We start from the raw sequence: 56,805 nt of genomic DNA, 5'->3' as shown, positions 1-56,805 counted from the left end.
ACATGCCCTTAGCATCAAGGAAAGCTATCTGTCTGGCGAGCCGCTTACCGTGACCGGGGCGGCCAAACAGCAGCGCCTGTTGATGCCGGAACATTTGCTGAGCAACGACCTTGCCCTGATGCAATATGACGATCCGCTTGCCCTTGCCGTGATCGCAACCAGGGATCCTGAAAGCCCGATGGCCTTGGCGGCCGCGATCCGTATGGGGCCGCATGCCAAATGCAAGGAACTGATCACCGGGGTCTTTGAAGTCGTTTCCGAAGCAACCAAGCATGAACTGGTTGCCGATTGCGCCAAGCTTCTGACCAAGAACGCATTCAGCCCCGAAGCATTCCATCTTGTGCGCACACGCGCCTCCAATCACGTCGTGGAGATCCGCGAAGCCTATCGCCGGGCGATGGGGGATAACCTGCGCGCATTGCTGGATGGCAAGATGGCCGCGCGCGAGTTTGTCGAGGAATTCATTGAACTGGCATCAAATGGCAACCTTAGGATTGATATCTATCGCCGTCTGGTGATGAAACTGATGCGCTCAGATGCGGTGCGGCCAAGTGTGAAATTCATGCTGCTGGAACGCCTTGATCGTTTCCCGCAGATGGTAAAGCTTCAGATCGTCAATGAAGTCAATTCGGCACCCGATACGCCGGAATACCAGACCCTGAAGCAGGAATTGCGCTGGATCTACGAGGCAAAGCAGAAACAGCAGCTGCCACATGCCCAGCAAACGCCGATTAATGCATCGGGCAACGCGGATACATCCGGGCCGCGTATTACGGCGGCCGACCTTGTCGGGCGGTCACAGATCGATTTTGGCGCTGCTGCGGGCATGCATCGCCGCAACAGCATCATCAAACCGGCCGAGCCGACCTTGAAACGCAATGCGACGCCCAGCATCATGACCAGCGGCGGCTTCAGCACGCGCGAACTTTCTTCCTGGCTCAACTAGGGTTCAGGCCATTGGCTTTGCTTTAGATGCGCTTGGCGTGCGGCTAGCTTAGCATCTGTGATGTCGCGGTATTTGCCGGGACATGAACATGCAGGCCAGCCTGTTTTTCCAGATATACGGTACAAATCACGCGCACAAGCGATGCGAAATTCGGGATGTCACCGCGTTGGGCGACGACCTCGTCGTGGATCTTACCGAGAAACTGCGGGGTGCTGAAACCTTCACCCGCGGCGATTTCATCAAGAATCTGCCAGAAACGCAGCTCCAGGCGCAGGCTTGTGACAACACCATTGATCCGCACAGACCGGCTGACAGACTGATAAAGTTCCGGGTCAGTTCCAGAATAAATCTGACACATTTGAACGCCCTTTCCTGTTTGTGCCGCTGTTACGAGATGTGCAGCGGTTTTCTTTTTGTTTGGCGCAATGGTCGATCAAATGGCGCCCAAACGCAATCACCGTTTGGGCGCCGATACATTACAAATTGATTTCAGTGCCAAGAACCTTGAGGAAAGCCGCCATCCATTTCGGATGTGCCGGCCAAGCCGGTGCGGTCACCAGATTGCCGTCGATGCAGGCGTCATCAATGGCAATGTCGGCATAGGTACCGCCACCAAGTTTGACTTCCGGAGCGCAGGCCGGATAGGCGGAAACCTTACGACCCTTGATGATATCGGCTGCGGCAAGAAGTTGCGCACCATGGCAGACAGCAGCGATCGGTTTGTTGGCGGCATGGAAATCACGCACCAGACGAATGACATCTTCGTTCAGGCGCAGATATTCCGGTGCACGACCTCCGGGGATGACAAGCGCGTCATAGTTTTCTGCGCGCGCCGTTGCAAAATCGGCATTCAGGGCAAAGTTGTGGCCGCGCTTTTCGCTATAGGTCTGATCACCTTCGAAATCATGGATGGCTGTTGCAACCGTATCGCCGGCATTCTTGTCCGGGCAAACGGCGTCAACATGATGTCCAACCGCAAGCAAAGTCTGAAACGGCACCATGGTTTCGTAATCTTCGGCATAGTCGCCGGTGATCATCAGAATTTTTTTCGCAGACATGTTTTATCCTCCCGCTTGTTTTCATTTGCCGCTATTGGGCAAGGGCAGGGAACTATACGCCTGATACAAGCTGGGCGGGTAACAGCGGGGTACTACGTACGAGGAAGTTGACGTGGTGTACGTTTTAGCGTCCGTCGCCCAAACAAAAAAAGAGGCCCGTTGGGGCCTCTTTCTAAATGCGGTTTTGTGAATAAGCAGATCAGCTTTTGGATGCTGTCGGCTTTTTCGCAGCCGTGGTTTTGGTCGTCGTTTTCGACGCAGTTGAGCGCGAACGGGTGGCCGGTTTCTTTGCTGCGGTTTTTGCCGCCGGTTTGGTGGCCGGCTTTGCAATGGATTTTGCGGTGCTTGCGGTTTCTGCACTTTCGATGACGTGCAGGTCGCGCTGCGGGAAGGGAATAGAGAAACCGGCCGCTTCGAGTTCCGTTTTCGATTTACGGGTCAGATCGAAGAAGGTCGGCCAGAATTCACTGGTTGCAACCCAGCCGCGTGCGGTCAGATCGACCGAGCTTTCGCCAAGGGTGGCGACAAAGCTCATCGGTTCCGGATCCTTCAGTACGCGTTCATCGGATGCGACAAGGTTTTTAAGAAATTCGAGGGCCGCATCAACATCGTCATCATAGGAAATGCCAACCTTGATATCGAGGCGGCGGGTTGGATTGCGCGAATAGTTTTTGATCGCGCTATTCCAGATTTGCGAATTCGGGGCAGAAATAAACACACCATCCGGCGTTTTGAGCAAGGTGGTAAACAATGTTATTTCAACAACGGTGCCTGAAATCGAACCAGCTTCGATAAATTCATCAATTTTGAGCGGACGCAGGATAAGAATCATGACACCGGCGGCAATATTTGATAGTGTACCCTGCAGGGCAAGACCAATTGCCAGACCAGCGGCACCGAGAACGGCGATGATGCTGGTTGTTTCGACGCCGAAGTTCGACAGAACGGCGACGATTACGAAAATCAAGATCACGTAACGTACAATACTTGATGCAAGCGGCTTTAACGTCGCATCAACAAACTTTGTACTTTTTAGGGAATGGCGGACCAATGCAGCCGCCCGGCCGGCGACCCACCAGCCAACAATGAGTATCAGCACAGCGCCCAGCAAATCGAGGCCAAAGCCCAGTGCAAATCCTTTAAGCATTTCTGTGATGGTCGCTACATCGGTTTCGATCATTTGAACCTCGTCCGCTTCGTGTCATAATTGTGTTGATTGCTAACCATACTTCTGTATGAGATGATTAGCATTACAGTTTTGAGTGTGCTTGAAAAGTAGGACGCCAACACCATTTTTTACAAATGACTGGAACAAACCAGAATTCTGTTCGTTTAAGACCATAATTCCACCATCATTGGTGTTAAGTTATTAGCTGAAGAACAACCTTAATGACAGGGGTAAGACATGCAGATCAATCCGAAAATTCTTTGTGCTCTTGGTGGCGTTGCGCTTCTGAGTGCATGTAGCAGTGTGGACAATAGTGGCACCGCGGTACCTTATGGCGGTAACCCGTTCACCTACAGCAGCTCGGTCTCGTCTGCGCTCTCGTCCGAAGAGCCGACCACTGACTTCGGTAAAGCGCTTAAGGCCGAATATCTTGCATACGCACAGCGCGAAGCTGACGAATGGTATGACTTCTTCGATGCCGACTTCTTTGCGAAGAAAGCCGGTCGCGTAAGCGGTGATACCATCGTTCTTCCGGAAGATCCGGCAAACTGGCGCTTCTCTGATGAGGAAATTGCACAGAAACGCGCCGTCCGTGACGAACTTCTGGCCCTTCTTGATGACGGCAAGCGCGAAGCAATGCCGGCAACCGCAGCGATTGCACAGTCGCGTTATGACTGCTGGGTCGAGGAAAGCGAAGAAGGCTGGCAGACCGAGCTGATCAGCCAGTGCTGGAAAGATTTCGAAGCTGCAATGTCTGAGCTGCGTGCAGAACAGCCGGCCGTTGTTGTAGCCCCGGTTGCAGCTGCTGAGCCGCGTCTGTTCACCATCTTCTTCGATTTTGACAGCGTTGCGATCACCCCGGTTTCCGAGCGTGTTCTTGATGCAGCTGCTGAGCAGTGGGCATCCTCGATGGGTGACATCACCGTCGTTGGTCACGCCGATGCCGCCGGTCCGGCAGCATACAACCTGCGTCTGTCCGAGCGTCGTGCCGCAGCAGCCCTTAGCGAGCTGACCGGTCGCGGTGTGAAAGGCGACATGGTTTCGCAGGATGCTGTTGGTGAAGGCGATCTTCTGATCCCGACTCCGGATGGTGTTCGCGAGCCGCGTAACCGTCGTGTGACGATTTCTGTCGACTAATCACCGACATTTACCAAATCTTCGGCAACGAGGTGGCATAATGCCACCTCGTTGTTTTTCTATGTGGTTTTGACGATCTGGCGATTTTTCGCGGAAACAGGTGTTGAATTTGGGATTAATGTGAATAATCTCTGGATTGTATTCCTGATTTAAGTGAGAGGCGGGGACAAATGCTGAAGGCCATCAAGACGGTCTTTTCGCGGCGCTCGGGGGGCGTTGCTCTTGCAGTTGCCACACTGGCAGTTGCAACCATGTCGGTCTTGCCGACTGCGCGCGCGGCAGACAAAACACCGGTCGTTCCGTTTGAACGTTATTTCGCTGACTTGCGCGGCGACGGAAAGACCCTGCGTTTCAATGCGTTCTCCGGTGAAATTCCGGGCACGCGAATCAAGGAACTTCTGCGTTCTGGCCAGGTCATCGGGGATCGTATCCTGCTGGCAGAGGATGTCGCGGTTTATTTCCCGGATGGTTACATCGTCCAGTCGCAAACGAACTTTGCGAAATATGTGCCGAAATACGGCGTGAAGCCGAGTGAGGTTTCTGGTCGTGACGATCTGGTTGAAAACCCGCGTTATGCCCTGATCAATCGTTTCGATGTTATTTTGGGTCGTGAATGCGCGCGCACCGAATACGCCAATGGGTTTGCTGCCCTTCGCATCAAGCCGGATGGCGTGATGTCGCTGGTGCTTGAAACGGCCGGTCACTTTGACACGCTTGTTGATGAGCAAACAACGGCATATACCGTGACCAGTGCCGTGCAGCCGGTATTTATCGGCAACCAGGGCCTTGTTCCGGATCTGATTGCGCAGTGCGGGCTTAGCTAAGCTTTTCAAAGATGTTTTGAAACGACAAAGGCACCGGATGATCCGGTGCCTTTTTTGTTGTCGTAATGCAATGGCGTCCTGTCGGACAGGTACTTTAGGCCAGGCGCGGCAGTTCAATTGCCGGGCAGCGATCCATGACCGCGGTCATGCCGTTTGCCTTGGCCTTTGCGAAGGCCTCTGGATTGATCACGCCAAGCTGCATCCAGACCGACTTTGCACCGATTGCAATGGCGTCATCGACGACGCCAGCCGCGTCTTCGCTGTTACGGAAAATATCGACCATATCGACCGGATCGGCGATATCGGAAAGTTGTGCCACAACAGTCTGACCGTGAATCGTGTCGCCTTCCTGACCGGGATTGACCGGAATAACTCTGTATCCCTGATCAAGCAGGAACTTCATCACCCGGTTTGACGGGCGTTCCGGCTTGGGGCTGGCGCCCACAAGCGCGATGGTCTTTGTCGTTTCCAGAAGCGTTTTGATTTCCGGGTCGGTGGGATTTTGAAATTCGGCCATTTGGGTTCATCCACTTAGGGTGATCACTGTGTATGAATGTTATATGAGTGGTGGCTTGCTGCAACGTTGATATGCGTCACTAAGCATATCATGGGCGTGCGAATGACTGCCCTCGCGGAAAGTTGATGGCAATTTAAGTGACGGCGACCACCAAATGCTTTTTGACTGGGGGATCGGCGAAACCTGACAGGGTTATTTTGTATGTATCCATGGCTTGATCCATCCGGGCGGTTTTCCTTTTTCAAACTGGCTGTCTTTGTTGCACTTCTTGTGCCAGGCATCGTGTTATTGTGGCCGGTCATTGCCGGGGGCGGGGCAACCATCCCGGTCAAGGAAGCCATTCTGGAAAGCGGTGAATGGACCATCCGGATATTACTGATCACGCTTCTGGTGACACCGCTTCGCCGAATAACCCGATTTTCAAAACTGGTACAGGTGCGCCGCCAAATTGGTGTGGCTGCCTTTTGCTATGTAATGATCCATTTCGGCCTGTATGCGATCAGCCAGAACCTTGATCTTGGCCGCATTGCCAGCGAGATCGTTTTGCGGATTTATCTGACAATCGGGTTCGTCGCCCTGATCGGGCTGGCGGTTTTGACCGCGACGTCCACCAAATCAGCAATGCGCAGACTGGGGGCCAAGTGGGTGCGCCTGCATAAACTGATTTATCCGATTGCCGTGCTTGGCGTGGTGCATTTCTTTTTGCAGTCCAAGGTCGATGTCAGTGAAGCAACGCTGATGGCAGGGATGTTTGTTGGCCTGATGCTGTATCGCTTTGCCCATTGGCGGGGATGGTCGCTTAGATCCACTGTGACTTTGTCTGTCATTGCGGTGATTGCCGGATTGGCAACAGCCGGCATTGAATATGCATGGTATGCCTTGGCGACCGGTATTCCTGCCGATCGCGTGGTTGCCGCCAATCTTGAATGGATGTGGCCGTTACGTCCGGCATGGAATGTGGTGTTGGCCGGCGTCGCGATCAGTGTGATTTCTTTGTTCGGGCGAGATAAACCGGCAAGGAGCTGGATTATCCGGCTCGTTGGCAATAACAGCGTCACCGCCGAAGCATCATCGCGTTAAGTGGCATAGCCCGCCATGTCTGCGGTTTCGTGAAATTCCGGTCCACCGTCGGCTGACCGACAGTGGACCGAAACGATTGGCTTTATTCCGAGCGAATCTTGCTTAGGAAGTTGTTGGTTTCTCGACGCAGATTGACCGAGTATTCCATCAGTTCATGGGCCGATTTCAGAACCGTGTCGGCACTTTCGGTCGAACGGACAGCGGCCGCACTGACCAAGCTGATGCTTTCGGTCACACCGCTGGTCCCGACAGAAGCATTTTCAACACTGCCGGAAATCTCCTGCGTCGCAGCACCTTGTTCTTCGACCGCCGCCGCGATGGCGGATGCGCTTTCGTTAAGTTCACCGACAATATCGGTGATCTCGTTGATTGCGGTTGAGGACAGCTTGGTCGCGTTCTGGATACTTTCGATCTGCTCGGAAATTTCCTGTGTTGCGCGACTGGTTTGGGATGCAAGGTTTTTGACCTCGTTGGCGACAACAGCAAAACCCTTGCCAGCTTCGCCAGCACGGGCGGCCTCGATCGTGGCATTCAGGGCCAGAAGGTTGGTCTGGGCTGCGATGTCGTTGATCAGGGCGATGACATCGCCAATACGTGCTGAGGCCTCAACAAGGCCATCCACCGTTTCGCGTGTGCTGGTTGCCTTGTTTGAGACATTGGCGGCTACCTCGCTTGAATGGTTGGCCTGACGGCTGATCTCCGTGATGGAGGCAGACAGTTCCTCGGACGAGGCCGCAACGGTCGCAACGTTGTTCGAGGCATTTTGCGCAGCATCCATGCCGATCTTTGCCTGTTGGGTTGTTTCATCAGCCGTTCCAGACATGACGCGGGATGCGTCATCCATGTCGCGCGCCGCGTTTTCAAGGCCGTCGATGATGGCACCGACCGTATTTTCAAATTCATCGGCAAGTTTGCGGCCGAGAGTCTTTTTCTCTTCCTCGTTTTTCCGACGCAGTTCTTGTTGTTCGGCCTCAAGGCTTTTCATGCGCTGTGCGTTGGTCTGGAAAATGGTGACCGCGCTGGCCATTTCGCCGATTTCGTCCTTTTGATCCTTTGCCGGGACTTCGGTGTCGAGTTCGCCGCCAGCGATCTTGTTCATGGCCGCGGTCATGGCCCGGATCGGATGAGATATCGACCGGTTGACGCTAAAGGCGATCAGAAGTGCGACCAAAAGGGTCACAATACTTACACCCAATGACAGGGTGGTGGCGTCGTTGATCGCGCTTGCAAAGAAACTGCGATCAATGCCCATGACCACAATGCCAAGGTTTTGTCCGCTGAAATCCGTGATCGGGCGCGCCATCAGGGCCAGTTCGGTGCCCTCGGCATCCTTAGGGGCAAGGATCTGTTCGCCGTCACGTGCCGCGGCAAGGGTGGGCGATGCGATATCAAGGAAACCTTCCGGGAAGGTGGAGGCGAAGACTTCAAAGGTGCCGTCACGGTCAATCAGCAGGGCCGCGTCGGTGTTGGAATGTGCCTTGAAGTTCTCAAAGAAGGCCGGACCAAAGGATAATCCAAATTCAACCGAGCCGACATGCGTCCCATCGTTGAAAACAGGCGTGACACCGCGCATGCCAAGACCAGCAACACCGACTTCCAGGCCGCTGATGGGTTGTTGTTTTGTATTGGTTTCAACCACTGTCTTGCGGAACGAAGACAGATCGTCACCGAATTTATCGAGCTTATGAACCCTAAGGAACGAGATCGCCGGGGCCTTATGGAACTGGAACTGACGCACGCCATGGTTTTCTTTGAGTTCAGCGAAGCCAGGGCCGAAAATATCGGCCAGCGTATCGCGGTCATCTTCTGCCATGGCTTTCTGGGCGGCGGGAATGGTTGCAGCAAAATCCGCCATCGCAAGCGCACGCGAAGCTTCCATGTCCAGCGCGCTTCGCAACTTTTCGAAATTGACGCGCAGTTCGCGTTGTTCAGCACCGGCGACAATGTCACGTTCAATGGAAAGATTGATAAGCCCGATCACCAATGCCGTCGCAAAGGTTATAAAGATCATCGCGATACTTAGTCGCGGACCTATTTTCAAAGATTTCAGCATGTCCACACTTCCCCGCCTATCTATTGTTTTTCTTAGAAGAATTATAAATATTCATTCTTCTGAAGACTTGCGGAGATCATCTAAACTCAACTTTGAGTTTATGTGAATACCAAAAAATACGGGTATTTATATATCTAAAGGTTATAATGTTGCGGTGAACATAGGAAAACCTCCAAACAATTGCCTGAAGCAAATTTTTGACGATTGGAGGAGGCGACGGTTTTTGGGCGGGGTGGGCCGCTTAGTTCGCTGCGCGGCGGGTGAGGGCGGTCAGCAATCCAGCACCAATCATGACCCCGCCTCCGATGCGTGTCAGGCGACGCAGGGCGGATGGGTGGCGGAACCGTTCACGCAGTGCACTTGCCATCACCGCCCAGATCGCAACGTTGATGGCGGCCAGTATGACGAACGTTGCGGTCATAATCATGAACTGAGGCAAAAGCGGATCACCGGCTGTCACGAACTGCGGCACAAACGCGATGAAGAAAACGATGCCCTTGGGGTTCAGGGCAGTGACGATATAGGCCTGCAGGAACATGCGCGACGGACGGTTGCGTTTGGCATCCGGGTTGTCATGCAGGGCTTCGGGCTTTTCACGCCACATCTTGATGCCAAGATAGATCAGATAGGCCGCCCCAACGAGTTTGAGCACGGTAAAAGCTTCTGCCGAGGCCGCGAGTAACGCACCAGCCCCGGCGAGCGAGATCGTCATTGCGGTGAGATCGCCCAGTGCAACCCCCGGAACCGTTGCCCATGCAGTTTGTTTGCCCTTGCCCAATGCATAGCTGACGACAAGCATGATGGTCGGGCCGGGAATGGCCAGAACCACAGCGCAAGCAAAAGCAAAGGCAAGCCAGATTTCAAACGACATGGGGCGTACTCCGAAAAAGGTATCTCACAGAATGCGTCATTCCGAAGGGTTTGCAAATACCATCATAAGGTAATTTACCCGATATAGGGCAGTCTATTCGTGGCGCCAGCTCGGATGACGCTTTTCGATAAAGGCGCCGATCCCTTCGCGGGCATCATGTTTTTGCATATTCGCCGTCATCACATCGGATGCATAGGAATAGGCCTGCGACAGTGGCATCTCGAGCTGTTTGTAAAATGCCTGTTTGCCAAGCCGAACCGTCATGCCCGATCGGGCCGCGATCCCGGCGGCCAGAGCGTTGGTGTGTTCTTCAAGTTCATCATCGCCGACCACGTCTGACACCAGTCCCATGGCAAAGGCGGTTTCGGCATTGATCGGATCGCCGGTCAGAAGCATCCGCATGGCATGTTTGCGGGCAATGTTGCGGCTAAGTGCGACCATCGGGGTAGAGCAGAACAAGCCGATATTGACCCCCGGGGTGGCGAACTTGGCGCTGTTGGCGGCAACAGCCAGATCGCAACTGGCGACAAGCTGGCAACCGGCTGCTGTTGCCATGCCGCGCACACGCGCGATGACGGGTTGCGGCAGACTGACAATCGTCATCATCAGGTCGCTGCATTGCGTAAACAGGCTGGCATGCTGATCACACTCGGTAATGCCATTCATTTCCTTAAGGTCGTGGCCTGCACAAAAGACAGGACCCTCTGCTGCCAGAATGACACATCTGACGGTGGTCTCCTTGGTGATCTTATCAAAGGCGTCCTTAAGGGCTGTCATCATCGCCCCCGACAGGGCATTGCGGCGTTTGGGGTTGTTCATCGTCAGGGTGACAAAGCCGTCATTGTCTGTGCGTGTGACAAGCTCTGGCTCGGTTGTGGAAACGGTCATGGCGGGCCTCCCGGATGGCTGTATGTGTTTGACGTTTTTTGATTTTTAAAACACGGTATACCGTAGTAGAATTACACGCAAAGGGTTAGCGGCCTGTGCCAATAATAAAACCCTGGGGATGTGCCGAATGTTATTCTGTCTTTGCCTGATCAATAAAAATTAATTCGGCAAGTGGTTGTGCATGAGTAAAGATTTCCCAAATCGGCGGGGGCGGGCACCGGGGCGTTTCGTTCCGACCCGGACAGTCCGTGAGTCTGTGCGGCTGACGAAACCCGTGCGTGAAACGCCCATCAAGCGGTTTGATAGCAAGGACATGATGGAACGCGATCTTGAAAGATATCGCGCAGAGGCCCGTGCACGTCTTTTACAGAACGGTTTTGATATTCCAGCCTTTCTGATGCCCAAACCCAAGATCAATCCTGAAGACGAGGACGCCGGTGATGTACCTGATCCGGTCATCGAGGAAGATATGCGTCCGCCAGCCATGATCGGGCCAAAGCCAACCATGCCGGTTAAGAGTGAAAAGCGCGCTGATGTCAAAAATCCGGCTGCTGTTGCCGCGGCAAAGGTCAAACCTAATCGCCATGTCTATGTCCCAGACAAGGCAAGCGGGCTTGTTTCGATGTTCCTGCCAGACGATAGCCAGCTGAAATCTGGTGCATCAGACGCGGCCGGCGCAGCGGGCGGGCAATTGGTGCGACCGCAGGATCGTGCAGCCCATGAAGCTGCCCAAAGGGCTGCCATCGACAAGGAACGTAGCGCCTATGACGACTATGTCGACAGCCTGAATGGCGGTAAGACATTGCTTGATCGGACTCGGGAAAAGGACAGCCAGGGCGGGGATGTTGGCAATGACATTGCAGGCCGGGTAGACGACCTGAAAGAGGCCGAGGTTCGAAAGTCCCGCATCAATCTGCCAGATAGCGAAGACAACTGGGCCCTGCATGAAGACCTTGATGCCAAGCGTCAGGCGATTTTACAAAAGCAGGGAAAGTCGGCGGGATCTGCAAAAGGGCAATCATCGAAGGGGCGTAAACAGCCGGGTGAACCCTTAGGCTTTAACAAGATGATCGCGCGGTTGGCAGCCTACATGATAGCTGCGGTGGCTGTGGGCTATGTGCTGGTTCTGACGGTCAATGAATTTTCGGCAATTCTCGGCAGATAACACAGATAACAAACTATTGCCGAACGATTGCCTTAATCCCCATATATCAGAGAGGAATTCGGTGGTGTGACGTCAGGGCCGCTTGGGCTTGGCAGGTCGCGCAACAATAAGAACAAGGTACGGGGAAGACAGAGCGAAATCATCCGAGGCGGGGGCCGCCGTGATCATGGCATGATGGACATGATGCCGGGATCAGGGCGAAATAACAGTTCACCCTGTTGCAGGAGGCAGCAATTGATGCTGTGAAGTCGCCATGATGTATGACGAAACCGGTCAGGAAGACCGTCAGCCTGTTTACTTGCCAGAAAACCGCTTTCACTGGGCATCCAACGACGAAGTCGACAAGCCGCTGCGAGATCTTTCGCGTGGGCCGGTTCACGCCCGTTTCAGGCAAAAATCTGATCAAGGGCCGGGGATGTCGCCCGGTGAGTGGATGCGTGAAAATTTGCCCGGGCTCGGCGCAACGGCGATTGCGGCAATCGTGATCCTGTGTGTCGTGGTGGCGATCTATACCGACGTGGCCGGGATTTTGCCCCGCTAGTGCTTGGGGATCTGATGTCCCCTAAAAGCGGTCTGTGTATGCGCAAATTGTTGACGTTAACGTAAACGTTATGTCAGGCTATCTCCCTGAAACAAAAATGCTGCGTCAAAGCAGCTCCAGAGGGAGGCCATCCAAGCCATGAACAGTTCCGTGACCCGGACCGGCGTAACGCCAGCCGACTTTGATGCCATCATGCGCGAGAAAGTCCCGTTTGTCGGGGATATGGATGTCAGGACCGAAAGCCTTTCAGACGATACCGCAATCCTGCGCCTGCCATTCAAGGAACGCTATCTGCGTCCGGGCAATGTGGTGACCGGGCCTGCGATCTTTGCGCTGGCCGATATTGCACTGTATGCCGTGGCGTGGCTTGTGGTCCCCAAGGCGGATCTTGCGGTAACGACCGAGGCGACGGTTCATTTCCTGTCCGGGGCAAAGCCCGGTGATCTGATTGCAGAGGCCAAAATCCTGAAGGCGGGCAGGCGGCTTTTGATTGCCGAATGCCATATTCGATCTGCCGTTGATGACAGCCTTTGTGCGCATGTGATCGGGACTTATGCCATGCCGCCGGCCGAAAAATAGCGTAAATTGTTGTGGTAAAATAATACCGCAACTGTTAAGTCATTGATTTAATGTGAAATATTCCTGTTGTTTTCCTGTTGGATGCTGGCATAATGCGCCGACTTTCAACGAGGGAACATTCCCTCCGTGGAACCCAGTTTTCGAGTATAGAAATAATGAAAACCTTCACTGCGACACCGAGCGACATCGAGCGCAAATGGTTCGTGGTCGACGCAGAAGACGTCGTCCTTGGCCGCCTTGCAGCCGTTGTTGCCAACCGTCTTCGTGGTAAACACAAAGCGATGTTTACCCCGCACATGGATTGTGGCGATCACATCGTCATCGTCAATGCCGAAAAAGTCAAACTGACTGGCCGTAAACTTCAGAACAAGAAGTTCTACTGGCACACCGGTTACCCGGGCGGCATCAAAGAACGCACCATGGACAAGCTCCTGAACGGTGAGCATCCGGAACGCGTCATCATCAAAGCTGTTGAGCGTATGATGAGCCGTGGCCCGCTGCGCAGCCAGGTTCTTTCCAAACTGCACGTCTATGCTGGTACCGAGCATCCGCATGAAGCTCAGAAGCCGGAAGTCCTCGACGTAGCGGCTATGAACGAAAAGAATAAGCGGAGTGGCAAATAATGGCCGACACCAAAACTCTTGAAGATCTCAAGGATCTGGCACAGGGCGGCGAAGTTGCTGCTGCTGCAGAAGGCACCCTGCCGGAGCCGAAGATCGACGCACAGGGCCGTTCCTATGCAACCGGCCGTCGTAAGAACGCAATTGCACGCGTCTGGATCAAACCGGGCTCGGGTAAAGTCACCGTCAATGGCCGTGAGTTCGAAGACTACTTCGCACGTCCGGTTCTGCGCATGGTGATCAACCAGCCGTTCGGCGTAACCAATCGCAAAGATCAGTTCGATGTTGTCTGCACCGTTTCCGGTGGCGGTCTTTCCGGTCAGGCCGGTGCCGTTCGTCACGGTATCTCCCGTGCACTGACCATGTTCGAGCCGGCACTGCGTCCGTCACTTAAAGCTGGTGGGTTCCTCACCCGTGACTCGCGTGCTGTTGAACGTAAAAAATACGGTCGCGCCAAAGCTCGTCGTAGCTTCCAGTTCTCGAAACGTTAAGTCGTTTTCGGGCACAAGGCTCGCGATACTGTTTGGAAAAGCGTCACCCTCGGGTGGCGCTTTTTCTTTTTGCGAAAGCCAATAAAAAAGCGGCGTTCTCACATAGGAGAGCGCCGCTTTTCGTTTCGTATCAAGACGTGCCTGTTGCTTATTGCCAGCGGTCCGAGAAATCGCGCGGGATCATCAGGATGTCACGATCGACCTTGGTGACGTCCGTATGTCCGCAAAGCGCCATGGAGACTTCAAGTTCCTTTTGAATGAGCTCCAGCGCCTTGGTTACACCGGCTTCGCCCATCGCACCCAGGCCATAAACATAAGCGCGCCCTATATAGGTGCCCTTGGCGCCCATTGCCAAGGCCTTCAGCACGTCCTGACCAGAACGGATGCCGCTATCAAGATGGACTTCGATCTTGTCGCCAACGGCATCCATGATCGCCGGCAATGCCCGGATGGAGGACAAGGCACCGTCAAGCTGACGACCGCCATGGTTGGAAACGATGATGGCGTCTGCGCCGACATTAAGCGCCTCCAGCGCATCGCGCGGATCAATGATCCCCTTGATGATCAGCGGCCCATCCCACATTTTGCGGAACTCGCGAATACGATCCCAATCAAGGGATACATCGAACGCTTCGGCGGTCCAGGTGCTCAGCGATGACGCGTCGGCAACACCCTTGGCGTGACCGACAATGTTGCCAAAGAAGCGCCGCTTGGTGCCGAGCATGCCAAGACCCCATTGGACCTTGGTCATCATGTTGGTAACCGATTTGAAAGTCAGTTTGGGCGGGGCGGACAGACCGTTTTTCAGATCCTTGTGGCGCTGGCCCAGCATCTGAAGATCGACCGTGATGACCGCTGCCGAGCATTTGGCGGCTTTGGCGCGATCAAACAGGCGCTTCATGAAGTCGTCGTCTTTAAGTGTGTAAACCTGCAGCCAGAACGGTTTGGATGTGTTTTCCGCGACATCCTCGATTGAACAGATCGACATGGTCGACAGCGTGTAGGGGACGCCGAATTTCTCTGCCGCACGCGCAGCCTTGATCTCGCCGTCCGCACTTTGCATGCCAGTCAGTCCGACCGGGGCAAGGGCGACGGGCATGGCTACATCCTGACCGATCATCTGGCTTTTGGTGGTGCGCCCGGCCATGTCGATTGCGACCCGCTGACGCAGATGAATTTCCTGAAAATCGGTGGTGTTTTCACGGAATGTCTGCTCGGTCCAGCTTCCGGATTCTGCGTAATCATAAAACATGCGCGGTGTGCGCCGTTTATAGATGCGTTTCAGGTCTTCGACGCAGGTAATCACTGGCATGAGGTCAACTCCGAATAAAATGTGCCTTGTATTGGTAATACCACTTTCCGAGTTTGTCGCAAACCGAATTGAAAATCAGCTTTTGAGTTGTTGTTTTCGTAAGCCGGATTCAGGCTGATGTTGTTGTCATTAAAGAATTTTAAAAAGAGGGATCGAAATTTGGGAAGGTTGTGATATTAACAAATCTCTGACGCGATAATTTTTTGAATTTTAAGGTGTGATCCAATGGTTGGAACGATGCGACGAGTTTTCAAAACATAACTGTTTGAACCTCTGTTGGATAACCTTGCGATATGTGAAGGGCCGCTAATGGAGCGGTCTTTTTTTATGCCAATTTGAAAGTTTGGCACTTACCTGAAGCCCAAAGAAAGGGACCCCCGATATGCAGTACAGAAAGCTGCACGACGCCGATTTTGATGCCGCAAACGCATTCCTTGCCAATCATGCTGCGACCTGCATGGTGCTGCGCGGAAACCTGCGAACTGCCGGTATTGAACGACGTCGTCATCCGCTTTCTGGCAACTGGTTCGGGGAAGTTGCCCCGGATGGCGGTATCAGCGCGATTGTCGCCCAATTTGGCAATGGCAACGTCTTTGTCGAGGCCGGTGATCAGGAAGCTATCCCAAAGGCCCTGACGGCGGCGTTTGCTGCCGATCCGCTGAAGCCGGTTGCAGGTGTGTTTGGTGATGCTGATGCGGCGCAGGATATGCTCTGCCAGCTGGGGCTTGAGGACGCGGCCTATGCGATCAATGCATCGGATGTGCTTTACGAGCTTGATCTCAGCAATCTGATCGTGCCGCAAAACGCCCGCGCCGATGATTTTCAGATGGTTGATGCGGAAAAGATTGACCGCAATACATTGCTGCGCTGGTTGCGCGCCTACGAAATCGAGGCGCTCGGCGCGGAAGACACCCCCAGCCTTGACAGCAAAATCGCCTCACGCCTTGTCCATGCGCTGGATGCCCGGACCATGTGGGGCCTGATCGTCGATGGCAAGGCGGTGTCGCTTTCAGGCTTCAACGCAACCTTGCCCGACATGGTGCAAGTAGGCCCCGTCTGGACCCCGCCCGAGGAGCGCTCCAACGGTTATGCCCGTATACTGGTGGCCAAAACACTTCTGGCGGTGCGGGCGCGGGGCGTTAAACATGCTATTCTGTCAACCGACAGTGAAGCAGCCGCAAGGGCGTATGAGGCGCTTGGGTTTAAGAAGATCGGGCGGTATCGGTTGGCGTTACTCGCGAGACCGGTTAATCTCAGCCCGGTTCTGGAAACCCAACCTTAATCGAATTGAGGTCTGCCGTGAAAACCAACGGGTTATCTTGTGCGATCCAGAAACCAGTCCTGCTGGCAATATTCATGTCTCTGGTAGGGGCTTTTGCTTCTGCATGTTTCCCGGTAGGTGCGCGTGCTCAGGATCTCTCACAGGTCTTGTACCGATTTGAAAACCGGGCGCTGACCTTGGGCCGATATGGCGCGGTAGCGGTGTTTCAGGAACGGCTTTTTACGCAGGCCGCGAACTGTGCTGGCAAATCGGCCGGCAGCTATGGCACGCCGGACGGGGTTATCGGGGCGAAAACGCGGCAGGCGATCATTGATCTGCAGCCGTGCCTGAATGCTGCTGTGCGGACTGCAGTCGGGGCCGAAAGTTATGGGGCGATCACGATCGGGCTTTGGCGGTTATTGATGCCAGCCCAACTGCCGCCACCTGATGCCATCACGCGGGCGAACCACCTGACCTTTGCGCTGGAGGGCACGGACTACGACGTCATCCAGTTCAATTTCTGTCAGTCGAAAAATCCCCGCAGCGGCAAGACCTTCCTTGAAGGTGATCCTTATTGCCATACCAATGATCCGCGTGCCTATCTGACATGGGGGCCGCGCGGCGCAACCGCCGGGGCAGGGGCGGAAATTCAGCAAATTCTGTTTGCCGCCGAGCGCGCCAATCCCGGGTTGTTGCAAAACGTCTTTGGACCGTTTACCGAGGATATGCATCGCCTGGCGCTTGGCAACAATGATGCGGCGTTTGATATACTCTGTGCGATCTGGGTTGATGAACGGAAGCGTACTGCCTTCGAAAAACGCTTTGCCGCCTATGGCGCGCGGTATGAGGTGCAGGCGGCCTATCATCGGGTATATGACGCGGCCAATGCCGATGGCGGCAAAATAGCGCGATTTTTCAAATTATATAACGCCCTGAAACCGGTGATCAATCGCGATCCGACCGAAATTGATCTGGCCTTTTTCATTGACCGCGCAACCCATGGCTCCGTCCCGCCCGGCGATATCAGCAATCTTGTCGATCGGATGACAAAATTCGTCACCCGTACACGAAATGTGCCAAGCGCGGGTGAGCTGCGCAAACAACTGGCCGCATGGTTGCCGACACATCACAAATACAATGACCGGCTGGCACGTGATGCGATTTTTCTGGTGGATGACCCGGATGTGGTGGTGTCGGATGCCCATCGGCGCATGTGGTTGCAACGATCCGGACTAAAGGCCAGTGACTTTGGGCTGTCTGACGCGCGCTACGTTGCAAGCTATCCCGTTGCAAGCCCCACGGGATACGAGAAGATCGAGAAATTCTATACCGTTTTGCCCGAGGATGCGCGCGCCTGTCCCGATACCGTACGCCGGGCGCGCAAGAAATAGAGATATATCACTTTGTACTGTTATGCCTGTTAAGGTTGTGTAAAACTACGCTAACTTTTGGTTGAGTTGGCGGAGGTTTTTGTGGCGGTAAAAGAGAAGCGATCACGTGTTAGTCAAGCAGATGTGCCTGCTTTCAGTCTGAGTGATGCACTGAAGGTTCCAATGGCAATTTTTGAGAATTACGCTGGAGATCCGACCCCTCCATTGGGAGTCGCTTCTGCCATGAGTTTAAGTCCCGGCTCTTCGCAATTCAAAATGATTACGGGTGCGTCGATAGCTTACGGACTAACGAATGGGGGGTATAATGCAAGCTCAATTTCCGTGACAGATCTAGCTAGGAAAATAATAAAGCCGACCGAAGAAGGAGCGGATCATTCGGGAAAAGTCGAAGCTTTGATGCATCCGCGAGTAATCAAAGAGTTTCTTGATAAGTATGATCAGAATTCAGTGCCGAAAGATGCAATAGCACTGAATGTGTTGGAAGGAATGGGGGTCCCTTCTGCAAGGACCGAGAAAACTCTGAGGCTGATACTTGAAAGTGCTGATGAACTCGGAATTATTACCGATATTAAAGGTAAGAAATATATAAATATTAAGTCCATCGTGCCCAGAAATACAGCAACCTCCGCGTCAGATGACGAAACTGAGTTAGATGCCGACGATTTTGTTGTTCCTGAGTTTGAGGTGGAGGAGGTTTCACCTACTACGAAACCACTTAAGGAAATTGTAAACCGGAAAGTTTTTATAACTCATGGGCATAACAAGGGGTTCATTGAGCCAATTAAGAAACTTCTTAAGTTTGGCGAGATGGAGGCTGTTGTATCTGTTGAAAAACAGTCGGTCAGCCAACCTGTCCCAGAAAAGGTCATGAGAGATATGCGTGAATGTGGCGCCGCTATTATTCATGTTGAACAAGAGCAAACCCTACTCGACAAAGAAGCAAATGAGCATCCAATGCTAAACCCGAACGTGCTTATCGAAATTGGCGCGGCGATGGCGTTGTATGATAAGAGGTTCATTCTTCTCGTCCGTGAGGGGATCAAACTACCTTCAAATTTGCAAGGCTTGTATGAGGTTCGGTACTCTGGAGAAAACCTTGACGGAGACACTACTATAAAGCTGTTGGAGGCCATCAATGCTCTTAAGGCAGAGGGTAGTAAGTAAGCACTCCAGTACTTTGCTCAATAATTAAATGTTGCATCCAGTATGGTGCTTTGCCAACATCCGCGCGTTATCACTGCCTGCTTTCAAGCAGGTGCTAAATATGGAGTAGGAATTGAAATGAACGACGTTAAGGTCAAAGTCGGAATTCTCGGTGCCAGTGGCTATACCGGGGCGGAACTGGTTCGCATTCTTGCGCATCACGAAGCTTCGGAAATTACCCTGTTGACCGCAGACCGACGCGCCGGACGTCCGTTCGGGGAAGTTTTCCCCCATCTTGCCCATATCAAACTGCCGACCATGATCTCGATTGCCGAGGCTGACTGGTCGACCGTCGATCTGATTTTCTGTGCGTTGCCACATGGCACGACACAGGAAGTCATTGCCGGTCTGCCTGAACATGTAAAGGTCGTCGATCTGTCGGCCGACTTCCGTCTGTTTGATCCGGCGACCTACAAGGAATGGTATGGCGCGGAACATGCCGCACAGGACCTGCAGAAAGAAGTCGTTTATGGCTTGACCGAGCTGCACCGTGAAAAGATCAAAAAGGCACGCGTTGTTGCCAATCCGGGTTGTTATCCGACCCCGGTGCAGCTTGCACTGACGCCGCTTCTGGAAGGCAAGCTTGTCCATGCTGACGACATCATCATTGATGCCAAATCCGGTGTGACGGGTGCCGGCCGTTCGCCCAAGGAAATGACGCTGTATGCCGAAGTGACCGAAGGCATTCACGCCTATGGCACCGGCGGGCACCGCCACGCGCCAGAGATCGAGCAGGGCCTTGCCTGGGCGTGCGGCAGTGACGTTGTGGTGAACTTTTCACCGCACCTGATGCCGATGAGCCGCGGTATCCTTGAAAGCATCTACGTCAAAATGACCAACGGCACTAAGGCCGAGGACATTCAGGCCACCCTTGAAAAGCGGTTTGCCGATGAGCCGTTTGTGCGTGTTCTGCCGTTTGGTGTCACGCCGCAGACCCGCCATGTGCGAGGGTCTAACTATGTTCTGATGGGGGTCGTCAAGGATCGTGTGCCGGGGCGTGTAATCATCGTTGCGGTCGAAGACAACCTTGTCAAAGGCGCATCCGGTCAGGCGGTTCAGAACATGAACGTCATGCTGGGCTTGCCCGAAACCATGGGCCTTGAGATCGAGCCGCTGTTCCCTTAAGCGAACCGGCGAAGAACAAGTTAAAGGCGGAGCCATCTGGTTCCGCCTTTTTCGTTATCGGCGAAGCTTATCGGGCAATGGTCGAATTTTGCCAAAGCGGGCTTTCATGTCGGGCGTATCAACTTTAAACTGACGGCAATTAATTGAATGCCAGTTTGTGAAAGGTCCCACAGCATGCGTTTGTCCTATCGCGGGGTGAAGCCCACCATTGATGAAACCGCCTTCATTGCCCCCAATGCGACGATCATTGGTGATGTTGAAATCGGGGCTGAGACCGGCATCTGGTTTGGCTGTGTTATTCGTGGCGATGTGCATGAAATCCGCATTGGATCGCGCACCAATATTCAGGACCTGACCATGGTGCATGTCGCCAAGGGCAAATTCGGCACCTATATCGGCGATGACGTCACCATTGGTCATTCAGCGATCATTCATGCCTGCACGCTTGAAGATCGAAGCTTTGTCGGCATGGGGGCGACCGTGATGGATGGTTGCGTGATTGAGCAGGGCGGGATGCTGGGTGCCAATGCGCTTCTGGCACCGGGAAAACGCATTCCGGCAGGCGAGCTTTGGGCCGGTGTTCCGGCGCGCAAGGTGCGGGATCTGACGCAGGAAGAAATCGAATTCTTCAAGGTGTCGGCTGATCGCTATGCCGATCTGGCGCAGGAATATGTCAAATCAATCCCCGAGGACTTGGCATAAGATTCCCCCAGTAATGCGCGTTGCTGGACTGATGTTCTGTGATGCCGGTTCTGGTCGATGCGCGTTTGAATAAACGGATGTAAAGGCAGCCAAAGGCAGCCAGCCATTGACTTTGATCAAGGCAAGGGGCAATTGTGTGGGTGTAAATGAAAAGCGTTCGCGATTGAGAAATTGCGTGACCTTCACCCGATAATCGACCAAATCAAAGTGTTTTCGATGCCCCACAATCTTCGTTCGTCACTGCATCTAACCTCTGTTCTCGCCCTTGTGGGCTGCTTTGCGGGTAGCCCTGCCTTGGCGGAAGACGCGTCGGCGATGCTGCATCGGCTTGCCGATACGGGACATCGCAACACGGCGAGTGTGTCGGAAGTTGCGACGGCCGCCGAGGCGCAGTCACCCTTTAAAAATATGGCGGACCTGGGCGAGGCACTTTATTTCGATACCAACCTTTCAGCCAATCGCACCATGTCCTGCGCCACCTGTCACGATCCGTCAACGGGGTTCCGTGATCCCCGTGTCGATGTCGCAAGCGGGTCGTTTTCATTGGGCGATGATGGCGAAAGCCTTGGCGATCGTAATGCACCGACGGCAAGCTATGCCAAATTCTCCCCGCCTTTTCATGTGCGCGAAGATGGTGTCGCGGTTGGTGGCCAGTTCTGGGATGGACGGGCGGTGGATCTGGCTGAGCAGGCCGGTGGTCCTCCGCTGAACCCGATTGAGATGGGGATGCCGGACAAGGCCAGTGTGGTTGCGCGTCTGCACGAAGACGACGACTATGTCGCAGGCTTCAAGGCGTTGTTTGGCAATGATATCTGGTCGGATGCGGATGATGCATATGGTGCAATGACCAAGGCAATTGCCGCGTTTGAAGAGGGTGATGAGTTCGCACCGTTCGACAGCAAATATGACCGCTTCCTGCGCGGCGAATACAAAATGACGCCGCAGGAAGAATTGGGTCGTGTCCTGTTCTTTTCGCAGCAATTCACCAATTGCAATACCTGCCACATGCTGAAAACCAGCCCGACGGCAGAGGGCGAAACTTTCACCAATTACGAGTTCCACAATATCGGCGTGCCGCGCAATGTCGCAATGCGGGACGCTGTCCGCAAGGATGTCCGATTTACCGATAACGGGTTGCTCGATAACGCAGCCATCGACGACCCGGCCTATCGCGGCAAATACAAAACCCCGTCACTGCGCAATGTGGCGGTGACAGGGCCCTATATGCATAACGGCGTCTTTGCCGATCTTGAAACAGTGGTTCGGTTCTATAACAAATATAACAGCAAGGCCGAGATCAATCAGACCAACCCGGAAACCGGCAAGCCATGGGGCGAACCGGAAGTGGCCGAAACCATTTCGCTTAAAGAGCTTGAGCAGGGCGATGCCCTTGATGAAAAGCGCATCGATGCCATTGTCGCCTTCCTCAAGACATTGACCGATGCGCGCTATGAGCCACTTCTGGAACAGCAGCAGGCGGCCAAAGCAAACTAGGTTTTCAGCGTTTCAATCACCGCACTTTGTGCCAGATCGCCAAGGCCGGCTTTTGTCGCCTTTTCAAAGACGTCATACGCACTTTGGCCAACGGGTGTCGCCATGCCGAGGTCCCTTACAAGCGCAAGTGCGTAGGATGCGTCCTTGGCGCGCAAGGCATTGGTGAAGTGGATGTTTTCGTGATGATTGCCACTGACCATGCCAGGAACCGTCATAAGGCCGGACCCACTGGCATTTGCACCGATGGCAAAGGTATCGGCAACGGTTTGACCATCAAGCCCCGCCTTCTGCGCGACCGCAATCAGTTCGGCGGCGGCAGCAATATGAACAGCGCCGAGCAAGTTGTGCATCAGCTTGTAAACCGTGCCCGATCCGATTGCGCCGAAATGAATGGTCTTTTTGCCCGTGTCATTGAGGATCGGGGTGATGCGATCAAGGGTTTTAGGCGCGGCCCCGATCAAAAAGATGGTGTTGCCCGCCTCAACATCGGCGGGAATGCCCGTTACCGGGCTATCAACATATCGAACACCCGCGGCCTCGATCGTTTTTGAAAGCTCAAGCACAAAGGCGTGCGACAGGGTGGAGCATTCAATCGCAATGCTGTCTTTTCGCATGGAAGCAAGCGCACCATCATCGCCCAGCCAAACTGACCGTGCTGCCGCGTCATCAGACATAAATGAAATCACGGTATCGACATCATTGGCGGCCATTGCCGGTGTGTCGCAGGCAACCGCGCCAAGGGTAACAAGCGGTTCAAGTTTGGTTTTGTTTCTGTTCCAGACCTTGACGTCATACCCCTTTGAAAGCAGGCGTTTGATCATCGCCGATGCCATGCGGCCAGCGCCAAGAAAGCCGATTGTGTGGGCCATCATTATTCCCTTGGATTTATTCGGATAAAAGAAAACGGTCTGCCGTGATGGCAGACCGTGAAAATGTGTCAGGGTGGTCTGCGATCAGATCAGGACAAGCTCACTTTGACATATTCGCCCGGGGCCGGGCCAATGACCTTAAGCTTGCCATCGCCCGGTTTGCGGGCATCGACCTTGCCACCGGCACGACGACCGACCCAGTTTTGCCAATCGGTCCACCAGGATCCTTCATGCTGGGCGGCCTTGGCCATCCAGTCTTCCGGGTTGGCCGGATTGCGATTGTACGTCCAATAGCAATATTTCTTGGCCGCAGGCGGGTTGACCACACCGGCAATATGCCCCGATGCCGACAGGACGAATTTGACCTGGCCTGACATCAACTGCGTCCCGGCATAGGTTGCCTGCCACGGTGCGATATGGTCTTCGCGGGTGGAAAGGAAATAGACCGGGATTTTGATGTCACGCAGATCAATCGGTTCGCCAAAGATCTTGATGCCGCCCGGTTCACGCAACAGGTTCTTGTTATACATATTGCGCAAATAGAAGCTGTGCATCGCCTTGGGCATGCGGGTGGAATCGGAGTTCCAATACAGAAGATCAAACGGGAACGGATCCTTGCCCAGCATGTAGTTGGACACGACAAACGACCAGATCAGATCATTGGCGCGCAGCATGTTAAACGACATCGACATATCGCGCCCGTCAAGGTAGCCCTCTTTGGACATCTTGTGTTCAAGGCTTTTGATCTGTTCGTCATCCACAAAGACCGAAAGTTCGCCCGACTTTTCAAAATCGGTCAGCGTGGTCAGGAAGGTCGCGGATTTAACCCGGTCATCCCCGGTTTTCGCCATATAGGCCAATGTCGAGGCCAGAAGCGTACCGCCAAGGCAATAGCCGATGGCATTGACTTCTTTCTCGCCGGTGGCCTGTTCGATCATGTCAAGGGCGGCAAGAACGCCTTCCTTGGCGTAGTCTTCAAACGATTTTTCGGCAAGTTCGCTGTCAGGGTTAACCCAGGACAGGACAAACACCGTGTGGCCCTGATCAACCGCCCATTTGATGAAGGAGTTTTCCGGGCGCAGATCAAGAATGTAGTATTTGTTGATCCACGGTGGAACGATCACAAGCGGGCGTTTTGCAACCTTGTCGGTGCTTGGCTTATATTGCAGAAGTTCCATCAACGGCGTTTTGCCGACAACTGATCCTTCGGTCGTGGCGACGTTTTCGCCAACCTTGAAGGCATCAAGATCGGTCATGCGGATTTGCAGTTTGCCCTTGCCGCGTTCAAGGTCTTCCAGAAGGTTTTGCAAGCCCTTAAGCAGGTTTTCACCACCAGATTCGATTGTGGTCCGTATGACTTCCGGATTGGTCATCAGGAAGTTGGTCGGCGAAATCGCATCGACGAATTGGCGGGTGTAAAATTCGACTTTCTGGGCGGTTTTATCATCAAGTCCGTCCACGTCGTGGACAACGTTTTGCATCCATTGGGATGACAGGAGATATGACTGCTTGATGAAATCAAACAGTTCATTGTTTTCCCACGCCTCGTCGCGGAATCGACGATCCCCCTTTTGCGGGGAGACAACCGGTTCGGCTTCTTCGCCCATCATACGCAGGGTGGTGTTATGCCACAGCGTATAATATTGCTGCCAAAGCTCCATCTGGGCTTCGACCAGCTTGACCGGGTTTTGCATCATGTGCGTGGTCAATTCAGCAAAGGCAGAGCCGATATTAAGCGGGTCCGGGTCGGATATTTCCGGATCTTCTGCCTGCTTTGCCAGGAATTCAGACACAAGTCGTTGACTTTTCTCAGCAATCTCTGCCATAGCGGCAGAGAGCTTTTCGGGATCCGGATGTTTGTTTTCAGTTTCGATGGCCTGTTGATCGCTCATGGGGCATTCCCTTATGATACCGCCGCGGATACAAGGTAACTTCAGAACATTTTTGCGTCTTTGCAATATCGCAAGACTTTTGACGTTCTATGTTCCGGGTATCCGATTGACGTTCCGGGTTGAAACTTTGCTTGATCCCAAGCTTATCATGGCCTTAGCCTAGCGCGTCGTTTAGGGGTAGTACAAGAATTATAAGGTGACGTTTTTGCGGATTGATTTAATGCAGACGTCGTCCAACTGAATTTGGAGCAGCGAAAAGAAATGGGCGTTCTGAAATCGACCACCGGGCAGGGGGCTTGGCAGGAGACTGCAAGGGGGAAGCTGCGGGTATTGCTGCAGACGGGCTCGGCCCTGGCTGTGGTGCTGACACTTGGCGCCTGTTCTTCGGTTCCCGATGCGATCAATCCGGTCGAGTGGGGCAAATCCGTCGGTGACATGTTTGATGGCGAAGATGAAGAGCGCGCCGTCAAATCCGACGAAGCCATTCCGGGTGAAGATGGCGAGTACCCGAACCTTTCCGACACGCCCGCCAAACCGGTTGTCACCGGCGATGCAGAACGTGATGCACTGGTTGCCGGCCTGGCCGCAGACCGCCAGAATGCCCAGTATGAACAGGGTGGCCGCCGTCAAAGCAGCCCGCCTGTGAACGCGCTGCAAGCCGCACCGGCCGCACCAGCGTCGCAACCCGCGATCAATCCGGCACCGACAACACCGGTTTCCAGCAGTTCAATGGCCGATACCGGCAGTTCCGCGGCCGCAGCTGCCACCACGAGCGCGGTAACCTCTGCGCCAAGCGGCTCCAAGATTGCCGACGAATGGAATGCAAAATCCCCGTCCAGTGGCCCGGTTCCGACACCGGAAGCCCCGCCTGCAGCACCGACTGCGGCACAGGGTGAAGATGCCCGTGCCCAGCAGCTTGCAGCCTATGAGGCAGCACAGGCAGCGCAGAGTGGACAGTCTGCACAGCAGACGAGTGCGGGTGCTCCTGTATCGTCTGGTGATCCGGTCATGGATCAGTATCAGCGTCGTCTGGCCGAAGGTCAGGGCGTATTTGCCAACGAACCGGCGCCAGTGCAGACGCAGGAATTTGATTATTCGATGTATTCCGACAATGGTTCGGTGATCGTCGATGAAAGCCAGTTGGGCGGGGCGGAGGCGATGTATGGCGACTCCGCATCTTATGACATGACGGTCACCAACGATGCGCTGGCATCGCGTCTTGGCGTGCAGTCGATTGATCAGGCTGGCCCGGCTGTCAGTGAAGTCCAGATCGCACAGATCCAGTTCGCGCACGGTTCGACCAACCTTGGTGGTGCTGATTACAACGTGCTTGAACAGGTTGCCGCAACCTGGCAGCAGACCAGCGGCTTTATCCGCGTGATTGGTCATGCGTCGATGCGCACCGGCAATATGTCGCTTGAACAGCATCTGGCGGTAAACCGCCGTGTGTCCGAAGGCCGTGCTGCGGCCGTCGTGTCGCGCCTGATTGAGCTTGGCGTCAATCCGAATGCGATCTTTGTGGGGGCGGATGGCTCGGCCGATCCGCGCTACTACGAAGGTGTTCCGGCGGGCGAAGCTGGCAACCGTCGTGTCGAGATTTATCTGGATTACTGATCACGTCGATCAAAACAGTTCAGAACCAAACAGCAAAACGCGGAGGGAGAAATCCTTCCGCGTTTTTTGCGTTGGGCAACGCTGTGTGCGGAAATGGTCGGGTTTTTGCCGTCAGCCCGACGTCACCCGGTCCTTTCCCCGCCGTAAATCGCATTTATGCGTATTTTCCGCGCATTAATTCGTTGAGTATGATTTCAAGAAAAGGTACATCCTTCGAATTGTACGCTATTAATGGCCTGAATATCGGGCCTAAACGCAACTTTCGAGAAATCGAGGATATGCTTTTCGCATAAAATTCGAATTTTAGTGATTTGACGAGGAAACAGGATAATGTCGCAGGACTTCCACCGCATAAAACGTCTACCGCCTTATGTATTCGCAGAAGTAAATGCGATGAAGGCGGCGGCGCGGCGAGCGGGGGAGGACATTATCGATTTCGGTATGGGCAACCCGGACCCGGCGACCCCACAGCATATCGTCGACAAGCTGGTTGAAACGGTCCAGAACCCGCGCACCCATGGCTATTCGATGTCGCGCGGCATTCCCGGCCTGCGCAAGGCATTGGCGGCCTATTACGGCCGTCGCTTTGGTGTCGATATTGATCCCGAAACCGAAACCGTTGTGACCCTTGGTTCCAAGGAAGGTTTGGCAAACCTGGCTGCGGCGATCACAAGTCCCGGCGATATCTTTTTGGTGCCAAACCCGTCCTATCCGATCCATGCGTTCGGCTTCATCATTGCAGGCGCGGCATTGCGCCATATTCCGATTGGTCATGATGATCAGGGGACGTTTAATACCGAAAGCTTTATGGATCAGCTTCATCGCGCGGTGAAGCACTCGGTCCCGAAGCCAAGTGCGGTGGTCCTGAACTTCCCGGCCAACCCGACCGCCCTTGTGGTGGATCTGGCGTTTTATCAGGAAGTTGTCGATTTCTGCCGCAAGCATGAAATCTATGTGCTGTCGGACATTGCCTATTCCGAGATTTATTTTGATGGCAATCCGCCGCCCTCGATCCTGCAGTGCCAAGGGGCAAAGGATATCGCCGTTGAATTCTATTCGCTGTCGAAAACCTATTCGATGGCGGGCTGGCGTATCGGATTTGCCACCGGCAATAAAAAGCTGATCAACGCACTGACCCGCATCAAGTCATACCTTGATTACGGTGCCTTTACCCCGGTTCAGGTGGCTGCAACCGCGGCCCTCAATGGTCCGCAGGATTGTGTCGAGGAATTCCGCAATCTGTACCGCGAACGCCGCGATATCTTTATCGAAGGGGCGCAAAGTGCCGGTTGGGAAATTCCAAGCCCGGCGGCAACCATGTTTGCCTGGGCACCGATCCCCGATGCCTTTGCCGAACTGGGCTCGCTTGATTTTTCCAAGCTGCTTTTGCAGGAAGCAGGCGTTGCCGTGGCACCGGGTCTTGGCTTTGGCGAGTATGGTGATCGCCATGTGCGTATCGCGCTTGTGGAAAACAAGCACCGCATTCGTCAGGCCAATCGCAACATCAAACAGTTCTTTGCCAAGTGCCCCGATGCAGAATCTGCACGTGAACTGTTGAAGAAATCCGTCTGATATCTCATAAAGCATTCTGTGTTTCGCCCGGGACATGTCCCGGGCGTTCTGTTATCAGGGCGCAGTGATCTTTTTTGATCACGGGCGGAGCCAAAGATGTAACCACGCGACAAGGAGTTATCGTGAAAGACGTCGTCAAAATCGGTGTGGCAGGCCTTGGTACGGTCGGTGCCGGAACCGTTAAACTGCTGAGTGAACATCGCGACCTTCTGACAGACCGTTCGGGTCGCCAGATTGTCGTCACAGCGGTATCGGCGCGTGATCGAACTCGCGATCGTGGTTTTTCCACCGAAGGCCTGACCTGGTATGATGATGCCCGTGATCTTGCAGGGGACAAGGATATCGACATCCTTGTCGAACTGATTGGCGGATCAGATGGCATTGCCTATGACACTTGCAAGGCCGCCCTTGAAAATGGCAAGCACGTTGTGACCGCCAACAAGGCGCTGATTGCGCTTAAGGGTGCAGAACTTGCGCGGATTGCCGATGCCAACAATGTCACCATCGCCTATGAGGCGGCGGTTGCTGGCGGTATCCCGGTGATCAAGGCGCTGCGCGAAGGTCTGGCTGGTAACGAGATTTCGCGCGTGACCGGTATTTTGAATGGCACGTGTAACTACATCCTGACCACCATGCGTGAACAGGGTCGTGACTTTGCCGACGTTCTGGCAGAGGCACAGAAACTTGGCTATGCCGAAGCCGATCCCACCTTTGATGTCGATGGCATTGATGCCGCGCACAAGCTTGCGATCCTGGCGAGCCTTGCCTTTGGTGTTGAAGTCGACTTTGACGCGGTTGCAGTCGAAGGCATCCGCAGCGTTTCAGCCCTTGATATCCAGCTTGCTGAAGAACTTGGTTATCGCATCAAGCTGCTTGGCATTGCCAAACAGACGGCCGAGGGCATCGAGCAGCGCGTATCCCCGGTGATGGTCGATCGTGCAACCCAGATTTCCAAGGTCGAAGGCGTATTTAACGCGGTCGCCCTTGAAGGCGACTATGTCGGGCCAGTGGTCCTGCAGGGGCGTGGTGCAGGTGAACGTCCGACCGCATCGGCGGTGGTTGCCGATATCGTCGATATCGCGGCTGGTCGTGCGGCACCGGTGTTTGGTCTGCCGGCAGATCGGTTGAAGAAAAACGTGCGTGCGTCGCTCGAAAAGCATGTTGGCGCCTATTACCTGCGCCTGATGGTGTGGGACCGCCCGGGTGTCATGGCCGAGGTGACCGCAACCCTTGCCAAGCATGGGGTGTCGATGGCGTCCATGATCCAGCATGGCCGGGCCGAAACCGAAGGCGGCGTTGTGCCGGTGGTTATTGTGGCGCACGAAACGACTGAGTCCGCCATGTCGGGTGCGGTGAATGATATTGCAGCGTTCGAAAGCAATTCACAGCCGCCGGTTCTGATGCGGATTGAAAGCTTCGCATCTTAACAAAATGAACAACACATATTCGCCCCGTATCTGCCATGATGCGGGGCGATGTTGTATAGCTCGGATCAAAGACCGAGCATAAAAATAAAAAGACAACAATGAGATGGGGCCCCCAGACCCCACATCAGCAATACGAGGAAGAAGATATGGATCGAAATCTTGCGCTTGAAACGGTTCGCGTAACCGAGGCGGCGGCACTTGCGTGCTCTGGCCTGATGGGACGCGGCGACGAAAAGGCAGCCGATCAGGCCGCCGTGGACGCCATGCGCAATGCGCTTAACAGCATGGATATCAAAGGCACGGTCGTGATCGGCGAAGGCGAACGCGACGAAGCCCCGATGCTGTTTATCGGCGAAGAAGTTGGCTCCGGCGAAGGTCCGGAAATCGACATTGCGCTTGATCCGCTTGAAGGCACGACCATTTGCGCGACCGGTGGCCCGAACTCTTTGGCCGTCGTTGCCATGGCCGAAAAGGGTGGCTTCCTGAACGCGCCGGACACCTATATGGAAAAGATTGCCGTTGGCGGTGGTCTTCCGGATGATGTTGTTGATCTGGACGCCAGCCCGGCCGAAAACCTTAAAAGCCTTGCCAAGGCCAAGGGCTGCGATGTCGCTGATCTGGTTGTGTGTATTCTTGATCGTCCGCGCCATCAGGAAATCATTGCCAAAACCCGCGAAGCCGGTGCACGCATCATGCTGATCGGGGATGGTGACGTTGCAGGTGTAATTGCGACCTCGCAGAAAACCTCGGGCATTGATCTTTACATGGGTACCGGCGGCGCGCCGGAAGGTGTCCTGGCGGCAGCAGCCCTTCGTTGCATCGGTGGTCAGTTCCAGGGCCGTCTTGTTTTCCGCAACGATGACGAAATCGCGCGCGCAAAAAAATGGGGCATCGAAGACCTGACCCGTAAATACAAGCTGACCGAACTTGCCAAGGGCAATGTCATGTTTGCGGCAACCGGTGTGACCGATGGCGCGATGTTGCGCGGCGTACGTCGCTTTGCCAATGGCGCTGAAACCGAAAGCATCGTGATGCGTTCACAGTCTGGTACTGTACGTTACGTCCGCGCCGTGCACGATTTCAGCCGCAAGATTTGGTATAAATAACCAGTGCAACCAAAGGTTTATGTTGCGCATATATATTCTGCGTTTAAAGTCCCCGCTCAGTCGGGGACTTTTTCGTTGGGGGCAGAGATGATCGCGAAGATGGTAAGATATCTGGGAATGTCAACGTTGCATGCGATTAGGTTCTTGCCCGGCGTCATCATTTTTGCCCATTTCGTTTGGGGACTAATTGGTCTAGATGCAGCCGCAGGTATATTTTTAGTAGTTTCTGAGATTGCTTTGGCTTTAATTTGCGTTTCTTTTCTGACGTTCTGGTTGTTTGAAATCAGTATCGTGCTCTTTATCGCCGCAGATTTGGCTCTGATGTGGGGGCTGGCCATTTTTGTTGCCAAGGTGCTAGTTCAGGCGTCCTTGTCCCTGTATTACTTCAATGTGTTTGCTTATTGGGTGCTGCTGTATAGCCTTGGGTTGGGGATAATGCTGGCGATGCGTAAATTCTTCGGCTTATCAAAGGCGATGTGAGTTTGCTGCTTGTATACCGGTCTGCGTTGCGCTAAACCCTGCGGCCCAATTCATTGACCCAGTGCCGGAGCCTGCCTGATGTCGGAAATTATTGCCCTTGATTTCGGAACGACGAACTCTGTTCTTGCCGTGGCAGACAGTGCAGGAAACGTGCAGTCCGCCACGTTCGAGGTCGGCACCAAAAGCTTCGATACCTATCGGACCATTCTGTATTTCTGGGAAGATCAGGATCTGAAGGCGCCGAATGCGCCAACCCACACCAAAAGCTGCTCCGGCCCATTCGCGATTGAGGAATACCTTAAGGAAAGCCACGATTGCCGCCTGATCCAGTCGATGAAATCCTATCTGGCGGCCAAGGATTTCGAAGGCACCGATATCTTCGGCACCAACTATTCCATTGAAGATCTGATTGGTACGTTCCTGACACAGATCCATCACTTCGCGCAGCATAGCCTTGGCTGGCTGGGGCAGCGGGTGATTTCCGGACGTCCGGTGGCGTTTGCGGGTAATAACCCGGACAACGACTTTGCTGAAATGCGTTTGCGTGCGGCGTATGAGCAGGCCGGCTTTGATGTTGAGGCCATGGTGTTCGAACCGTTGGCAGCATCCTATTATTACGGGCGGGAGCTCGATAAACCGGAAACTGTTCTGGTGGCCGACTTTGGCGGTGGTACCAGTGACTTTTCGCTGATCCGCTTTACGCCGGGATTGGGCATTCGCGGGGTGCAGCCGCTCTCGCACACCGGTCTTGGTGTTGCAGGCGACCGGTTTGATTATCGCATCATCCAGAAGGCCATCTGGCCACGTTTGGGCTTTGGATCGGAATATAAATCGATGGGCGCGACCCTGCCGGTCCCGCGGCAATATTACACGGCGTTTTCGCGCTGGCACGAACTGGCCATGATGAACCAGCCCAAAACCATCAACGAAATCAAAGGTCTGATCAGGTCTGCGACCAAGCCCGATGATATTGAAGATCTGGTTGCCATCATCGAAGACGAAATGGGCTTCCACCTCTATCAGTCGGTGTCAAAGGCCAAGGCAGAGCTTTCTGAAAAGGACAGCACCATCCTGCAATTCGCCCATGGCGGGGTGGAGATCGAAGAAAAACTGACCCGTGCCGATTTCGAAGCCTCGATTGCACCGGACATGGCCGAGATCGAACTGGCCGCCAAGAATTGCCTTGATCAGGCCGGTGTCGATGCACGTGATGTTTCAAAGGTCTTCATGACCGGCGGCACATCCTATGTCCCCGCCGTGCGCAAGCTGTTCGAAGATCGCTTTGGCAGGGACCGCATCGAAATCGGCCAGCCGTTCCTGTCGGTGGCGCACGGGTTGGCCCTGATCGCGGCGGACGAAGGCATCGTCTGATCAGCAGGCGAAGTCACCGCCGCACTGAACCGACAGCAACACGATTGCGAGAATGAGAAGCCCGATGGCAAGGCCGCTGAGCCCATAAAGCCAGATTGATTTCGGCTGGCGTTTGAATATCCAGGGCAGAATGCCCCCCAGAAGGCAGAGCACCGGAAATGCCAGGACGCTGAAAAACAGGAACTGGGTGTAGATATTTTCATCTGATCCCGGTGCGTCAAACATCATTGGTGAAAACATCACCATTGGCATCGACATCATGGCAGCAAGTACGGACAGGATGGTTAATCCGATCCTGAGACCTTTTTTGTGGGGCATTGCGCGTATCCGTTTTTGTTATTGCACCAGTTTGCACAGCTTTGCCGCGCAGGCAAATGGTGTGATGCAGCAAAATGTTTTTCACAATACGAAATCGATGCTTCTTTTTAAGCATTGAGTTCAGACTTATCTTGATAGCCAAAGGGCCGAACCTTGTTCGTGACAAAAAGCCCGCTCTTGTATCCTGGGAGGATCATGATGAGTTCAGAAAGTGACGCACATGTGATTGAACGCCTGACGGGGCAGATCCTGCCTGCGATGGGGTTGTCTGCAACCAACGACACATCCGTTGATTTGTCGACATTGGCGGGCCGCACAGTTGTCTATGCCTATCCGCGCACGGCGGAGCCCGGGGTGCCGTCACCGGAAGGCTGGAATGAAATTCCCGGTGCCAAGGGCTGCACGCCGCAATCCTGTTCGTTCCGCGATCACGCCTCGGAATTGCGTGCGGTCGGGGTCGAAAACCTGTTCGGGCTTTCAAGCCAAACAACCGATTATCAAAAAGAAGCAGCCGAGCGCCTTCATCTGCCATTTGCTTTGCTTTCGGATGCTGATCACCGCTTCAAGGAAGCCATGGCGATGCCGGATTTTGAAGCCGATGGCATGCGCCTGTTCAAGCGTCTGACCATGGTCATTGACGATGGCAAGATCACCAAGGTGTTCTATCCCGTCGATGATCCGGCCGCAGATGCCGAGAACGTTTTGAAATGGTGCGGGGAAAACCCGGCTGGCTAAGGATTGCCAACTCTCGGCGCGGTTTGATCGATTGGCAAAATATCCGGTTTCAGACCGCCCGAGATTGCGCTATTCCATAGGGCATGACAGAGCATTCACAAGAAAAGACTTTTATGGGCATCGAGCGATCCGTCACCGGCAAATGGTGGCGTCAGCGCGCAAATGACGAGCGGCTGGCAACCACGATTGCCCAGCGTTTTGGCGTGCCTGAGATTGTTGGCCGGGTGATGGCTGCGCGCGGAATTGACCTTGATGACGCCGAAAGTTTCCTGTCACCGACACTGCGCGATCTGATGCCCGATCCATCCAGCTTGCAGGACATGGACAAGGCGGCCGCGCGCATTGCCGACGCGATTGAAGCGGGCGAGGGGATTGCAGTATTTGGCGATTATGACGTTGATGGCGCGACCAGTACGGCGTTGTTGAAACGGTTTTTCCGCGCCATTGGTGTTGATGTTCCTGTCCATATTCCCGATCGCATGAAAGAGGGCTACGGCCCGAATGCGCCAGCCCTTCTGGAGCTTCAGCGCAAGGGTGCGAAGCTGATCCTGACGGTTGATTGCGGTGTGACCGCCTATGCGCCGTTACAAGAAGCCCGCGATGCCGGGATCGAAATCATTGTTGTCGACCACCACGCCGCAGAGCCGGAATTGCCGCCTGCGGTCGCGGTTGTGAACCCCAATCGGCTCGATGATGAAAGCGGGCTTGGGCATCTTTGTGCGGCGGGTGTGGCGTTTCTGGTCTGTGTGGGGTTGTTGCGCGAATTGCGCAATCGCGGCTGGCTTGAAAAGAAGGGCGTTCGCGCACCGGACTTGCGCAACTGGCTTGATCTGGTTGCCCTTGGCACAGTGTGCGATGTAGTGCCGCTGCGCGGGTTGAACCGCGCCTTTGTCACCCAGGGCCTTAAGGTGATGAAGCACCGATCCAATGTCGGCATGACGTCGCTTGCCGATATTGCCGGCGTCAACGAAGTGCCGAGTGCCTATCACTTGGGTTATGTCCTTGGGCCGCGTGTGAATGCCGGTGGGCGCGTTGGCGAGAGTTTTCTGGGCACAACCCTGCTTTCGGGCGATAACCCCGCAGAGGCGCAGGATATCGCCCGCAGGCTTGATGAATATAACCGCGAACGCAAGGCGATCGAGGATATTGTCCTTGATCAGGCCATCAGCGCGGTCGAGGGCAAATCCAAGGTCGGCTCCATGGTGCTGGTTGGTGGCGAAGACTGGCATCCGGGCGTAATCGGTATTGTCGCGAGCAGGCTTAAGGATCGCTATCACGTGCCGTCGCTTGTGATGGGCAAGGTTGACGGCGTCTATAAGGGGTCTGCGCGATCTGTGCGGGGCATTGATCTGGGTGATGCGATCATTGCGGCGCGTCAGGCCGGGCTTTTGATCAATGGTGGCGGGCACCATATGGCGGCGGGCTTTACCCTTGATCCCGAAAAGCTTGACGCGTTCGAAGCGTTTCTTGAAGAACGCTTTGCCAAGATCATTGCCGAAAACGACATTCGCCCGACGATCACGGTCGATGGGGCGCTTCATGCCAAGGGTGCGACACTTGAGCTTATCGACTCACTTGAAAAGCTTGGTCCGTTCGGCGCGGGAAATGCCGAGCCCAGATTTGCCTTTGTCGATTGCCGGGCGGTCAAGGCCGATGTTGTCGGACAGGATCATGTGCGCTGTATCCTGACCGGGTCAAACGGGCAGGGGCGGCTTAAGGCAATTGCGTTCAGATGCCTTGATAATGATATGGGACAGACCCTGATCAAACATGGCGGGCGCCCGTTGCATGTTTTGGGGCATTTGCGTCGCGATAGCTGGCAGGGGCGTGATGGTGTGCAGCTGATCATTGATGATGTGGCCTTGCCGGTCTAGCGACGTGCCCCCGGGCAGGGCAGCTATGATGCTGCAAATGCTTGCCGTTATGGTTTGATCAGACTAATCCTGAAGGCACCATGACACAAAATTCGCGCCCCACACCCACCTCTGCGACGCCCAAGCATGGCCTCGGATCGTTTCTGATCGTTCTGATGCCGATCATGCTGGCCTTTTCGCTTAGCCAGTTTTTCCGTTCTGCCCAGGCGCTGCTTGCCGGGCCGCTTCGTGAACAGCTTGCCGTGACACCCGAACAGCTTGGCCTGATATCGGGCAGTTTCCATTTTGCCTTTGCGCTCATGCAAATCCCCGTCGGTGTGCTGCTCGACCGATATGGGCCGCGCCTGACCAACGGGTTTTTGACCATGGTCACCGTGGCCGGTGTCTTTATCTTTGCCAATGCGCAAAGCGTGCTGGGCCTGATGGTAGGCCAGGCGGTGATTGGCGTTGGCTGTTCGGCAGCCTTCATGTCGGCACTGGTTCTGGCCGCGCGCTGGACCGCACCCGAAAAGTTTGCCGCCGCATCCGGTTTGATCGTTTCGTTCAGTTTGATGGGTGTTCTGGCATCGGCAACGCCACTTGCGACACTGGTCGAGGCCTATGGTTGGCGGGCGGTTTATTACGGCCTTGCCGGTATTGCGTTGATTGCAGTGGTGCTTGATTTCATTCTGGTCCGCGACAACCCGCCGGGCCATGCAACCCATGCCCAGCGCGGCGAAAGTGTCGGTGATGTCCTGCGCGGTATGGTGTCTGTCTGGTCAAACCGGCAGGTCTGGTTACTGTCGGGTGTGGCGTTTTTCAGCTATCCGACGATCCTGACGGTGCGGGGCCTGTGGGGTGGGCCTTATTTGCATGACGTGTTTGATCTGGGCGCGGTCGAGGTCGGTAATATCCTTCTGGTGATGACGATTGGCATGATCATTGGTCCGCCGACCTACGGGCAACTGTCGCGCATGATGCCTGATAATACCCGTGGCCTGATTGTCTTTGCCGTGCTGGTCGGGGCGGTTGCCTGCCTGTTGCAGGCCTTTGTCGGGCCAATGGGCACCGGCATCGCCATGGTGTTGATGTTGCTGCACGGCTTCCTGGGCAGCAGTGCGACGCTTAATTATGCCGCATCGCGCAAGGCGGTGGCTGAACATCAGATTGGCCGCGCACTGACCACAATCAATCTGGCGACCTTTGGCGGTCTGTTCGTCCTTCAAGGCATTGCCGGGCTGATTGTCGGCCATTATGAGGCAGACCCGGATACCGGTTACAAGGCGATGTTTGTCTTTTTGGGCTGTGGTCTTGCTGTGGCGGGGATCAGTTTCTGGATTGGAACCCGACGCCGCGGCCAATAAACCGTCTGGTTAAACAGTGTGCCAAGGTTTTTCAGTATTTGGTCGGGAATAGCATCATTTATGCCAAGGGATTAAAAAAAACGTCACAGGGGCGAAAAAGCCGCTTGACCTGACCCCACCCAATCGCTAAAAACCGGCCTCGTTAACGCGCTGCGTCCCCTTCGTCTAGAGGCCTAGGACACCGCCCTTTCACGGCGGCAACAGGGGTTCGAATCCCCTAGGGGACGCCACTCGTTAACATAGACTGACTTCGATTGGTGCGTATGTGTCCCCTTCGTCTAGAGGCCTAGGACACCGCCCTTTCACGGCGGCAACAGGGGTTCGAATCCCCTAGGGGACGCCACCAACCGAAAGTCACGACATTCGCACATAAGCGCTTGTGCCTGTGTCCCCTTCGTCTAGAGGCCTAGGACACCGCCCTTTCACGGCGGCAACAGGGGTTCGAATCCCCTAGGGGACGCCATTTTTCCAAATAAAAATCAATATGTTAGCACGCAAATGTCGCGCCGTGCATCATTTGTCTTTTGCGCGTTTTCGTTTCTAGAAACGGAATTTGTGTTGGCGTGGTGCCATCTTTTTGTGCTGTCGATAGCGCCGTGTCAGGCTTTCGCGCAATTGTTCGGCAGTCGGGCGGGGCAGGTCGATCACCGTGCGCGGGGCTTCTGGTGTGATTGCCTCTGACTGCGCGGCATCATCGGTGATGGCGGCGATATCACCGGCAAACAAATCAATCGGATCGGCCATGTCGGCGTCGTAAAGGTCGGCGACCCCGACGCCAAGCAACCGATAGCGCGTGCCATCTATTTCCTTTTTAAGCAGGGTCAGCGCTGCATCCAGAATGACGTCTTCGCGCAAGGTCGGATAGGTCAGGCGCATGTTACGCGTGCGGAGCTTGAAATCCGATGATTTCAGCTTCAGGATCACGGTGTGACCTGCAATTTCCTTGCGCGCCAGATCGCTGGCAACCCTAGAGGTCAGGCGGGTGGCGATCTCGGAAAGTTCGGACAGGCTTGCGATATCTTCGTTGAATGTGGTTTCCGAAGACAGGCTTTTGCGTTCCGTGCTTTGCTCCACACGCCGGTTGTCTTCACCGCGCGAGAAGTAAAAGAACCGCTTGCCGATGCTGCCATATCGGCCCTGAAGGGTATGGATGTCCATTTCCTGCAGCTGCCCGATGGTTTTAACGCCATCTGCGTGCAGTTTGCGCTCCATCGCGGGGCCAACACCCCACATCATGCGCACTGGCTTGTCGGCCAGGAAATCAAGCGCCTCACGCCGCCCGATCATGGAAAAGCCAAACGGCTTGTTGAGGTCGGACGAGATTTTGGCAAGAAACTTGTTATAGGAAAGCCCGATGGAGACCGTAATGCCGACTTCGCGTTTGATTGTCGCCTGAAGGTCGATCAGGCATTCTGCCGCCGATTTGCCATGGGTTTCCATGGCGTTGGTAAGGTCCATAAAGGCCTCGTCAATCGACAGCGGTTCGATATCGGGGGTGAGTGCACGCATCATGTCGCGAACGCGATAGCCTTCGCGCTGATACTTTTTCATATCGGATTTCAGAAACACCGCATCAGGGCAGAGTTCCCGTGCCTTGAAGGCAGGCATCGCGGACCGCACACCATATTTGCGCGCAACATAACAGCATGTCGCGACAACACCACGATGACCGCCGCCAATGATGACAGGCTGATCGATCAGTTCCGGTCGATCACGCTTTTCGATCGAGGCATAAAAGGCATCGCAATCAAGATGACCAATCGCAAGCTCCGGCAGTTCCGGGTGGGCGATTGCGCGCTTGTAGGAACAGGCTGGGCAGGGCACATAAGACCCGCTACCGCTTTTGGGAAGCGGTCGGTCAAGATGCAGTCGCCATTTGTGATGGCAATCCGGGCACAGCGCGTACAACATGCTTATGTGTACTGCTTTTGTTCCGGTTTTGCCAAGGGGTGAAATGAAGGTGGTTGCCAGTAAATCAAGGCTCCTGACCGGTTTGTCAGGAGGATGTCTGGCGGTGGTCGATTATCGCGTTGGCTTATCGTCGGTTGGCCTTGTCGGCGCAGGTCTGACGGGCTTTTTGGCGTCGCGCTTGGCGCGTCGTTGCCGGGCGATCATGTTGTCGATATAGCGCCCCTGGAACAGGGTGATGCCAAGCGACTGGCCGAACTTGATCGCGGTGGGCGAATCACAGCGGCACAGGATCACACGTTCCCGGCCGGAGTTCTTCACCAGACTGTCCATTTCCGAGTATTTTTTGCGGATGACATTATCGGTCATCTCTTCGCGCCAGGCGACCTTGATGAAGTCGGCCTTAAGGCGTTTACGATCAACAAAGGACAGGGCTTCGACCGTCAGGTTGTCGATCAGAATGCGATAACCGCGTTCATGAAAGTCGTCACGCACACTGAGATAGGTTTCAAGGTTTGAAAACAGATCAACCTGATTAAGTTCAATGATCACGTTGCCCTGCCAGTTGCGGCGCACCGTTTCGTCAAACTTGTCAAAATCCTTGGACGTCAGGGTGCCAAGGTTGAGGTTGATCGAGAACGAACTTGCATGCGTTTTGAAGGTCCGCTTGCACAGGTAGTTCAGCATGCGTTTGTCGAGTGTCTCGGTCATGTGCTGGAACAGCCAGCGGTTTGACGCCAGATCAATATTGGGCATCAGCGCGTTGCGCAGATCGGTGATCGAGACAAAGAACTCGTCAAATACCGGATGCAGTTCCTTGGAGCTGCCATGGGCAAAGACACAGACCGGTTGCTGGCGAATATGTTCCGACAGATCGGCTGTGTGAATGGTTTCTTCGAGTTCTCCGAGGTTTTCGGCCGTGATGGGGCTGAGGACGTTATTGTCTTTTTCACGCTGGATGGCGCTGCGCATGTTCAGGCTTTTCTGAAGCTTTTTGGCGCGCTCATCAAGGTGCTGACACAGCAACAGGAATTCCTGGAACTCGGTATTAAGGTTGTACCAGGTGCAAAAACCGGTTTCCTCGCTATCGTCCTGTGACAGCGGATCATCGCGGAACAGATAGCGCAGCGTATCAACAGCCGGTTCGACATCGGCAATCGATTTGTCTTTCCAGACAAAGATCAGATCATTGTTGGTCAGAACAAAGATACGGCCGACATAGAGTTTGACATAGCTTTCAAAGGTATTGGTCGCAACACGGATATGATAATCGCGGCGATGGAACGGCTTTAGGCGCGACAGGTGAATATGTACAGCCCGGTGCCCGTACTTACGGGTCTCCAGCCGTTGCACATAATCCAGCAACAGGTATTCCTGAAGGGCCTGTTGGCCATATTGCTGCGGTTCAATCACGCCGAAACCCCTGAAAGAGAAAACGTTTTTTTGAGTGGTTATTTGCCGGTTGAATACACCGAAGACCGAAGTCTGATCAAATCATAATGTTCTGAAGGTCTGGTTAATGGTTGAGACACTCACTTTAGCACTATTCTATGTATAGAAACTATACGTATGGCAGGACAAGTGTCGCGTCAAAAACAGTGATTAATTTGCTTTAACGAATTGTTGGCAAGCAGGGTGCAAAATCAAGGCTGTATGGGGGAAGTCCATGCCGGGTTTTGCTGGAATATGAACTGGCACTACAGCATGATTTCCGAAACGGGTTTTATGGAATAGGGGATTGGCGCCATGCAGGTATCCGCAAAGCGGACCGGGAACTGGCTGAAAATCGGCAAGGGTATTGCTGTGATCGGTATGGTTTCATGGGTGTCGGCCTGTGCGCCGCTGCTGGATCAGGACTTCTGGGACGAGGCAACGTCCTTTGCCGATGACAATTACACAGCCCTTGGCCTGCAACAATTGGCCAGCGGTGATTATGCTTCTGCTGAAAAACTCTTTGACGAGGCACTGCGCAAAAATCCCCAGGATGGCCATGCAATGTTGTGGCGATCCGTTCTTTATCAAAATACCAACCGCCCGGATCGGGCGCGCGATGGATATGAAACTCTGATCGCGATGAACCCGCCCGGTACGGTTCTGATGTCTTCGGCAACTGGCACACAGCCCCGTCCGCTGCGTGATGCTGCTGAATTCAATCTGTCGCGGCTTCAGCGCGGCCTGCCGGGGTCGCTTAGCATCAATGATCAAATCATCAGCGGGCCGTCGGGCCTTGGCAATGGTGCCGCGGCTGTGGCCGCCGGTCGTGCCACAAACGCGCCAATGACGGGCAACCCGGTTTCGTCCATGACCAGCGCGTCAACCAGGCCAATGGATGTTCCGGCTGGTGCGGCCCTGTCGGCAGGGGACGAAGCAATTGCCAAACGGTTTGCAATCTTGCGCAATTTACAGTCCACCGGACTTGTCACGCCCGAGGAATATTCCGCCCGCCGTTCGGCAAACCTTGGTGCCTTGCTGCCGATGAGCCAACCGGCACCGTCGGCATTCTTGAATAACCCGCCGCCAGACGGTGAGCAGGTCGAACAGCGCCTTAATCAGCTGAACCGTGCGCTTCAGATCGGGGCGATTACCGTGCAGGAACATGTTGCAGAACGCACCGCCATTCTCGATGCGTTGTTGCCAGCCCAGCCGCGCCAACGCGCAACCCCGCCGCCAGCACCGCAAGGTCTGATGGATGCCGCACGCCAGATCGCACGCATCGAAGACCTTCAGCAGATGAAGCTGGTGACACCCGATGAGTTCAAGCGCGAACGTGACGCGATTGAGGCCGCCATTGTCGAACCGGCACAGGGCACGGCAATGACGCTTAATTCCGGGGAACCGGTTCGCCGTGTTGCCACGGGGGAAAGCCGCCCGGTTCAGGCGGCTGAGGAAATGGCAAGCGCGCCTGCCGCAATGGCAAGTGGCTCCAAATCCGTTCATCTGGCGTCTTATCGCAATGAGGCACAGGCAGAACGCGGCTGGCAGATCCTGAGCAGCCGCTATGGCCAGCTTGCCCCGCTTCAACATGGTGTGACGCGCGCCAGCATTCCGGGCAAGGGCACCTATTATCGCCTGATGGCAACGGGACTAAGCGACAGTGCGGCAAGTTCCCTGTGTGCGGAGCTGAAACGACGCGGCCAGTTCTGCGAGGTCAAGTAGCACTTCGGGTCCATGGACCTTATCTTAAAAGAATAGCGACAACGCCGGTGGGATCAAAATGTTGCCACCGGCGTTGTTGTCTTCAAGCTAGGTCCTGAGCCTAACCTTATTCAACCGATGTACCGGTAACATGCCATGATCTTTGTCTTTAGCGATTTTGGTGTAAATGGCCCCTATAGCGGCACCATGCGGTCGGTCGTGATGCGCCATGCGCCGGATGTGCCGATCTGCGATCTGATGTGTGATGCGCCGGACCGGAACCCAAAGGCGGCAAGTTACCTTTTGGCGGCCTTGACCCGCGAATTTCAGGCGGGCGATGTGGTCTTGGCGGTTGTTGACCCGGGCGTGGGCAGTGCGCGTCAGGGGCTTGTCGTTACGGCTGACGGCGTTTCATATGTCGGGCCGGATAATGGTTTGTTTGAAATGATTATAAGGAGTGCCGAAAAGGTATCGATCAAGGTCATTGACTGGATGCCCGATGACGCATCGGCAAGCTTCCATGGTCGGGATATCTTTGGCCCGGTTGCCGCAAGGGTCGCAACCGATCACGCGTTTGCATCGCATCCGATCGCGAATGATGCGCGGTTCGGTCCGGCACAGGATTGGCCCGATGAATTGGCCGAAGTGATCTATGTCGATCCCTATGGCAACCTGATGACGGGACTTTCTGCGCGTTCACTTGATGAAAAAATCACGGTCAATGCGCATATCGTTTCCGGGGCGCGGACATTCTCCGACGTGCCGGAAGGATCGGCTTTCCATTACCGCAATTCGATTGGGCTGTGCGAGATCGCGGTCAATTGCGGACGCGCCGACAAAATGATGGGCGCTGTGATCGGAAGCACTGTTGGCGTGAATTGAATATGTTACGTGCAATCGATGATTGGTTCGTAAGTATGTGATGTGATCGTTTGAAGGTGTGATAACTGGTGTTTGCGATAAGCAATCAATCCTTGAGCAGGATTTGGTGAATGGCGATTGAGGTTAAATTCTGGGGCGTTCGTGGAAGCATTGCATGCCCGTCACCTGACCATGTTGTTTATGGTGGCAATACCAGTTGCATTGAAATGCGCGTCTGCGACGAGGTCCTGATCTTTGATGCCGGGACCGGGATTCGTAACCTTGGCAAGGATCTGATCCGGCGCAATGTCACCCATGCACACATCTTCCTGACCCATACACACTGGGATCATATCAACGGATTTCCGTTCTTTGTGCCGGCCTATAACCCAAACGCGTCCTTCCGTGTCATGGCGGGGCATCTGACCCATCAGGGAGGGGTGGAGCGCGTGTTTTCGGCGCAAATGGCGGACCCGACATTTCCCGTGCCGCTGTCCGCGATGCAATCGAAGCTGACATTTGAGGATTTCAGTGTAGGGGATGAATTGCATCCCGCCGACGGTATCGTAATCAAGACGGCACCCTTGCGTCACCCTAATGGGGCGACGGCATTTCGTGTCGAGTATGATGGTAATGCGGTGTGTTATGTGACCGACACCGAACATGATCCGGAAACCCCGGACCCGATCATTCTTGATTTCATCGAAGATGCCGATCTGGTGATTTACGATTGCACCTACACCGACGAAGAATTTCCGCAGAAAGTCGGGTGGGGGCATTCGACATGGCAGGAAGGCATTCGCCTGTGCCGGGCCGCCAATGCCAAGCAACTGGCACTGTTCCATCACGATCCAGAACATGATGATGCGGCCATGACCGTTATCGAGCAAAAGGCACGCGCCACCTGGTCAGGTGCCTTTGCTGCCCGCGATGAAATGGTGTTGCACATCGAATAGAGTGTTTGCGCGCAAAAAAGCCCAAGGCCGCGTCCCTGCGATCCTCGCAGGGACGCCTAGCCAGTCGTCTTAGCGCGAATTACCGCTTTGCATGTCCTGGACAATCTCGTCGACATCGACCGTGAAGCTGGCCTGACGTGGGGGATATTCCTCAAACGACTGGAAGAATTTGTTTACCACACCAATGGCCGGCGCAAGAGTCCATGACCGGTTTTCCTGCCATTCATCAAAACCGCGTGCGTCGTGGAACCGTTCGAACGGATCAAGTTTCAGGTTGGTGATCAATGGCGTGGTCAGGTTGTTGGTAACCCCATTGAACCATTGGTCCTGTTCGGTAAACAGGAATTTCCAATCGCCATAGCGCAAGCCGTGGAACTTCGTTTCCGTGAAATAGAAGAATTCCTTGCGTTTGGTTGGGCCATCCTGGGTCAGGATATCGGTTTGATCATAACCGTCCAGATGGACACGGTAATTGCGATCACCAATCTTGTGACCATCAAGCAGCTTTTCCTTGAGATCCTTCTCACCGAGCTGCGACATGATGGTTGGTACCCAGTCTTCCATGGTCATGAATTCGCCGGTTGTCGTGCCGGGGGGCACAACGCCGGGCCATTTGACTGCCATGGGAACCCTGAACCCGCCTTCATAACCGCCAACACCTTTTTCACCGCGGAACGGCTGGTTGCCGCCATCGGGCCAACTGTTGGACGCAGCCCCATTATCGGTCGAGAACATGACCATGGTGTTGTCTGCCACACCAAGCTCATCAAGAAGGTCAAGGAGCTCGCCGACATCGTCATCAAGCTCTTTCATGCCGTCGGCATAAAGGCCATAGCCGGTTACACCTTCATATTCCTGGCTCAGATTGGTGCGGTAATGCATGCGCGTAGTGTTATGCCAGACAAAGAATGGTTTGTCCTCTGACACAGCATCACGAATAAACCGTTTGGACTCTTCGAGGACTTCCTGATCAAGCGTCCGTTGCCGTTCGCGCCCGAAACTACCAAGGTCCTCGATGGATTGCGTGCCGTCTTCCTGATGCAGGGAATGAATAATACCGCGCTGGGCGATGTATTCGGCCACCTTGCTGCCGGTCGGATAGTCGTACTGTTCGACATATTCGCCGGCATTCAGGTGATAAAGAATGCCATAGAACTCGTCGAAGCCATGATTGGTCGGCAGGTGTTCATCGAGGTCGCCAAGGTGGTTCTTGCCGAACTGGCCATTTGCATAACCCTGTTCACGCAGCATTTCTGCAAGTGTCGGGTCTTCTTCCTGCAGGCCGATGGGCGATCCTGGGATGCCGACGGTACTAAGTCCGAGACGCATCGGATACTGGCCGGTCAGGAACGCCGCACGACCAGCCGTGCAGGATGCCTGTGCATAATGATCCATGAACAGCATGCCGTCATTGGCGATGCGATCAATATTAGGGGTGCTACCACCCATCATTCCACGGTGATAGGCGCTGATGTTCCACATTCCGACATCATCCCCCCATATGACAAGGATATTGGGGCGCTCGGAAGCTTGACTGGTTTGTGCAATAGCAGCACACGGGAGGATCATCAGGGCAGTCAGGGTTTGAAAAATTCTGGAGAGTTTCATTTTCCCACCTTCCTGTTTGACGTGTCAGCGCAGACCAGATGGTCGTCTGACCAAGCCAACAGAAAAGAAGGCTGAACTCGGTGATAACCTCAGGATGAATTTTTGTATCTTCTGCGCGCTCTTGAATTGTATTTCCGGGTCGGGCTGGCGTCAAGTTATGGTGGTGTGACAGGGGGACGTCTCAGAACACGCGGGAGTATTTCGGGAAGACACGGATTTCAATCCGGCGGTTGGCTTCGCGATTTTCCGGGATCGGTTCACCGAAATCATTGCGGTTTGGCAATTTCGGTTTGGTGTCGCCGTAAGAAATGGCGCGCATGCGTTTGCTGTCGGGATCAACGCCAAGGGCGGCAAAGAACCGGACAACTGCGATGGCACGACCCGCCGCCAGATCCCAGTTTGTCGGGAACCGCGGTGAGTTGATCGGGCTGTCGTCGGTATGACCGGAAACTTCGACCTGAAAACCGAGATAGCGCGGTTCTTTCAGAAGATCCCCGACATCCTTGAGGAACAGGACTGCATCATTGGTCAGGTTGGCGGACCCCGGTTGGAAGAACGACGCGCTGCCCATTTCCATCAGGATGCCTTCGTCATCGGTCGACACATTGACGGCACTGTCCAGCGCCATGTTGAAAACCACGTCGCGCAGATCGGTCTCAAGCACCTGTGTCGGACGCACGACTTCGCGTTTGCCAATCTGTTCGGCAATGCCGGCCTGGACCTTTTCAAACATCGGAATTTCGACCTTGGAGAAGCTGACCAGCATGACAAAAAACGCCATCAAAAGGGTGATGGCATCGGCATAGGTTGCAAGCCAATCCTCGTTGATTGGTTCCTCTTCCTTGAATTGCAGGCGCCTTTTGCCGCGGGCCATGATCGATCCCCTTACTTCGACGACTTGTCGATATTGAAATGAATGGCCGGATCAAGGAAGGAATTCATCCTGTCCTGTATGGCGCGCGGACCTTTGCGATCAGCCAGCATGATCAGGCCTTCCGCGATCAGGTAATTGCGAAACCGCATGATTTCCTCGCGCTGCTGGATTTTGCTGGCCGCTGGCAGGAAAAAGAACCGGGCGGCAACAATGCCATACAATGTCGTAATCAGCGCAATCGCAAGACCGGCCCCCAACGAGGTTGGATCATCGGCCATCTTATCAAGCATGATGACAAGGCCGACCAATGTCCCGATCATGCCAAAGGCCGGGGCGGCGGCGGCCATGCTCTTAAGGATAGCAACCGGTACCAGGTTGCGGCTAAAGGCGTTATCGATGGCGTTATGAAGCATCTCGGCGGTTTCCTCGCCATCATAGCCGGTGATGACGACTTCCATCGCCCAGCCCAGAAACGGTTCGTCCTTGCCGACACGTTCGGCTTCCTGTTCAAGGGCGTTGATACCCTTTTTCTGCAACAGATAACCCCATTTGACCACACGGCCGACTTCGCCGGTCAGTTGGCCGCGGCCCATTTGCGGGGCGCGGAAAATTTTGAAAATCAGTCTGAGCGCCAGCAGCACATAGCGCGCCTCATAGGCAATAAATGTCGCGGCCAGCGTGCCGCCAACCACCATCAGTGCACTCGAAAGGCTTAAGAATACCAGATAGTTATCGGTCGAAATAAAGATCGACCCGATAAACAGGCCAAGGCCGACCATAATGCCTAAAATCGTCGTAAACGACATTGTCCCCACAATCCCCCGGGTCGTCGACATGGCGCTTTTGTGTGTCAAAGACACCAGACATTAGAAAAAAGAATATTATAATTTTACGTAAGAATAGGCCCGCATTTCGTTGTTTTGAAGTTAATTTTATTCAATTCAAAGTCGATAATGTCGGCCGGGGGCAGATGCAGGGGGCGTGATCAGTACAACTTCTGGCATAAGTTCGGTTCATCCGATGGTTGCCAAAACCAAAACCGGCGGCAAAACAACTGTCTTGCCGCCGGTCAATGGTGAACGATTTCTGCGCAGATTTGCGCTTAGCTGCTGCGGATGTCGGCAAGGAACTGATCGACCTGCGCGCGCAGATCGTTGGACAGCGTCCCAAGTTCTTCGGCAACATCAAGAACCAGATGGGCAGCCTGATCGGTATCGGCGACGGTGTTGCTGACCCGTTCGATATTGCTGCTGACTTCCTGAGTGCCGATGGCTGCCTGTTCTACATTCTGCGCGATCTCGTCGGTGGCATCGGATTGTTCGCCAACCGCGGCCGAGATGGTGTTGACCATTTCGGTGATGCGGCTGATCACATCCGAGATATCCCCGATCGAGCTGACCGTTTTGCCGGTTTCTTCCTGAATGGCCGTGATTTGTTCGGCAATTTCGTTGGTCGCGCGGGCCGTCTGGTTGGCAAGGTTCTTGACCTCTGCCGCAACCACGGCAAAACCTTTGCCTGCTTCGCCCGCACGGGCGGCCTCGATGGTGGCATTGAGTGCCAGAAGGTTGGTCTGGCCGGCAATGTCACTGATCAGCTCAACAATTTCACCAATGCGGTTGGCAACTTCCGACAGACCCTGAACGGTTTCGGACGACTGGGCGGCTTCGCGCGATGCCTCGGCGGCAATCTGGGTTGATTGCTGTGCCTGTTCACCGATCTGGGAGATTGATTCGGACAGATGGTCGGCGGCATCGGCCACAGTACGGACATTGACGGTTGCTTGTTCGGATGCAGCGGCAACCGTGGTTGCGCTTTTGCTGGCTCGGTCGGCTGAATCGACAAGACCGCGTGCCGTCGTCTGCATGCGTTCGGCCGACGCCGAGACCGCACCGACGATTTGCGCAATCACGCCTTCGAAACTGCCGATATGGCGTTCAAGGCTTTGCATGCGTTCTTCACGGCGGCGGGATTCTTCTTTTTGTTCGGCTTCCATCTGCTTTTTGGCAATCGCATTGGTGCGGAAAACATCAACCGATTTCGCCATTTCGCCGATTTCATCCTGGCGCGACAGGGCGTTGATTTCAAAGTTGGTATTGCCGTCGGCCAACGCATTCATGTCATTGCCCAGATCAGAAAGCGGGCCGGTGACAATGCGAGACAGCAGCACCCGCATACCGATGATGGTGGCAATTGCGATTGCAAGGCCGCCCAGAACAATACCGATCAGAATACGGTTGGTTTTTTCCTGTTCGGGTGCGACGGAAAGGCTTGAGGACAGAACGGCGATTACGTCGCCGGTGTCGGCCTCCATCGCGCCATGGCAGCTAAAGCAGACTTCGCGATCCGCACCCTTGGTTTCACCCAGCACAATCGGCATCGACAGGCGATAGGTGCCATTATCGGTATAACGGCCAATCATCTTGCCGGTTTCGATGGCTTCGATATCGATCTCGTCACGCGGGGTCTTAAGCGGCTTCTCGCCGAATTCTTCCATATAAGCCATGGTGGTCGGTCCCCATGCGGACCAGAGTTCGCCAGGGTAATCGCCATTGCGGCTGTCAAACCAGTTGTTGAAAACCTGAATGCCGATATCGTCGACATCATCGGGGCGGGCGGCCATCACATTGACAATCAGCGCATGCAGCGACGTCAGCTCGTTTTCACTTAGCTGATGAAGCTTTTCATCCATGGCTTTTTCCTCGACCACAGTCATCATCAAAAGCGCAATAATCACAGTGGTAGAGACGCCAAATGCGGACGCCCACATAAAGCGTTTGCGAATGCTCATGGCGTTGAAGGCAGACAGGATGCGCATGGTAACTCCCCGATGGCATAGGCTTCAATAAACCCGACGGAACAGGATGTTTTTTGTTCTGTTTCGCGGGCTTGTGAACCATGCATGATCGCGGAAAAAGTGCTTTGATATGCCTCAAGCGGGGCGAATTGAATTGGTATAGTTCGTATCGCCAAACGGGCTGTTTTCAACGTTGCGGGGCTTGCAAGCCCAACGACAAACAGGCATAAGCAGCCCAACAAACACATTCGATACACAGGACAATCTGATGACGCTTTCCTATAGCGACACCCGCAAGAAGCTTGATCAGATCACCGCAGAAATGCTGGGACTGATCCGCAAATACGGTCTGGATGCGGCAAGCCCGTTTGACGTGATCGAAGTCGCGCGTGCAAAGATCACTGACCAAAACGACTACATCCGTTTTCTGGAGCTGTCGCTTGAGGGCCGGATATACGGTGAATATGGCGATGCCCTGCAAAAGCAGATCGACGAAGAAGCCAAACAGGTCGAAGCCGCCAAAAAGCTGAACTAGCGTTTTAGGCGCGTCGTTTGCGCATTGATCGAAATTTTTTCGGCCTGTCTTCTGTTTTGAAGACGGGCCGTTTTTATATGGCTGGCAAGCCGCAAACTGGCACAAATCTTCTAACCTCAGGAAAGGCTGATTTTGCGGCATCGGAAGAATTGGGCAAACTGTCACAAATTCTTCCTGATCTTGTCACCGTGCTGCAGTTGAGCGGCCATGAAGTTAGGACTATATGGCTTCTGTAAACGCCGCATCACAAAAATGGATGCGACAAAATTCGATGGGCAAAACCGTCGAAAACCAACGAGCAACAGGATGACTGACATGAAAAAGAGTTACGTCCAGACTCTGATGGAAGTCGAAAAAGTATTCGGTCAGATCAACGACCATGATTATCGCCTTTACCGGGCCGTTTGGGGCAATCGTCAGGCGGCGCAAACCGGCTTGCCGCGTGGAACACGCGCAGAAATCAGCAAGAAGCTCGCCAATGACTTTGTTGCGGCGGTACCGTCTGTCGCACATATCAACCCGCGTCTGTCCACACCGCATGCGGCTTGACGCGCTTTAAAGCTTGGTTCCGGCAAGGTGCGGGTGATGGGATGTACCTTGCCAATTCACTCTGTTTCGGGCATCAAGTGACGCCGTATGTGATCTGGCCGTGATATTCACGGCTTTTGATCTGCGACGTCGTATTTCCTGATATCTGGCCGGAGTATCCCATGTCGATCAAGTCGTTGATTCGTACCATTCCCGATTACCCGAAAAAGGGCATCATGTTTCGGGATATCACGACGCTGTTCGAGGACCCGTATGGTCTTAGCGAAGTGATCGACAGCTTCGCCGCCGAATTCCAGGACAAGAAGATCGAAATGATCGCCGGGATCGAAGCGCGTGGCTTTGTGATCGGTCCGGCGGTTGCCGTGGCCCTTGGTATCGGTTTCGTCACCATCCGCAAGCAGGGCAAGCTTCCGGCTGAAACGGTCGGTGTCGAATATGAACTTGAATATGGCACCGACGTCATCGAAATTCACAAGGATGCCGTCAAACCGGGCAGTCGGGTTCTGATCATGGATGATCTGATTGCCACCGGTGGCACTGCCCTTGCCGCCATTGATCTGGTCGAAAAGATCGGGGCAGAGGTCGCAGGTTGCGCCTTTATCATTGATTTGCCGGATCTTGGCGGGGCGCAGAAAATCCGCGATCGCGGTATCGAAGAATTCCACTTGGTCGAATTCGAAGGCGATTAAGACGCTCGGAAACTGATGTGAGTGGCAGGAATTGCGAATTTCCTGCCGTATCACTATATATTCATGTATAATGCATGAGTTGAATTAGGTCTTAGCCCATATCGGTCTTTCGCCAAGGCAGAGGAACATGATCGCACCGGTCCAAAACGCACAGACAGTTTCACAGGTTGGCCAGTATGGCCGACTTGCGCCTGCTGGTGCGCGCGGTGTGGCAACAGCCGACCGGGATAATCAGGTCGAGGCATCGTCTCAGAACTACACCTATGACCCCGATGATGACGGCATTCTGTTTAATGCCTATGTCGATGGCAAAAACAAACGTCAATCGGGGCAGGGCAATCCCGGCGAACAGAAAGACCAGCGTACCGAACAGCGCAATCTGTCAGCTGCGCGTCGCGCAAGTGATCGCGAGGGGGCTGTCGATATGCCCAGCGAGATCGATTTTGCCAGCCTGCTTGATCCATCGATCCCGTTTGATCTGTCGGCCAATAGCGGTACATCGTTTTATGCGGTGGTCAATGCAGTGGCCCACGGTGTCGGCGTACGCGGCAAGCATCTGGATGCGACCGTTTAGCAAGGCCTGACCAAAGGCACTTCAAACCGCTACTTTCCCCGAAAATTTAAAAACCTGATCGGTGATGCTTGTTGGCACCTGCCATAGGTTTTATGATCCTTGGCAACACGTGATCGTATCCCATGACCATCGGGCACAGCATGAAGAACAAGCCGGTTCTCAATACGGTATTTGATGCCGCATTCAGGTTCATTGACCTCGCACTCAATGACAACGAATACTTGCAGCCGCAAAAACTGCATCGTTTGTTGTATCTGGCGCAGGCTTATTACGGCGCGAACTATCACGGCAACATGTTGATGCCGGCCATCTTTGTGGCAGAGGAATTCGGCCCGGTCGAACCCAACCTTTATGCCGTGATGGAAGAATCCCGGCCTGATGTGCGGCTGAAATCGGTTGATCCGAAAACCATCCATTTTCTTGAAAGCATCTGGGCGCAGTTTGGTCATCACACGGTCGAACATCTCAGTGTTACCGTGCGAAATCATCCACCCTTTACCAAGGCCTACAAGGAAGGGATCGGAACGATCATTCCGTTCGACGAACTGGTTGAATTTTATGCCTCTGTCCGCAAAACCGCGACCACGCCCGAGGCCAAGGAAGTCGTGCGCCCGCGCGTCATGCGCTCCCACAAAGGCAAACCGGTTGCGACCACCGACTGGTTGCCGCGCAAAATCAAGTAATCCGAAAAGATTGGCTGAACGGGTTTTGGGGTTATTGCCCCATTCCGAGATTCTGGCACGGATCGCCACGCGCGATGTCATTGGTAAACCACATGAAATCGATATCGTCGGGCGCACCAAACCGCATGGCGTAGTCCTCGATGCTTGACGCGTCCGGGCCGGGATCATCGGCCTCGATCAGGCTGACGACTGCGATCTCGCGCGCCTCAAGATCCGGTTCATAGCGCTGCAAATGCCAGGGGGTGGCAATGCTGTGGCGGACATGCATGGCACCCGCAATCAGGAAGGCACCATCAATGCCGTCAATATTTGCCGCATCGCTCATCGCGCGTGCAAGCGACGCATCGCGGGCAAACTGAACGGCGGAAAAACCACCCAGCATGCTTTCGGGCAACATGTTGCAGTGCCCCTCGGCGATTTCGACATTGAAGCGATCAAGTATTTCTGTCGGCATATCTGGCAAATCAAGCTTGGCTGCCAGATCATCGGGCAAGGCATCGTTGCCATTGCTGATCATGGGTTTAAGCAGATCATCCGGCAGATTACCCGCCACCATCATCAAACCGTTGTCGCGTGCAGCCTGCGCAATCGGCGCATAGTCATGCCATGACGGCCAACCGCGATCTTCCCACGCCATCGCCGGACCGAGTTCCGAAACCGGAAGCGTCTGCCAGCTGTCTTCAAGCGATGCCTGTTGATCACGGGCAAACATTTCCCAGACAATCGCACGTTCACGTTCATCCGACTTGCTGAGTGCATTGACCAGCTGTGCCTGATGGTGATGGTGGATGGGATTGTCGTGCTTTTCACCAATCAGGATATATTTGCGACCTGACAGCCGTTCGACCAGCGTATCAAACATGATGTATTCGCCTGCCACCACGTCAAAAATCAAACCCGGCGCCGGGGGCAGGGCATTGACGTCGGTCAGGCTGCCCTGGGGGGTCTTGCTATCATGCGCAACCGTCGGGGCGATGGGAATGATCGTCGATGCCAGCGCAACCACAGAGACACCGACAGTGCGTTTGACGGCACGTGTCCATGATCTGACTGCGATTTGGATTGGCATCGACTTGGGCATCGATCAGTTGATTCCTGATTGAAAACGGATGTGTCTTATTTGCTTAAGCGCAAGGCCGTTTCAAGGTCGTTAACAAGGTCATCACAATCTTCGATCCCGACCGAAAGACGCAGAAGGTCTGCCGGTACCGGGCTGGTCGGCCCTTCGACCGAGGATCGATGTTCGATCAGGCTTTCAACCCCGCCAAGCGATGTCGCGCGTTTAAACAGTTTGCACTGGTTGTGGAAATCAACCGCACGCTTTTCACCACCCTTGACGCGCAGCGACAACATCCCTCCAAAGCCACCTGACATCTGCTTTTTGGCAATGTCATGACCGACATGGCTTTCAAGGCCGGGATACTGGACCTGTTCGATCTCCGGGTGGTCTTCGAAATGCTTGGCAATCGCCATGGCATTGGCACTGGCGCGTTCCACACGGATTGAAAGTGTGCGCATCCCGCGCAGCAAAAGCCACGTTTCAAACACGCCCAGAACTGCACCGCCTGATGCGTGCTGTTTGCAAACACGTTGCCAGAAGTCGCTGTCCTTGGCAGTGGTCAGGGATCCCGCCAAAACGTCACTATGACCGTTCAGATATTTGGTCGCCGAATGCATGACGATATCGGCACCAAAATCAATCGGACGGGTCAGAAGCGGCGTGGCAACGGTGTTGTCAACGACCACAAAGGCACCAGCGGCCTTAGCCAGTTTGGCAACAGCGGCAATATCGGTGATTTGCCAATCCGGGTTGGCCGGGGTTTCAAGCCAGACCAGCTTGGTCTTGCCGGCAACAATGTGCTTGTCCCAATCGGCAATATCGGCGTTATCGACAAAATCAAAACTCAGCCCGGCACGCACACCACTATCAAGCATGAAGCTGCGCAGCGCCCAATACATCACCTTGGGGGCGACGACATGGTCACCCGGGTTCAGCGCATGCAAAACCGCGACGGCAGCCGCCATGCCCGATGCAAACAGGCGGGTTTCAGAACCGCCTTCAAGTTCGTTCAGGACTGCACAGGCCTGATCATAGGTCGGGTTGTCCGCACGCGTATAGCAGCGACCGTCGTGATAGCTCAGATCAGTGTTTCGTTCGAACGTGGTCGACGGATAAAGCGGCGGAGTAACGGATTTAGTGGCTTCATCGACCCAGCCAAGCGCCTGTGCACTTACGGTGGCGGGGGACTGTTTTTTTGCATGATCAGACATGGTGGCACCTGATTTGGTTGAGATTTGTTGGCGCGCAACATAACGTGGTTCCCGCCACACACCAAATTGAATTGCCACCAAAACCAATCTTTAGGTCCCCACATGACGAATTATCCGAAAATCACCCTGCCAAAGGAATGCGACGTCGTTGTCATCGGCGGCGGCATTCACGGGTCATCAAGCGCCTATTACCTGACCAAGGCCGGCATGAAAGTCGTGCTTCTGGAAAAGGATACCATCGCGTCACACCAGTCCGGTCGTGCCTGGGGCTTTGTCCGCCAACAGGGGCGTGACCCGGTAGAACTGCCATTGATGATCGAATGTAACAAGATCTGGAAAGGTCTTGAAAAGGAACTGAATGCCGATCTGGAATGGCGCCAGGGCGGGGTGCTGTTTGTCGCCCGCGATGACAAGGAAATGTCGGAATTCGAGGGCTGGATTAACGACACCAAACACTTTGGCATCGAAACCCAGGTCCTTGACCCCAAGGGGGTCGAAAAACTGACACCGGGGATCACAACACCGGGTGTTGGCGGGATCTACACGCCCTCAGACGGGCAGGCCGAACCGAAAAAGGCCGCCCCGGCAATTGCCAAGCGCGCCAGTGAATTGGGTGCTGTGATTGCCGAGGGCTGCGGCGCGCTTTCGATTGAAACAGAGGCCGGCGCGATCAGTTCGGTGGTATCCGAGCAGGGCGAAATCAAATGCAAATACGTCATCTGTGCGGCCGGGGCTGCGACGCATAAATTCGTTGCCAAGTTCGGGCGGCGTTTACCACAACAAACCACGCGCGGGACCGTGATCCGCACCACACCGGTACCCGATATTTCTGCCGCGGGCACGCTGGCGGCTGGGCTTGCATTCCGGCAACGCGCAGATGGGTCGATGAACATCGCCGATGAATTCATGACCGACATTGATTTGACGCTGGGCCGGTTTAAATACGCCCGCGATTTCATGCCTGGGCTGTTTGACAACTGGGCGACCTTCAAGTTCCACTTTAACAAGCGTTTCTTTGATGATCTGGTGGATCGCATGCCGGGATCGGATGCATCAAGGCAACCCATGATCGGACGACGCACCAATCAGGCGGAGCCTTATGAGGTGCGGGTTAAAAACGCCATGCGCAATCTGCAAAAGGTCCTGCCACAGATCAAGAAAGTCGGCATCGTCGATACCTGGGCGGGCGACATTGACGTCACCCCGGATGCGGTGCCGGTGATTGATCAGTTTGACAATCCCAAGCACTTCTTTGTCGCATCGGGATTCTCGGGCCATGGCTTTGCCATGGGACCGGTGGTTGGCAAGGTGCTGGCCGACTGGATCACCACCGGGCAACCGTCGATCACCTTAAAGGGCATGGAACTTTCAAGGTTCGAAGACGGTACCCGCCGCACGCCGCGGACACGGGTCTGATCGCGTGTTCTGAAACTCAATTCGGGTAGGGGCGGTTACAGGCTGCGTGCCAGTCGCAGGATAATCGCCCCGCCCAGTGTCATCATGGTCGAGGACAGCTTCACAAGGTTAAGCTTCTCGCCCATGAAGAACACCCCGATCAAAAGGGCAAAGACAATGCCGGTTTCCCGCAGGGCGACCACAAGCGGGATCGGTGCCTGTGTAAAGGCCCACATCACAGTGGCATAGGCCGCAAAGGACGCGGTGCCACCAATTGCAAAGACCTTTTTGCCAGATCGCGCGATATCGGCAAGGATGCGCGGGCGCATGAAGGTCACGATCACGGCAAAGATCACAACGTTGCCAATCGTCTGATAGCTGTAATAGCCAAGCGCCGTGCCAGCCAGCCTTGCACCGGTGCCATCGACCAGTGAATAGCTGCTGATGAAACAACCGGTAATGATTGCGGCAAGGGCAGCATTGCGGTTACGCATGCCATCGGCTTGTCGCGTGATGCACATGCTGATGATGCCAACCCCGATGATAACAATCGCCAGCCACTCGCTGACATGCAGGGTAACCCCCATGATCAACACGGACACCGCCGCAACAATCAGCGGCGAAGACCCGCGTGCAATCGGATAAACCTGGCTGAGATCGCCCAAACGATAGGCCAGGATCAGAAACAACTGATAGCCGATATGAAGTCCAAGGGAGGTCAGCAGATAAGGCCAGCTTTCGGGGGCAGGAAGGTCAACAAACGGCAACAGGGTCAGAACAATCGGCGTATGACCCAGCACGATCGCCGTCATGTTCATCAGTTTGTCCGAACCACCCTTGACCAGTGCATTCCACACGGCATGCATCAGGGCAGCGCCCATTACAGCAAGAAAGACAGTCAAACTCATGGCGGGGCGACCAATGTTACGGTTTTGTGACGCAATCA

General features: G+C 54.5%; 53 protein-coding genes and 3 tRNA genes (1 of these 56 cut by a window edge). 36 read left to right on the top strand and 20 right to left on the bottom strand.

Features of this window, described 5'->3' with window-relative positions:
- A protein-coding gene (locus tag AUQ41_RS19370) for a hypothetical protein (RefSeq protein WP_063090087.1) crosses the window boundary here: on the top strand, positions 1 to 946 show its 3' portion. It extends 38 nt beyond the left edge of the window; the window shows 946 of its 984 coding nt (coding positions 39-984); its start codon lies beyond the left edge, outside the window; it ends in the stop codon at positions 944 to 946.
- Between the two features lie 43 nt (positions 947 to 989).
- Here the strand turns inward: AUQ41_RS19370 and AUQ41_RS19365 are convergent, their stop codons facing one another.
- From AUQ41_RS19365 to AUQ41_RS19355, 3 genes are all read right to left on the bottom strand, one after another.
- Positions 990 to 1,304, bottom strand: a complete 315-nt coding sequence (locus AUQ41_RS19365) for a ribbon-helix-helix domain-containing protein (protein WP_008890961.1) — start codon at positions 1,302 to 1,304, stop codon at positions 990 to 992.
- Positions 1,305 to 1,422: 118 nt separating this feature from the next.
- Positions 1,423 to 2,004 carry a DJ-1/PfpI family protein gene (locus AUQ41_RS19360; protein WP_063090085.1) on the bottom strand — a complete coding sequence of 194 codons (582 nt, stop codon included), beginning with the start codon at positions 2,002 to 2,004 and terminating at the stop codon, positions 1,423 to 1,425.
- Positions 2,005 to 2,203: 199 nt separating this feature from the next.
- Entirely contained in the window at positions 2,204 to 3,184 is a 981-nt protein-coding gene (locus AUQ41_RS19355) for a mechanosensitive ion channel family protein (protein WP_063090083.1), read from the bottom strand.
- Between the two features lie 225 nt (positions 3,185 to 3,409).
- On the opposite strand from AUQ41_RS19355, the gene AUQ41_RS19350 reads away from it, so the two are divergent.
- Both AUQ41_RS19350 and AUQ41_RS19345 read left to right on the top strand, forming a co-directional pair.
- The gene (locus AUQ41_RS19350; RefSeq protein ID WP_063090081.1) at positions 3,410 to 4,309 is read left to right on the top strand and encodes an OmpA family protein; all 900 of its coding nucleotides are present in this window, start codon (positions 3,410 to 3,412) and stop codon (positions 4,307 to 4,309) included.
- 170 nt (positions 4,310 to 4,479) lie between these two features.
- Positions 4,480 to 5,133 (top strand): hypothetical protein, encoded by a 654-nt coding sequence (locus AUQ41_RS19345; RefSeq protein WP_063090079.1) that lies wholly within the window; start codon positions 4,480 to 4,482, stop codon positions 5,131 to 5,133.
- Between the two features lie 94 nt (positions 5,134 to 5,227).
- On the opposite strand, the gene AUQ41_RS19340 is transcribed toward AUQ41_RS19345, so the two are convergent.
- Entirely contained in the window at positions 5,228 to 5,650 is a 423-nt protein-coding gene (locus AUQ41_RS19340; RefSeq protein ID WP_063090077.1) for a CoA-binding protein, read from the bottom strand.
- A 201-nt stretch (positions 5,651 to 5,851) separates the two neighbouring features.
- On the opposite strand from AUQ41_RS19340, the gene AUQ41_RS19335 reads away from it, so the two are divergent.
- On the top strand, positions 5,852 to 6,730 hold the full coding sequence (locus AUQ41_RS19335; RefSeq protein ID WP_063090075.1) for a sulfite oxidase heme-binding subunit YedZ: 879 nt from the start codon (positions 5,852 to 5,854) through the stop codon (positions 6,728 to 6,730).
- A gap of 82 nt (positions 6,731 to 6,812) precedes the next feature.
- Here the strand turns inward: AUQ41_RS19335 and AUQ41_RS19330 are convergent, their stop codons facing one another.
- The 3 genes from AUQ41_RS19330 to AUQ41_RS19320 form a co-directional block, all read right to left on the bottom strand.
- Positions 6,813 to 8,783, bottom strand: coding sequence for a methyl-accepting chemotaxis protein (locus AUQ41_RS19330; protein WP_083952753.1), 1,971 nt, complete (start codon positions 8,781 to 8,783; stop codon positions 6,813 to 6,815).
- 241 nt (positions 8,784 to 9,024) lie between these two features.
- Positions 9,025 to 9,654 carry a LysE family translocator gene (locus AUQ41_RS19325; protein ID WP_063090071.1) on the bottom strand — a complete coding sequence of 210 codons (630 nt, stop codon included), beginning with the start codon at positions 9,652 to 9,654 and terminating at the stop codon, positions 9,025 to 9,027.
- A 93-nt stretch (positions 9,655 to 9,747) separates the two neighbouring features.
- The gene (locus AUQ41_RS19320; RefSeq protein WP_063090069.1) at positions 9,748 to 10,542 is read right to left on the bottom strand and encodes an enoyl-CoA hydratase; all 795 of its coding nucleotides are present in this window, start codon (positions 10,540 to 10,542) and stop codon (positions 9,748 to 9,750) included.
- Between the two features lie 181 nt (positions 10,543 to 10,723).
- On the opposite strand from AUQ41_RS19320, the gene AUQ41_RS19315 reads away from it, so the two are divergent.
- The 5 genes from AUQ41_RS19315 to rpsI all read left to right on the top strand — a co-directional run bounded on the left by AUQ41_RS19315 (position 10,724) and on the right by rpsI (position 13,938).
- Positions 10,724 to 11,707: a hypothetical protein gene (locus tag AUQ41_RS19315; protein WP_143588709.1), complete on the top strand. Its 984-nt coding sequence runs from the start codon at positions 10,724 to 10,726 to the stop codon at positions 11,705 to 11,707.
- 253 nt (positions 11,708 to 11,960) lie between these two features.
- A complete protein-coding gene (locus AUQ41_RS19310) occupies positions 11,961 to 12,248 on the top strand; it encodes a hypothetical protein (protein ID WP_143588710.1) in 288 nt (95 codons plus the stop codon).
- 138 nt (positions 12,249 to 12,386) lie between these two features.
- Entirely contained in the window at positions 12,387 to 12,827 is a 441-nt protein-coding gene (locus tag AUQ41_RS19305; RefSeq protein ID WP_063090063.1) for a PaaI family thioesterase, read from the top strand.
- A gap of 155 nt (positions 12,828 to 12,982) precedes the next feature.
- Positions 12,983 to 13,450, top strand: coding sequence for a 50S ribosomal protein L13 (gene rplM, locus AUQ41_RS19300; protein ID WP_008890948.1), 468 nt, complete (start codon positions 12,983 to 12,985; stop codon positions 13,448 to 13,450).
- On the top strand, positions 13,450 to 13,938 hold the full coding sequence (gene rpsI, locus AUQ41_RS19295) for a 30S ribosomal protein S9 (RefSeq protein WP_008890947.1): 489 nt from the start codon (positions 13,450 to 13,452) through the stop codon (positions 13,936 to 13,938). Before rplM ends, rpsI begins: the two co-directional genes overlap by 1 nt.
- Before the next feature lie 148 nt (positions 13,939 to 14,086).
- On the opposite strand, the gene AUQ41_RS19290 is transcribed toward rpsI, so the two are convergent.
- Complete coding sequence (locus AUQ41_RS19290) at positions 14,087 to 15,250, bottom strand: alpha-hydroxy acid oxidase (protein ID WP_063090061.1); 1,164 nt, start codon at positions 15,248 to 15,250, stop codon at positions 14,087 to 14,089.
- Positions 15,251 to 15,632: 382 nt separating this feature from the next.
- On the opposite strand from AUQ41_RS19290, the gene AUQ41_RS19285 reads away from it, so the two are divergent.
- The 6 genes from AUQ41_RS19285 (at position 15,633) to AUQ41_RS19260 (ending at position 22,426) form a co-directional block, all read left to right on the top strand.
- Positions 15,633 to 16,532 (top strand): GNAT family N-acetyltransferase, encoded by a 900-nt coding sequence (locus tag AUQ41_RS19285; protein WP_063090059.1) that lies wholly within the window; start codon positions 15,633 to 15,635, stop codon positions 16,530 to 16,532.
- 146 nt (positions 16,533 to 16,678) lie between these two features.
- Positions 16,679 to 17,902 carry a hypothetical protein gene (locus tag AUQ41_RS19280; RefSeq protein ID WP_232308472.1) on the top strand — a complete coding sequence of 408 codons (1,224 nt, stop codon included), beginning with the start codon at positions 16,679 to 16,681 and terminating at the stop codon, positions 17,900 to 17,902.
- A gap of 81 nt (positions 17,903 to 17,983) precedes the next feature.
- Positions 17,984 to 19,066 (top strand): TIR domain-containing protein, encoded by a 1,083-nt coding sequence (locus tag AUQ41_RS19275; protein ID WP_143588711.1) that lies wholly within the window; start codon positions 17,984 to 17,986, stop codon positions 19,064 to 19,066.
- Between the two features lie 117 nt (positions 19,067 to 19,183).
- The gene (gene argC / locus AUQ41_RS19270; RefSeq protein WP_063090054.1) at positions 19,184 to 20,230 is read left to right on the top strand and encodes an N-acetyl-gamma-glutamyl-phosphate reductase; all 1,047 of its coding nucleotides are present in this window, start codon (positions 19,184 to 19,186) and stop codon (positions 20,228 to 20,230) included.
- Positions 20,231 to 20,404: 174 nt separating this feature from the next.
- Entirely contained in the window at positions 20,405 to 20,932 is a 528-nt protein-coding gene (locus AUQ41_RS19265; RefSeq protein WP_083952754.1) for a gamma carbonic anhydrase family protein, read from the top strand.
- A gap of 216 nt (positions 20,933 to 21,148) precedes the next feature.
- Entirely contained in the window at positions 21,149 to 22,426 is a 1,278-nt protein-coding gene (locus AUQ41_RS19260; RefSeq protein WP_198155658.1) for a cytochrome-c peroxidase, read from the top strand.
- On the opposite strand, the gene AUQ41_RS19255 is transcribed toward AUQ41_RS19260, so the two are convergent.
- Together AUQ41_RS19255 and AUQ41_RS19250 are read right to left on the bottom strand one after the other, a co-directional pair.
- Positions 22,423 to 23,295: an NAD(P)-dependent oxidoreductase gene (locus tag AUQ41_RS19255; RefSeq protein WP_063090051.1), complete on the bottom strand. Its 873-nt coding sequence runs from the start codon at positions 23,293 to 23,295 to the stop codon at positions 22,423 to 22,425. The genes AUQ41_RS19260 and AUQ41_RS19255 overlap by 4 nt on opposite strands.
- 89 nt (positions 23,296 to 23,384) lie before the next feature.
- A complete protein-coding gene (locus AUQ41_RS19250) occupies positions 23,385 to 25,187 on the bottom strand; it encodes an alpha/beta hydrolase (RefSeq protein WP_063090049.1) in 1,803 nt (600 codons plus the stop codon).
- A gap of 261 nt (positions 25,188 to 25,448) precedes the next feature.
- Here AUQ41_RS19250 and AUQ41_RS19245 point away from each other — a divergent pair, with 261 nt between their 5' ends.
- The 6 genes from AUQ41_RS19245 (at position 25,449) to AUQ41_RS19220 (ending at position 32,757) form a co-directional block, all read left to right on the top strand.
- Complete coding sequence (locus tag AUQ41_RS19245; RefSeq protein ID WP_063090047.1) at positions 25,449 to 26,801, top strand: OmpA family protein; 1,353 nt, start codon at positions 25,449 to 25,451, stop codon at positions 26,799 to 26,801.
- A gap of 330 nt (positions 26,802 to 27,131) precedes the next feature.
- Positions 27,132 to 28,373, top strand: a complete 1,242-nt coding sequence (locus tag AUQ41_RS19240) for an LL-diaminopimelate aminotransferase (protein ID WP_063090045.1) — start codon at positions 27,132 to 27,134, stop codon at positions 28,371 to 28,373.
- 122 nt (positions 28,374 to 28,495) lie between these two features.
- Complete coding sequence (locus AUQ41_RS19235; protein ID WP_063090043.1) at positions 28,496 to 29,800, top strand: homoserine dehydrogenase; 1,305 nt, start codon at positions 28,496 to 28,498, stop codon at positions 29,798 to 29,800.
- A 146-nt stretch (positions 29,801 to 29,946) separates the two neighbouring features.
- Positions 29,947 to 30,906 carry a class II fructose-bisphosphatase gene (gene glpX / locus AUQ41_RS19230; RefSeq protein WP_008890926.1) on the top strand — a complete coding sequence of 320 codons (960 nt, stop codon included), beginning with the start codon at positions 29,947 to 29,949 and terminating at the stop codon, positions 30,904 to 30,906.
- An 87-nt stretch (positions 30,907 to 30,993) separates the two neighbouring features.
- The gene (locus AUQ41_RS19225) at positions 30,994 to 31,386 is read left to right on the top strand and encodes a hypothetical protein (protein ID WP_083952755.1); all 393 of its coding nucleotides are present in this window, start codon (positions 30,994 to 30,996) and stop codon (positions 31,384 to 31,386) included.
- Between the two features lie 78 nt (positions 31,387 to 31,464).
- On the top strand, positions 31,465 to 32,757 hold the full coding sequence (locus tag AUQ41_RS19220) for an Hsp70 family protein (RefSeq protein ID WP_063090039.1): 1,293 nt from the start codon (positions 31,465 to 31,467) through the stop codon (positions 32,755 to 32,757).
- Here AUQ41_RS19220 and AUQ41_RS19215 read toward each other — a convergent pair whose 3' ends face one another.
- On the bottom strand, positions 32,758 to 33,075 hold the full coding sequence (locus AUQ41_RS19215) for a hypothetical protein (protein ID WP_232308471.1): 318 nt from the start codon (positions 33,073 to 33,075) through the stop codon (positions 32,758 to 32,760).
- A gap of 195 nt (positions 33,076 to 33,270) precedes the next feature.
- On the opposite strand from AUQ41_RS19215, the gene AUQ41_RS19210 reads away from it, so the two are divergent.
- From AUQ41_RS19210 to AUQ41_RS19185, 6 genes are all read left to right on the top strand, one after another.
- Positions 33,271 to 33,810 carry a peroxiredoxin gene (locus tag AUQ41_RS19210; RefSeq protein ID WP_232308470.1) on the top strand — a complete coding sequence of 180 codons (540 nt, stop codon included), beginning with the start codon at positions 33,271 to 33,273 and terminating at the stop codon, positions 33,808 to 33,810.
- Positions 33,811 to 33,923: 113 nt separating this feature from the next.
- Entirely contained in the window at positions 33,924 to 35,684 is a 1,761-nt protein-coding gene (recJ, locus tag AUQ41_RS19205) for a single-stranded-DNA-specific exonuclease RecJ (protein WP_083952756.1), read from the top strand.
- Positions 35,685 to 35,764: 80 nt separating this feature from the next.
- Positions 35,765 to 37,027, top strand: coding sequence for an MFS transporter (locus AUQ41_RS19200; RefSeq protein WP_063090033.1), 1,263 nt, complete (start codon positions 35,765 to 35,767; stop codon positions 37,025 to 37,027).
- 154 nt (positions 37,028 to 37,181) lie between these two features.
- A tRNA-Glu gene (locus AUQ41_RS19195) sits at positions 37,182 to 37,257 on the top strand.
- Positions 37,258 to 37,294: 37 nt separating this feature from the next.
- Positions 37,295 to 37,370: transfer RNA gene (locus AUQ41_RS19190), tRNA-Glu, on the top strand.
- Positions 37,371 to 37,414: 44 nt separating this feature from the next.
- Positions 37,415 to 37,490 (top strand) — tRNA-Glu (locus AUQ41_RS19185).
- Positions 37,491 to 37,567: 77 nt separating this feature from the next.
- On the opposite strand, the gene AUQ41_RS19180 is transcribed toward AUQ41_RS19185, so the two are convergent.
- Together AUQ41_RS19180 and AUQ41_RS19175 are read right to left on the bottom strand one after the other, a co-directional pair.
- Entirely contained in the window at positions 37,568 to 38,938 is a 1,371-nt protein-coding gene (locus tag AUQ41_RS19180) for a DNA polymerase IV (protein WP_063090031.1), read from the bottom strand.
- 111 nt (positions 38,939 to 39,049) lie between these two features.
- Positions 39,050 to 40,348 carry an EAL domain-containing protein gene (locus AUQ41_RS19175; RefSeq protein ID WP_063090029.1) on the bottom strand — a complete coding sequence of 433 codons (1,299 nt, stop codon included), beginning with the start codon at positions 40,346 to 40,348 and terminating at the stop codon, positions 39,050 to 39,052.
- A gap of 333 nt (positions 40,349 to 40,681) precedes the next feature.
- Between AUQ41_RS19175 and AUQ41_RS19170 the strand changes: the two genes are divergently transcribed.
- The 3 genes from AUQ41_RS19170 to AUQ41_RS19160 all read left to right on the top strand — a co-directional run bounded on the left by AUQ41_RS19170 (position 40,682) and on the right by AUQ41_RS19160 (position 43,887).
- Positions 40,682 to 42,091 (top strand): SPOR domain-containing protein, encoded by a 1,410-nt coding sequence (locus AUQ41_RS19170; protein ID WP_063090027.1) that lies wholly within the window; start codon positions 40,682 to 40,684, stop codon positions 42,089 to 42,091.
- Positions 42,092 to 42,226: 135 nt separating this feature from the next.
- Entirely contained in the window at positions 42,227 to 42,952 is a 726-nt protein-coding gene (locus AUQ41_RS19165; protein WP_063090025.1) for an S-adenosyl-l-methionine hydroxide adenosyltransferase family protein, read from the top strand.
- Positions 42,953 to 43,062: 110 nt separating this feature from the next.
- Positions 43,063 to 43,887, top strand: a complete 825-nt coding sequence (locus AUQ41_RS19160) for an MBL fold metallo-hydrolase (RefSeq protein ID WP_063090023.1) — start codon at positions 43,063 to 43,065, stop codon at positions 43,885 to 43,887.
- A gap of 69 nt (positions 43,888 to 43,956) precedes the next feature.
- Here AUQ41_RS19160 and AUQ41_RS19155 read toward each other — a convergent pair whose 3' ends face one another.
- From AUQ41_RS19155 to AUQ41_RS19140, 4 genes are all read right to left on the bottom strand, one after another.
- Positions 43,957 to 45,456: an arylsulfatase gene (locus AUQ41_RS19155; protein ID WP_063090164.1), complete on the bottom strand. Its 1,500-nt coding sequence runs from the start codon at positions 45,454 to 45,456 to the stop codon at positions 43,957 to 43,959.
- Between the two features lie 220 nt (positions 45,457 to 45,676).
- On the bottom strand, positions 45,677 to 46,369 hold the full coding sequence (locus tag AUQ41_RS19150) for a flagellar motor protein MotB (RefSeq protein WP_063090021.1): 693 nt from the start codon (positions 46,367 to 46,369) through the stop codon (positions 45,677 to 45,679).
- Positions 46,370 to 46,380: 11 nt separating this feature from the next.
- Positions 46,381 to 47,175 (bottom strand): motility protein A, encoded by a 795-nt coding sequence (locus AUQ41_RS19145; protein WP_063090019.1) that lies wholly within the window; start codon positions 47,173 to 47,175, stop codon positions 46,381 to 46,383.
- A gap of 296 nt (positions 47,176 to 47,471) precedes the next feature.
- Positions 47,472 to 49,184: a methyl-accepting chemotaxis protein gene (locus tag AUQ41_RS19140; protein ID WP_082923532.1), complete on the bottom strand. Its 1,713-nt coding sequence runs from the start codon at positions 49,182 to 49,184 to the stop codon at positions 47,472 to 47,474.
- 247 nt (positions 49,185 to 49,431) lie between these two features.
- On the opposite strand from AUQ41_RS19140, the gene AUQ41_RS19135 reads away from it, so the two are divergent.
- The 5 genes from AUQ41_RS19135 to AUQ41_RS19115 all read left to right on the top strand — a co-directional run bounded on the left by AUQ41_RS19135 (position 49,432) and on the right by AUQ41_RS19115 (position 52,193).
- Positions 49,432 to 49,698 (top strand): hypothetical protein, encoded by a 267-nt coding sequence (locus tag AUQ41_RS19135; protein ID WP_063090018.1) that lies wholly within the window; start codon positions 49,432 to 49,434, stop codon positions 49,696 to 49,698.
- 315 nt (positions 49,699 to 50,013) lie between these two features.
- Positions 50,014 to 50,247 carry a hypothetical protein gene (locus AUQ41_RS19130; protein ID WP_008890909.1) on the top strand — a complete coding sequence of 78 codons (234 nt, stop codon included), beginning with the start codon at positions 50,014 to 50,016 and terminating at the stop codon, positions 50,245 to 50,247.
- A 161-nt stretch (positions 50,248 to 50,408) separates the two neighbouring features.
- Positions 50,409 to 50,936 carry an adenine phosphoribosyltransferase gene (locus AUQ41_RS19125; RefSeq protein ID WP_063090017.1) on the top strand — a complete coding sequence of 176 codons (528 nt, stop codon included), beginning with the start codon at positions 50,409 to 50,411 and terminating at the stop codon, positions 50,934 to 50,936.
- 127 nt (positions 50,937 to 51,063) lie between these two features.
- Entirely contained in the window at positions 51,064 to 51,510 is a 447-nt protein-coding gene (locus tag AUQ41_RS19120) for a hypothetical protein (RefSeq protein WP_008890907.1), read from the top strand.
- 122 nt (positions 51,511 to 51,632) lie between these two features.
- Positions 51,633 to 52,193 (top strand): Panacea domain-containing protein, encoded by a 561-nt coding sequence (locus AUQ41_RS19115; protein ID WP_008890906.1) that lies wholly within the window; start codon positions 51,633 to 51,635, stop codon positions 52,191 to 52,193.
- A gap of 31 nt (positions 52,194 to 52,224) precedes the next feature.
- On the opposite strand, the gene AUQ41_RS19110 is transcribed toward AUQ41_RS19115, so the two are convergent.
- Together AUQ41_RS19110 and AUQ41_RS19105 are read right to left on the bottom strand one after the other, a co-directional pair.
- Positions 52,225 to 53,274, bottom strand: a complete 1,050-nt coding sequence (locus tag AUQ41_RS19110; protein WP_063090016.1) for a ChaN family lipoprotein — start codon at positions 53,272 to 53,274, stop codon at positions 52,225 to 52,227.
- A 35-nt stretch (positions 53,275 to 53,309) separates the two neighbouring features.
- Positions 53,310 to 54,464, bottom strand: coding sequence for a PLP-dependent aspartate aminotransferase family protein (locus tag AUQ41_RS19105; RefSeq protein ID WP_063090161.1), 1,155 nt, complete (start codon positions 54,462 to 54,464; stop codon positions 53,310 to 53,312).
- Positions 54,465 to 54,566: 102 nt separating this feature from the next.
- On the opposite strand from AUQ41_RS19105, the gene AUQ41_RS19100 reads away from it, so the two are divergent.
- Positions 54,567 to 55,880 carry an FAD-binding oxidoreductase gene (locus AUQ41_RS19100; protein ID WP_063090015.1) on the top strand — a complete coding sequence of 438 codons (1,314 nt, stop codon included), beginning with the start codon at positions 54,567 to 54,569 and terminating at the stop codon, positions 55,878 to 55,880.
- Positions 55,881 to 55,915: 35 nt separating this feature from the next.
- On the opposite strand, the gene AUQ41_RS19095 is transcribed toward AUQ41_RS19100, so the two are convergent.
- Positions 55,916 to 56,767, bottom strand: a complete 852-nt coding sequence (locus AUQ41_RS19095) for a hypothetical protein (RefSeq protein WP_063090159.1) — start codon at positions 56,765 to 56,767, stop codon at positions 55,916 to 55,918.
- Between the last annotated feature and the right edge of the window lie 38 nt (positions 56,768 to 56,805).

It is taken from the genome of Thalassospira sp. MCCC 1A02898 (genome assembly GCF_001618185.1).
In the GTDB taxonomy this organism is placed as follows: domain Bacteria; phylum Pseudomonadota; class Alphaproteobacteria; order Rhodospirillales; family Thalassospiraceae; genus Thalassospira; species Thalassospira tepidiphila.
The sequence above is the reverse complement of the archived record's forward strand: the minus strand, read 5'-3'. Positions and strand labels throughout refer to the sequence as shown.

Bases quoted from the DNA above. Each gene is read 5' to 3' on its own strand.
- AUQ41_RS19365 (WP_008890961.1), bottom strand. From the start codon at position 1,304: ATGTGTCAGATTTATTCTGGAACTGACCCGGAACTTTATCAGTCTGTC.
- AUQ41_RS19360 (WP_063090085.1), bottom strand. From the start codon at position 2,004: ATGTCTGCGAAAAAAATTCTGATGATCACCGGCGACTATGCCGAAGAT.
- AUQ41_RS19355 (WP_063090083.1), bottom strand. From the start codon at position 3,184: ATGATCGAAACCGATGTAGCGACCATCACAGAAATGCTTAAAGGATTT.
- AUQ41_RS19350 (WP_063090081.1), top strand. From the start codon at position 3,410: ATGCAGATCAATCCGAAAATTCTTTGTGCTCTTGGTGGCGTTGCGCTT.
- AUQ41_RS19345 (WP_063090079.1), top strand. From the start codon at position 4,480: ATGCTGAAGGCCATCAAGACGGTCTTTTCGCGGCGCTCGGGGGGCGTT.
- AUQ41_RS19340 (WP_063090077.1), bottom strand. From the start codon at position 5,650: ATGGCCGAATTTCAAAATCCCACCGACCCGGAAATCAAAACGCTTCTG.
- AUQ41_RS19335 (WP_063090075.1), top strand. From the start codon at position 5,852: ATGTATCCATGGCTTGATCCATCCGGGCGGTTTTCCTTTTTCAAACTG.
- AUQ41_RS19330 (WP_083952753.1), bottom strand. From the start codon at position 8,783: ATGCTGAAATCTTTGAAAATAGGTCCGCGACTAAGTATCGCGATGATC.
- AUQ41_RS19325 (WP_063090071.1), bottom strand. From the start codon at position 9,654: ATGTCGTTTGAAATCTGGCTTGCCTTTGCTTTTGCTTGCGCTGTGGTT.
- AUQ41_RS19320 (WP_063090069.1), bottom strand. From the start codon at position 10,542: ATGACCGTTTCCACAACCGAGCCAGAGCTTGTCACACGCACAGACAAT.
- AUQ41_RS19315 (WP_143588709.1), top strand. From the start codon at position 10,724: ATGAGTAAAGATTTCCCAAATCGGCGGGGGCGGGCACCGGGGCGTTTC.
- AUQ41_RS19310 (WP_143588710.1), top strand. From the start codon at position 11,961: ATGATGTATGACGAAACCGGTCAGGAAGACCGTCAGCCTGTTTACTTG.
- AUQ41_RS19305 (WP_063090063.1), top strand. From the start codon at position 12,387: ATGAACAGTTCCGTGACCCGGACCGGCGTAACGCCAGCCGACTTTGAT.
- rplM (WP_008890948.1), top strand. From the start codon at position 12,983: ATGAAAACCTTCACTGCGACACCGAGCGACATCGAGCGCAAATGGTTC.
- rpsI (WP_008890947.1), top strand. From the start codon at position 13,450: ATGGCCGACACCAAAACTCTTGAAGATCTCAAGGATCTGGCACAGGGC.
- AUQ41_RS19290 (WP_063090061.1), bottom strand. From the start codon at position 15,250: ATGCCAGTGATTACCTGCGTCGAAGACCTGAAACGCATCTATAAACGG.
- AUQ41_RS19285 (WP_063090059.1), top strand. From the start codon at position 15,633: ATGCAGTACAGAAAGCTGCACGACGCCGATTTTGATGCCGCAAACGCA.
- argC (WP_063090054.1), top strand. From the start codon at position 19,184: ATGAACGACGTTAAGGTCAAAGTCGGAATTCTCGGTGCCAGTGGCTAT.
- AUQ41_RS19265 (WP_083952754.1), top strand. From the start codon at position 20,405: ATGCGTTTGTCCTATCGCGGGGTGAAGCCCACCATTGATGAAACCGCC.
- AUQ41_RS19260 (WP_198155658.1), top strand. From the start codon at position 21,149: ATGCCCCACAATCTTCGTTCGTCACTGCATCTAACCTCTGTTCTCGCC.
- AUQ41_RS19255 (WP_063090051.1), bottom strand. From the start codon at position 23,295: ATGGCCCACACAATCGGCTTTCTTGGCGCTGGCCGCATGGCATCGGCG.
- AUQ41_RS19250 (WP_063090049.1), bottom strand. From the start codon at position 25,187: ATGAGCGATCAACAGGCCATCGAAACTGAAAACAAACATCCGGATCCC.
- AUQ41_RS19245 (WP_063090047.1), top strand. From the start codon at position 25,449: ATGGGCGTTCTGAAATCGACCACCGGGCAGGGGGCTTGGCAGGAGACT.
- AUQ41_RS19240 (WP_063090045.1), top strand. From the start codon at position 27,132: ATGTCGCAGGACTTCCACCGCATAAAACGTCTACCGCCTTATGTATTC.
- glpX (WP_008890926.1), top strand. From the start codon at position 29,947: ATGGATCGAAATCTTGCGCTTGAAACGGTTCGCGTAACCGAGGCGGCG.
- AUQ41_RS19225 (WP_083952755.1), top strand. From the start codon at position 30,994: ATGATCGCGAAGATGGTAAGATATCTGGGAATGTCAACGTTGCATGCG.
- AUQ41_RS19220 (WP_063090039.1), top strand. From the start codon at position 31,465: ATGTCGGAAATTATTGCCCTTGATTTCGGAACGACGAACTCTGTTCTT.
- AUQ41_RS19215 (WP_232308471.1), bottom strand. From the start codon at position 33,075: ATGCCCCACAAAAAAGGTCTCAGGATCGGATTAACCATCCTGTCCGTA.
- AUQ41_RS19210 (WP_232308470.1), top strand. From the start codon at position 33,271: ATGATGAGTTCAGAAAGTGACGCACATGTGATTGAACGCCTGACGGGG.
- recJ (WP_083952756.1), top strand. From the start codon at position 33,924: ATGGGCATCGAGCGATCCGTCACCGGCAAATGGTGGCGTCAGCGCGCA.
- AUQ41_RS19200 (WP_063090033.1), top strand. From the start codon at position 35,765: ATGACACAAAATTCGCGCCCCACACCCACCTCTGCGACGCCCAAGCAT.
- AUQ41_RS19180 (WP_063090031.1), bottom strand. From the start codon at position 38,938: ATGTTGTACGCGCTGTGCCCGGATTGCCATCACAAATGGCGACTGCAT.
- AUQ41_RS19170 (WP_063090027.1), top strand. From the start codon at position 40,682: ATGCAGGTATCCGCAAAGCGGACCGGGAACTGGCTGAAAATCGGCAAG.
- AUQ41_RS19165 (WP_063090025.1), top strand. From the start codon at position 42,227: ATGATCTTTGTCTTTAGCGATTTTGGTGTAAATGGCCCCTATAGCGGC.
- AUQ41_RS19160 (WP_063090023.1), top strand. From the start codon at position 43,063: ATGGCGATTGAGGTTAAATTCTGGGGCGTTCGTGGAAGCATTGCATGC.
- AUQ41_RS19155 (WP_063090164.1), bottom strand. From the start codon at position 45,456: ATGATCCTCCCGTGTGCTGCTATTGCACAAACCAGTCAAGCTTCCGAG.
- AUQ41_RS19150 (WP_063090021.1), bottom strand. From the start codon at position 46,369: ATGGCCCGCGGCAAAAGGCGCCTGCAATTCAAGGAAGAGGAACCAATC.
- AUQ41_RS19145 (WP_063090019.1), bottom strand. From the start codon at position 47,175: ATGTCGTTTACGACGATTTTAGGCATTATGGTCGGCCTTGGCCTGTTT.
- AUQ41_RS19140 (WP_082923532.1), bottom strand. From the start codon at position 49,184: ATGCGCATCCTGTCTGCCTTCAACGCCATGAGCATTCGCAAACGCTTT.
- AUQ41_RS19135 (WP_063090018.1), top strand. From the start codon at position 49,432: ATGACGCTTTCCTATAGCGACACCCGCAAGAAGCTTGATCAGATCACC.
- AUQ41_RS19130 (WP_008890909.1), top strand. From the start codon at position 50,014: ATGAAAAAGAGTTACGTCCAGACTCTGATGGAAGTCGAAAAAGTATTC.
- AUQ41_RS19125 (WP_063090017.1), top strand. From the start codon at position 50,409: ATGTCGATCAAGTCGTTGATTCGTACCATTCCCGATTACCCGAAAAAG.
- AUQ41_RS19120 (WP_008890907.1), top strand. From the start codon at position 51,064: ATGATCGCACCGGTCCAAAACGCACAGACAGTTTCACAGGTTGGCCAG.
- AUQ41_RS19115 (WP_008890906.1), top strand. From the start codon at position 51,633: ATGACCATCGGGCACAGCATGAAGAACAAGCCGGTTCTCAATACGGTA.
- AUQ41_RS19110 (WP_063090016.1), bottom strand. From the start codon at position 53,274: ATGCCCAAGTCGATGCCAATCCAAATCGCAGTCAGATCATGGACACGT.
- AUQ41_RS19105 (WP_063090161.1), bottom strand. From the start codon at position 54,464: ATGTCTGATCATGCAAAAAAACAGTCCCCCGCCACCGTAAGTGCACAG.
- AUQ41_RS19100 (WP_063090015.1), top strand. From the start codon at position 54,567: ATGACGAATTATCCGAAAATCACCCTGCCAAAGGAATGCGACGTCGTT.
- AUQ41_RS19095 (WP_063090159.1), bottom strand. From the start codon at position 56,767: ATGAGTTTGACTGTCTTTCTTGCTGTAATGGGCGCTGCCCTGATGCAT.